The 57,671-nt window shown below is 65.7% G+C and carries 44 protein-coding genes and 1 pseudogene (1 of these 45 running past the window's edge); 19 read left to right on the top strand and 26 right to left on the bottom strand.

Annotation, left to right across the window (positions count from 1 at the left end; all coding sequences use genetic code 11):
- From AC07R1_RS28830 to AC07R1_RS28810, 5 genes are all read left to right on the top strand, one after another.
- Nucleotides 1-10,579, top strand: the 3' portion of a protein-coding gene (locus AC07R1_RS28830; RefSeq protein ID WP_495111181.1) for a non-ribosomal peptide synthetase. 2,438 nt of this gene lie to the left of the window's left edge; only the last 10,579 of its 13,017 coding nucleotides appear in the window; its start codon lies beyond the left edge, outside the window; it ends in the stop codon at nt 10,577-10,579.
- Between the two features lie 227 nt (nt 10,580-10,806).
- The gene (locus tag AC07R1_RS28825; protein WP_495111180.1) at nt 10,807-11,844 is read left to right on the top strand and encodes a ParB/Srx family N-terminal domain-containing protein; all 1,038 of its coding nucleotides are present in this window, start codon (nt 10,807-10,809) and stop codon (nt 11,842-11,844) included.
- A gap of 119 nt (nt 11,845-11,963) precedes the next feature.
- Nucleotides 11,964-13,013: a hypothetical protein gene (locus AC07R1_RS28820; RefSeq protein WP_083541071.1), complete on the top strand. Its 1,050-nt coding sequence runs from the start codon at nt 11,964-11,966 to the stop codon at nt 13,011-13,013.
- Between the two features lie 444 nt (nt 13,014-13,457).
- On the top strand, nt 13,458-13,814 hold the full coding sequence (locus AC07R1_RS28815) for a DUF6124 family protein (RefSeq protein ID WP_495111179.1): 357 nt from the start codon (nt 13,458-13,460) through the stop codon (nt 13,812-13,814).
- 108 nt (nt 13,815-13,922) lie between these two features.
- A complete protein-coding gene (locus AC07R1_RS28810; protein ID WP_495111178.1) occupies nt 13,923-14,735 on the top strand; it encodes an alpha/beta fold hydrolase in 813 nt (270 codons plus the stop codon).
- Between the two features lie 114 nt (nt 14,736-14,849).
- Here AC07R1_RS28810 and dsbG read toward each other — a convergent pair whose 3' ends face one another.
- Genes dsbG through dsbD form a run of 3 tightly spaced genes read right to left on the bottom strand, consistent with a single transcriptional unit; the run spans nt 14,850 to nt 18,207 of the window.
- Nucleotides 14,850-15,617, bottom strand: coding sequence for a thiol:disulfide interchange protein DsbG (gene dsbG / locus AC07R1_RS28805; protein WP_011062459.1), 768 nt, complete (start codon nt 15,615-15,617; stop codon nt 14,850-14,852).
- Nucleotides 15,593-16,456, bottom strand: a complete 864-nt coding sequence (locus tag AC07R1_RS28800) for a TlpA disulfide reductase family protein (RefSeq protein ID WP_011062458.1) — start codon at nt 16,454-16,456, stop codon at nt 15,593-15,595. The genes dsbG and AC07R1_RS28800 overlap by 25 nt, the downstream gene beginning before the upstream one ends.
- Nucleotides 16,456-18,207 (bottom strand): protein-disulfide reductase DsbD, encoded by a 1,752-nt coding sequence (gene dsbD, locus AC07R1_RS28795; protein ID WP_495111177.1) that lies wholly within the window; start codon nt 18,205-18,207, stop codon nt 16,456-16,458. The genes AC07R1_RS28800 and dsbD overlap by 1 nt, the downstream gene beginning before the upstream one ends.
- 153 nt (nt 18,208-18,360) lie before the next feature.
- Between dsbD and AC07R1_RS28790 the strand changes: the two genes are divergently transcribed.
- The 4 genes from AC07R1_RS28790 to AC07R1_RS28775 all read left to right on the top strand — a co-directional run bounded on the left by AC07R1_RS28790 (nt 18,361) and on the right by AC07R1_RS28775 (nt 22,319).
- Nucleotides 18,361-19,038, top strand: coding sequence for a response regulator (locus tag AC07R1_RS28790; RefSeq protein ID WP_011062456.1), 678 nt, complete (start codon nt 18,361-18,363; stop codon nt 19,036-19,038).
- Nucleotides 19,039-20,364 (top strand): ATP-binding protein, encoded by a 1,326-nt coding sequence (locus AC07R1_RS28785; RefSeq protein ID WP_011062455.1) that lies wholly within the window; start codon nt 19,039-19,041, stop codon nt 20,362-20,364.
- A 235-nt stretch (nt 20,365-20,599) separates the two neighbouring features.
- The gene (locus AC07R1_RS28780) at nt 20,600-22,012 is read left to right on the top strand and encodes an aspartate aminotransferase family protein (RefSeq protein WP_495111176.1); all 1,413 of its coding nucleotides are present in this window, start codon (nt 20,600-20,602) and stop codon (nt 22,010-22,012) included.
- A gap of 82 nt (nt 22,013-22,094) precedes the next feature.
- On the top strand, nt 22,095-22,319 hold the full coding sequence (locus tag AC07R1_RS28775) for an MbtH family protein (protein ID WP_011062453.1): 225 nt from the start codon (nt 22,095-22,097) through the stop codon (nt 22,317-22,319).
- A 289-nt stretch (nt 22,320-22,608) separates the two neighbouring features.
- Here AC07R1_RS28775 and AC07R1_RS28770 read toward each other — a convergent pair whose 3' ends face one another.
- The 10 genes and pseudogenes from AC07R1_RS28770 to AC07R1_RS28725 all read right to left on the bottom strand — a co-directional run bounded on the left by AC07R1_RS28770 (nt 22,609) and on the right by AC07R1_RS28725 (nt 30,666).
- Complete coding sequence (locus AC07R1_RS28770; RefSeq protein ID WP_072442915.1) at nt 22,609-23,436, bottom strand: class I SAM-dependent methyltransferase; 828 nt, start codon at nt 23,434-23,436, stop codon at nt 22,609-22,611.
- A gap of 211 nt (nt 23,437-23,647) precedes the next feature.
- Entirely contained in the window at nt 23,648-24,631 is a 984-nt protein-coding gene (locus tag AC07R1_RS28765) for a metal ABC transporter solute-binding protein, Zn/Mn family (RefSeq protein WP_011062451.1), read from the bottom strand.
- Nucleotides 24,632-25,531: a metal ABC transporter permease gene (locus tag AC07R1_RS28760; RefSeq protein WP_047288112.1), complete on the bottom strand. Its 900-nt coding sequence runs from the start codon at nt 25,529-25,531 to the stop codon at nt 24,632-24,634.
- The gene (locus tag AC07R1_RS28755) at nt 25,531-26,274 is read right to left on the bottom strand and encodes a metal ABC transporter ATP-binding protein (RefSeq protein WP_015636481.1); all 744 of its coding nucleotides are present in this window, start codon (nt 26,272-26,274) and stop codon (nt 25,531-25,533) included. Before AC07R1_RS28755 ends, AC07R1_RS28760 begins: the two co-directional genes overlap by 1 nt.
- Nucleotides 26,271-27,200, bottom strand: a complete 930-nt coding sequence (locus AC07R1_RS28750) for a metal ABC transporter substrate-binding protein (RefSeq protein ID WP_011062448.1) — start codon at nt 27,198-27,200, stop codon at nt 26,271-26,273. The genes AC07R1_RS28755 and AC07R1_RS28750 overlap by 4 nt, the downstream gene beginning before the upstream one ends.
- A gap of 35 nt (nt 27,201-27,235) precedes the next feature.
- Nucleotides 27,236-27,808, bottom strand: coding sequence for a DUF6162 family protein (locus tag AC07R1_RS28745; protein WP_015636479.1), 573 nt, complete (start codon nt 27,806-27,808; stop codon nt 27,236-27,238).
- Nucleotides 27,805-28,138 (bottom strand): annotated as a pseudogene (locus tag AC07R1_RS28740) (hypothetical protein). Before AC07R1_RS28740 ends, AC07R1_RS28745 begins: the two are co-directional and overlap by 4 nt.
- 1 nt (nt 28,139) lies before the next feature.
- A complete protein-coding gene (locus AC07R1_RS28735; protein ID WP_011062445.1) occupies nt 28,140-28,682 on the bottom strand; it encodes a PA2404 family protein in 543 nt (180 codons plus the stop codon).
- Nucleotides 28,679-29,902 carry a PepSY-associated TM helix domain-containing protein gene (locus tag AC07R1_RS28730; RefSeq protein WP_053159635.1) on the bottom strand — a complete coding sequence of 408 codons (1,224 nt, stop codon included), beginning with the start codon at nt 29,900-29,902 and terminating at the stop codon, nt 28,679-28,681. Before AC07R1_RS28730 ends, AC07R1_RS28735 begins: the two co-directional genes overlap by 4 nt.
- Nucleotides 29,903-30,198: 296 nt before the next feature.
- On the bottom strand, nt 30,199-30,666 hold the full coding sequence (locus tag AC07R1_RS28725) for a VOC family protein (protein ID WP_011062443.1): 468 nt from the start codon (nt 30,664-30,666) through the stop codon (nt 30,199-30,201).
- A gap of 283 nt (nt 30,667-30,949) precedes the next feature.
- On the opposite strand from AC07R1_RS28725, the gene AC07R1_RS28720 reads away from it, so the two are divergent.
- The 3 genes from AC07R1_RS28720 (at nt 30,950) to AC07R1_RS28710 (ending at nt 33,695) form a co-directional block, all read left to right on the top strand.
- Complete coding sequence (locus tag AC07R1_RS28720; RefSeq protein ID WP_047337435.1) at nt 30,950-32,173, top strand: SfnB family sulfur acquisition oxidoreductase; 1,224 nt, start codon at nt 30,950-30,952, stop codon at nt 32,171-32,173.
- Between the two features lie 3 nt (nt 32,174-32,176).
- Nucleotides 32,177-32,842: a methionine ABC transporter permease gene (locus AC07R1_RS28715; protein ID WP_011062441.1), complete on the top strand. Its 666-nt coding sequence runs from the start codon at nt 32,177-32,179 to the stop codon at nt 32,840-32,842.
- A gap of 82 nt (nt 32,843-32,924) precedes the next feature.
- Nucleotides 32,925-33,695 carry a MetQ/NlpA family ABC transporter substrate-binding protein gene (locus AC07R1_RS28710; RefSeq protein ID WP_011062440.1) on the top strand — a complete coding sequence of 257 codons (771 nt, stop codon included), beginning with the start codon at nt 32,925-32,927 and terminating at the stop codon, nt 33,693-33,695.
- Between the two features lie 91 nt (nt 33,696-33,786).
- Here the strand turns inward: AC07R1_RS28710 and AC07R1_RS28705 are convergent, their stop codons facing one another.
- The 5 genes from AC07R1_RS28705 to soxR all read right to left on the bottom strand — a co-directional run bounded on the left by AC07R1_RS28705 (nt 33,787) and on the right by soxR (nt 44,747).
- Entirely contained in the window at nt 33,787-35,121 is a 1,335-nt protein-coding gene (locus tag AC07R1_RS28705) for a coiled-coil domain-containing protein (RefSeq protein WP_495111175.1), read from the bottom strand.
- Nucleotides 35,118-41,435, bottom strand: coding sequence for an AAA domain-containing protein (locus AC07R1_RS28700; RefSeq protein ID WP_495111174.1), 6,318 nt, complete (start codon nt 41,433-41,435; stop codon nt 35,118-35,120). The genes AC07R1_RS28705 and AC07R1_RS28700 overlap by 4 nt, the downstream gene beginning before the upstream one ends.
- Nucleotides 41,436-41,450: 15 nt before the next feature.
- Entirely contained in the window at nt 41,451-42,095 is a 645-nt protein-coding gene (locus tag AC07R1_RS28695; protein WP_011062437.1) for a 4Fe-4S cluster-binding domain-containing protein, read from the bottom strand.
- The gene (locus tag AC07R1_RS28690) at nt 42,092-43,930 is read right to left on the bottom strand and encodes an AAA family ATPase (RefSeq protein WP_315869329.1); all 1,839 of its coding nucleotides are present in this window, start codon (nt 43,928-43,930) and stop codon (nt 42,092-42,094) included. The genes AC07R1_RS28695 and AC07R1_RS28690 overlap by 4 nt, the downstream gene beginning before the upstream one ends.
- A gap of 343 nt (nt 43,931-44,273) precedes the next feature.
- Entirely contained in the window at nt 44,274-44,747 is a 474-nt protein-coding gene (soxR, locus tag AC07R1_RS28685; protein ID WP_065365507.1) for a redox-sensitive transcriptional activator SoxR, read from the bottom strand.
- Nucleotides 44,748-44,855: 108 nt separating this feature from the next.
- On the opposite strand from soxR, the gene AC07R1_RS28680 reads away from it, so the two are divergent.
- Nucleotides 44,856-45,221, top strand: a complete 366-nt coding sequence (locus AC07R1_RS28680) for an antibiotic biosynthesis monooxygenase (protein WP_011062435.1) — start codon at nt 44,856-44,858, stop codon at nt 45,219-45,221.
- Here the strand turns inward: AC07R1_RS28680 and AC07R1_RS28675 are convergent.
- From AC07R1_RS28675 to msuE, 4 genes are all read right to left on the bottom strand, one after another.
- Nucleotides 45,218-46,318 (bottom strand): sigma-54 interaction domain-containing protein, encoded by a 1,101-nt coding sequence (locus AC07R1_RS28675; protein WP_011062434.1) that lies wholly within the window; start codon nt 46,316-46,318, stop codon nt 45,218-45,220. The two genes, AC07R1_RS28680 and AC07R1_RS28675, sit on opposite strands and share 4 nt — an antisense overlap.
- A gap of 24 nt (nt 46,319-46,342) precedes the next feature.
- Nucleotides 46,343-47,530: an acyl-CoA dehydrogenase family protein gene (locus tag AC07R1_RS28670; RefSeq protein WP_011062433.1), complete on the bottom strand. Its 1,188-nt coding sequence runs from the start codon at nt 47,528-47,530 to the stop codon at nt 46,343-46,345.
- Between the two features lie 134 nt (nt 47,531-47,664).
- Nucleotides 47,665-48,804 carry an FMNH2-dependent alkanesulfonate monooxygenase gene (gene ssuD / locus AC07R1_RS28665; RefSeq protein ID WP_011062432.1) on the bottom strand — a complete coding sequence of 380 codons (1,140 nt, stop codon included), beginning with the start codon at nt 48,802-48,804 and terminating at the stop codon, nt 47,665-47,667.
- Between the two features lie 9 nt (nt 48,805-48,813).
- A complete protein-coding gene (gene msuE / locus AC07R1_RS28660; RefSeq protein WP_011062431.1) occupies nt 48,814-49,377 on the bottom strand; it encodes an FMN reductase in 564 nt (187 codons plus the stop codon).
- Here msuE and AC07R1_RS28655 point away from each other — a divergent pair.
- From AC07R1_RS28655 to AC07R1_RS28635, 5 genes are all read left to right on the top strand, one after another.
- Nucleotides 49,376-49,594 carry a hypothetical protein gene (locus AC07R1_RS28655; protein WP_121528503.1) on the top strand — a complete coding sequence of 73 codons (219 nt, stop codon included), beginning with the start codon at nt 49,376-49,378 and terminating at the stop codon, nt 49,592-49,594. The two genes, msuE and AC07R1_RS28655, sit on opposite strands and share 2 nt — an antisense overlap.
- A 183-nt stretch (nt 49,595-49,777) precedes the next feature.
- Nucleotides 49,778-50,038, top strand: coding sequence for a hypothetical protein (locus tag AC07R1_RS28650; RefSeq protein ID WP_019092950.1), 261 nt, complete (start codon nt 49,778-49,780; stop codon nt 50,036-50,038).
- Nucleotides 50,039-50,140: 102 nt separating this feature from the next.
- Nucleotides 50,141-50,755: a LysE family translocator gene (locus AC07R1_RS28645; RefSeq protein ID WP_015636467.1), complete on the top strand. Its 615-nt coding sequence runs from the start codon at nt 50,141-50,143 to the stop codon at nt 50,753-50,755.
- Between the two features lie 210 nt (nt 50,756-50,965).
- Complete coding sequence (locus AC07R1_RS28640; RefSeq protein WP_053159622.1) at nt 50,966-52,135, top strand: cysteine desulfurase family protein; 1,170 nt, start codon at nt 50,966-50,968, stop codon at nt 52,133-52,135.
- A gap of 55 nt (nt 52,136-52,190) precedes the next feature.
- Nucleotides 52,191-53,999, top strand: a complete 1,809-nt coding sequence (locus AC07R1_RS28635) for an aminopeptidase P family protein (RefSeq protein WP_495111173.1) — start codon at nt 52,191-52,193, stop codon at nt 53,997-53,999.
- Nucleotides 54,000-54,083: 84 nt separating this feature from the next.
- On the opposite strand, the gene AC07R1_RS28630 is transcribed toward AC07R1_RS28635, so the two are convergent.
- Together AC07R1_RS28630 and AC07R1_RS28625 are read right to left on the bottom strand one after the other, a co-directional pair.
- A complete protein-coding gene (locus AC07R1_RS28630; RefSeq protein WP_019092953.1) occupies nt 54,084-54,680 on the bottom strand; it encodes a 2-hydroxychromene-2-carboxylate isomerase in 597 nt (198 codons plus the stop codon).
- 37 nt (nt 54,681-54,717) lie between these two features.
- Nucleotides 54,718-55,458: an SDR family oxidoreductase gene (locus tag AC07R1_RS28625; RefSeq protein WP_019092954.1), complete on the bottom strand. Its 741-nt coding sequence runs from the start codon at nt 55,456-55,458 to the stop codon at nt 54,718-54,720.
- A 93-nt stretch (nt 55,459-55,551) separates the two neighbouring features.
- Between AC07R1_RS28625 and AC07R1_RS28620 the strand changes: the two genes are divergently transcribed.
- The gene (locus AC07R1_RS28620) at nt 55,552-56,121 is read left to right on the top strand and encodes a TetR/AcrR family transcriptional regulator (RefSeq protein WP_065365511.1); all 570 of its coding nucleotides are present in this window, start codon (nt 55,552-55,554) and stop codon (nt 56,119-56,121) included.
- A 9-nt stretch (nt 56,122-56,130) separates the two neighbouring features.
- On the opposite strand, the gene AC07R1_RS28615 is transcribed toward AC07R1_RS28620, so the two are convergent.
- Complete coding sequence (locus AC07R1_RS28615; RefSeq protein WP_011062423.1) at nt 56,131-56,412, bottom strand: hypothetical protein; 282 nt, start codon at nt 56,410-56,412, stop codon at nt 56,131-56,133.
- A 158-nt stretch (nt 56,413-56,570) separates the two neighbouring features.
- Nucleotides 56,571-57,458: a threonine/homoserine exporter RhtA gene (gene rhtA, locus AC07R1_RS28610; protein ID WP_019092955.1), complete on the bottom strand. Its 888-nt coding sequence runs from the start codon at nt 57,456-57,458 to the stop codon at nt 56,571-56,573.
- Nucleotides 57,459-57,671: the final 213 nt, after the last annotated feature.

Raw genomic sequence — 57,671 nt, 5'->3', positions numbered from 1 at the left:
CGGCTGGTCGCTGAATGTGCTGATCGACGAGTTCTCGCGGCTCTATGCCGCCGCGGCCCAGGGCCAGAGCCTGGAGCTGGCGCCCCTGGCCCTGCAATACGCCGACTACGGCAGTTGGCAGCGCCAGTGGCTGGCCCAGGGCGAAGGCCAGCGCCAGCTGGACTACTGGAAACAGCAGTTGGCGGACGAAGCCCCGGTGTTGAACCTCGCCACCGACCACCCGCGCTCGGCCCAGGTCCGCCACAGCGCCGCGCGCCATGACCTGCGCCTGAGCGCGAGCCTCAGTGAAGCCGTGCGCCAGACCGCCCAGGCTCGGCAGGCCACGCCGTTCATGCTGTTGCTGGCGGCGTTCCAGACCCTGCTGCACCGCTACAGCGGGCAGAGCGATATCCGCATCGGTGTGCCCAACGCCAACCGCCCGCGCCTGGAAACCCAGGGCCTGCTGGGCTTTTTCATCAACACCCAGGTATTGCGCGGGCAGTTGGATTCGCGCCAGTCCTTCGCCGACCTGCTGCAGCAGACCCGCCGCACCGCCCTGGAGGCCCAGGCCCACCAGGACCTGCCTTTCGAACAATTGCTCGAAGCCTTCCCCGAAGCCCGTGAGCAGGGCCTGTTCCAGGTCATGTTCAACCACCAGCAGCGCGACCTCAGTGCCTTGCGCCGCCTGCCGGGGCTGCTGGCCGAAGAGCTGCCGTGGCACAGCCGCGAGGCCAAGTTCGACCTGCAACTGCACAGCGAAGAGGACCGCAACGGCCGCCTGAGCCTGGCCTTCGACTACGCCGACGAGCTGTTCGACGCGGCCAGCATCCAGCGTCTGGCCGGGCATTTCATCAGCCTGCTGGAGCATGCCTGCCAGCAACCGGACCGCGCCCTGGGCGACTTGCCGTTGCTCGGCAACGCCGAAACGGCGCAACTGCAGCAATGGAGCGTGGCCCCCTGCGCGCCGGCCGAGCAGTGGCTGCCGGAGCGCCTGCACGAACAACTGCGCCAGAGCCCGGAACGCACCGCGCTGGTCTGGGACGGCGGGCAACTGGGCTTTGCCGAACTGCATGCCCAGGCCAACCGCCTGGCCCACTACCTGCGGGACAAGGGCGTCGGGCCGGACGTGTGCGTGGCCATCGCCGCCGAGCGTTCGCCGCAACTGCTGATCGGCCTTCTGGCAATCATCAAGGCCGGTGGCGCCTACGTGCCCCTGGACCCGGACTACCCCGCCGAACGCCTGGCCTACATGCTCGAAGACAGCGGCGTGGGCCTGCTGCTGACCCAGACCCATCTGCTGGGCCGGATGCCCGAAGCCCCGGGTGTCAGCGCCATCGCCATGGACAGCCTCAAGCTCGACAGCTGGCCGAGCCACGCGCCGGGCCTGCACCTGCACGGCGAACACCTGGCCTATGTGATCTACACCTCCGGTTCCACCGGCCAGCCCAAGGGCGTCGGCAACACCCATCGCGCGCTGATGGAGCGCCTGCAATGGATGCAGGACAGCTACCAGTTGCAGGCCGACGATGTGCTGATGCAAAAAGCCCCCATCAGCTTCGACGTGTCGGTGTGGGAGTGCTTCTGGCCGTTGATCACCGGCTGCCGCCTGCTGATCGCCGCCCCCGGCGAGCACCGCGATCCCCATCGCATCGCCCAGCTGGTGCAGGAGTACGGCGTCACCACGCTGCACTTCGTGCCGCCGCTGTTGCAGTTGTTCGTCGATGAGCCGCTGAGCGCCGAATGCCACAGCCTGCGCCGGGTGTTCTCCGGTGGCGAAGCCCTGCCGGCCGAGCTGCGCAATCGCCTATTGCAGCAGTTGCCCAATGCGCAACTGCACAACCGCTATGGCCCGACCGAAACCGCGATCAACGTCACCCATTGGCAGTGTTCAGTCGATGACGGCGAGCGTTCGCCCATTGGCCGGCCCCTGGGCAACGTGGTGTGCCGGGTGCTGGACGCGGACCTCAATCCGTTGCCGGCAGGAGTTCCGGGTGAGCTGTGCATCAGCGGCCAGGGCCTGGCCCGGGGTTACCTGGGACGCCCGGCGCTGACCGCCGAACGCTTTGTGGTCGACCCCCTGAGTGAGGAGGGCGCGCGCCTGTACCGCACCGGTGACCGCGTACGCTGGTGCGCCGACGGCGTGCTGGAATACCTCGGTCGCCTCGACCAGCAGGTCAAGCTGCGGGGCTTTCGGGTCGAGCCGCAGGAAATCGAAGCGCGGCTACTGGCCCAGGACGGCGTGGCCCAGGCCGCGGTGCTGGTGCGCGATACCGTCGCCGGCCCGCAGTTGATCGGCTACTACACCGCCCAGGCCAGCGACGAAGATGAAACCGAGCAACGCGCTCGGCTGACAACCGCCCTGGCCGCCGAGCTGCCGGAGTACATGGTGCCGGCGCAACTGCTGCGCCTGGACGCCATGCCCCTGAGCCCCAGTGGCAAGCTCGACCGCCGGGCCCTGCCGGAGCCGCAATGGCTGGTGCGCGAGCACGTCGAACCGAGCACCGAACTGGAACAACAGATCGCGGCTATATGGCGCGAAGTGCTGGGCCAGCCACGCATCGGCCTCAAGGACGATTTCTTCGCCCTGGGCGGGCATTCGCTGCTGGCCACTCAGATCATTTCCCGCACCCGCCAGGCCTGCGACGTCGAGCTGCCACTGCGGGCGCTGTTCGAAGCCAGCGAGCTGGGGGACTTTGCCGAGCAGGTGCTGCTGATCCAGGAGTCCGGCGCGCGCAACCAGCAGCCGCCGATTGCCCGGGTCGACCGCAGCCAGCCGGTGCCGCTGTCCTATTCCCAGCAGCGCATGTGGTTTCTCTGGCAGATGGAGCCCGACAGCCCGGCCTACAACGTCGGTGGCATGGCGCGGCTGTCTGGCGTGCTCGACGTGGGCCGCTTCGAGGCCGCGCTGCAAGCGCTGATCCTGCGTCACGAAACCCTGCGCACCACCTTCCCCAGCGTCAATGGCGTGGCCCATCAGCAGGTGCATGCCGACACCGGCCTGCGCATGGCCTGGAAGGACTTCTCGGCCCTGGCCCCGGATGCCCGGCAACAACGCCTGCAACAACTGGCGGACAGCGAAGCGCACCAGCCCTTCGACCTGGAGACCGGCCCCTTGCTGCGCGCCTGCCTGGTCAAGGCCGGCGAGCAGGAGCATTACTTCGTCCTGACCCTGCACCACATCGTCACCGAAGGCTGGGCCATGGACATCTTCGCCCGCGAGCTGGGCGCGCTGTACGAAGCCTTCCTCGACGACCGCGAATCGCCCCTGGAACCCTTGCCGGTGCAGTACCTGGACTACAGCGTGTGGCAGCGCCAGTGGCTGGAATCCGGCGAGCGCCAGCGCCAGCTGGACTACTGGACCGGGCAACTGGGCCGCGAACACCCGCTGCTGGAGCTGCCCAGCGACCGGCCACGCCCGGCGGTGCAAAGCCACCAGGGCGAGCTGTACCGCTTCGACTTGAGCGACGAGCTGGCGGCCCGGGTGCGGGCCTTCAATGCCGAGCACGGCCTGACCCTGTTCATGACCATGACCGCCGCGTTGTCGCTGCTGCTGTACCGCTACAGCGGCCAGAGCGACCTGCGCATCGGTGCGCCGGTGGCCAACCGCATCCGCCCGGAAAGCGAAGGGCTGATCGGCGCCTTCCTCAATACCCAGGTGCTGCGTTGCCAGCTCGACGGGCAGATGAGCGTCGGCCAGTTGCTGGAGCAGGTGCGCCACACCGTGATCGAGGGCCAGTCGCACCAGGACCTGCCGTTCGATCATCTGGTGGAAGCCTTGCAACCGCCGCGCAGCACCGCCTACAACCCGCTGTTCCAGGTGATGTGCAACGTCCAGCGCTGGGAATTCCAGCAAAGCCGGCAACTGGCGGGCATGACCGTGGAATACCTGGTCAACGATGCCCGGGCCACCAAGTTCGACCTCAACCTGGAAGTCACCGACCTGGACCAGCGCCTGGGCTGCTGCCTGACCTACAGCACCGACCTGTTCGACGAGCCGCGCATTGCGCGCATGGCCGGCCACTGGCGCAATCTGCTGCAGGCCCTGATCGACGACCCGCAACGGCGCCTGTGCGAATTGCCACTGCTGCAGGCCGATGAACAGCAGCACCTACTGGACAGTTTGAGCGTCGAGCCCGGCGAGCAACGCCTGGATCAGTGCATCCATCATCTGTTCAGCGAACAGGCCCTGGCCCGCAAGGACGCACCGGCCCTGACCTTCGCCGGGCAGATCCTGAGCTACAGCGAGCTGGACAGCCGCGCCAACCGCCTGGCCTGGATGCTTCGTGAGCGTGGCGTGGGCCCGCAGGTGCGGGTTGGCCTGGCCCTGGAGCGTTCCCTGGAAATGGTCGTCGGCCTGCTGGCGATCCTCAAGGCCGGCGGCGCCTACGTGCCCCTGGACCCGGAATACCCCCTGGATCGCCTGCACTACATGATCGAAGACAGCGGCATCGGCCTGCTGCTCAGCGATGCGCGGATGTTCGCCGCCCTGGGCGAGCTGCCGGCCGGAGTCGGCCGCTGGTGCCTGGAAGAGGACGGTGCGCTGCTGGCCGACTACCCGGCGGGCGAATTGCCCTTCATCAGCCTGCCCCAGCATCAGGCGTATCTGATCTACACCTCCGGTTCCACCGGCCAGCCCAAGGGCGTGGTGGTGTCCCACGGGGAAATCGCCATGCACTGCCAGGCGGTGATCCGCCGCTTCGGCATGCGCCCGGACGACTGCGAGCTGCACTTCTATTCCATCAACTTCGACGCCGCCACCGAGCGCTTGCTGGTGCCGCTGCTCAGCGGCGCCCAGGTGGTACTGCGGGCCCAGGGCCAGTGGGACGCCGAAGAGATCTGCCAACTGATCCGTCAGCACCGCATCAGCATCCTCGGTTTCACCCCCAGCTACGGCAGCCAGTTGGCCCAGCATCTGGCGACCCAGCAGCAGACCCTGCCGGTGCGCATGTGCATCACCGGCGGCGAGGCCCTGACCGGCGAACACCTGCAGCGCATCCGTGCGGCCTTCCAGCCGAACCTGTTCTTCAACGCCTACGGCCCCACCGAAACCGTGGTCATGCCCCTGGCCAGCCTGGCGCCGCAGCAGTTGGCCGAAGGCGTGGCCAGCGTGCCCATCGGCCGCATTGTCGGGGCGCGGGTGGCTTACATTCTCGATGCCGATCTGGCGCTGGTGCCCCAGGGCGCGACTGGTGAGCTGTATGTCGGCGGCGCCGGTCTGGCCCAGGGTTATCACTGTCGTCCAGGGATGAGCGCCGAGCGCTTTGTCGCCGATCCGTTCGCCACCGATGGCGGGCGCCTGTACCGCACCGGGGACCTGGTGCGCCAGTGCGCCGACGGCCAGGTGGAATACATCGGCCGGGTGGACCATCAGGTGAAGATCCGCGGCTTCCGCATCGAGCTGGGGGAAATCGAAACCCGCCTGCTGGATCATCCGGCCGTGCGTGAAGCGGTGGTACTGGCCTTGGATACCCCGGCCGGCAAGCAGCTGGCTGGTTACCTGGTGACCGAGGTGGCCGAGCACAACGAGGTGCAGCAGGCCAACCTGCGTGAAGCCCTCAAGCAGCAGCTGAAAACCCAGCTGCCGGACTACATGGTGCCGACCCACCTGATCCTCCTGGCCAGCATGCCGTTGACCGCCAACGGCAAGCTCGACCGCCGGGCCCTGCCATTGCCGGACCCGGAGCTCAACCGCCAGCAGTACGTGGCGCCGAGCAACGAGCTGGAACAGACCCTGGCCAGGGTCTGGGGCGAAGTGCTGAACGTGCAGCAAGTGGGCCTCAACGACAACTTCTTCGAACTGGGGGGCGACTCGATCCTGTCGATCCAGGTGGTCAGCCGCGCCCGCCAGCTGGGGATCCACTTCACCCCGCGGGACCTGTTCCAGCACCAGACGGTGCAGACCCTGGCGCGGGTCGCCAGCCACACTCAGCGCGTCAGCGCCGAGCAGGGCCAGCTCAGTGGCGAAGCGCCGCTGACGCCGATCCAGCACTGGTTCTTCGACAGCCGCATTCCCCAGCCGCAGCACTGGAACCAGGCGCTGCTGCTGGAGCCGCTGGGTGTCCTTGATGCCCAGTTGCTGGAGCAAGCCCTGCTGGCGCTAGTGGAGCAGCACGACGCCCTGCGCCTGCGCTTCAACCAGGCGGGCGGGCAGTGGCGCGCCGAGTACCTGCTGCTGTCCGATGCTCCCTTGTTGTGGCAGGTGCGGGTGCCGTCCATGGCCACCTGCGAGGCACTGTTCGCCGATGCCCAGCGCAGCCTCGACCTGGAACACGGGCCGCTGCTGCGGGCGGTGCTGGTGGACGGCCCTGAAGGCGAGCAACGCCTGTTGCTGGCCATCCACCACCTGGTGGTGGATGGCGTGTCCTGGCGCGTGCTGCTGGAAGATTTGCAAAACGCCTATCGTCAGTTGCAAGCCGGAAAGGCCCTGAAGCTGCCGGCCAAGACCAGTGCCCTGCGGGACTGGTCGAGCCGCCTGCTGGCCTATGCCGGCAGCGAATCCCTGCGTGAAGAACTCGGCTGGTGGCAGCAGCAACTGGCCGGCCCGGCCGCGCAACTGCCAGGCTTGAATGCCGCTGGCAGCCAGCAGCATCAGCAGGCCCGCAGCCACAGCGTGATCCTGGATGCCGAGCGCACCCGGCAACTGCTGCAACAGGCGCCGGCGGCCTACCGTACCCAGGTCAACGACCTGCTGCTGACCGCCCTGGCCCGGGTGCTGTGCCGCTGGAGCGGGCAGCCTTCGGCCCTGGTGCAACTGGAAGGCCACGGCCGCGAGGCGCTGTTCGACGAGATCGACCTGACCCGCACCGTCGGCTGGTTCACCAGCGCCTATCCACTGCGCCTGACCCCGTTGCAGGTGGAAGAAGCGGCCGGGCAGGGGGCCTCGATCAAGGCCATCAAGGAACAACTGCGGGCCGTGCCGCACAAGGGCCTGGGTTACGGCGTGCTGCGCTACCTGGCGGATGAAAGCTGCCGCGAGGCCCTGGCGGCGTTGCCGCTGGCGCCGGTGACCTTCAACTACCTGGGGCAGTTCGACCAGAGCTTCGGCGCCGACGCACTGCTGCGTCCGCTGGATGAATCTGTCGGCCCGGCCCACGCACCGGAGGCACCGTTGCCCAACGAACTGAGCATCGACAGCCAGGTGTATGGCGGCGAGCTGGTGCTGCGCTGGACCTACAGCAGCGAACGTTTCGACGCCGAGCTGATCGGCGAGCTGGCGGACGCCTACCTGGGCGAGCTGCACAGCCTGATCGCCCATTGCCTGAAGGACGATGCCGGTGGCCTGACGCCGTCGGACTTCCCCCTGGCGCGCCTGACCCAGGCCCAGCTCGATGGCCTGCCGGTACCGGCTGTGCAGATCGAGGATGTCTACCCGCTGACCCCGATGCAGGAGGGCATGCTGTTGCACACCCTGCTGGAGCCGGGCACCGGCCTGTATTACATGCAGGACCGCTACCGCATCAACAGCGAACTGGACCCGGAGCGTTTCGCCCAGGCCTGGCAGGCGGTGGTGGCGCGCCACGAAGCCTTGCGTGCGTCTTTTTGCTGGAACGTCGGCGAAGACATGCTGCAAGTTATCCACAAGCCGGGCCGCACCCCGATCGAGTTCCTCGACTGGAGCGCGGTGCCCGAGGCCGAGCAGGAAGCCAAGCTGCAAGCCCTGCACAAACAGGAGCGCGAGGCCGGCTTCGATCTGCTCAACCAGGCGCCGTTCCACCTGCGGCTGATCCGCGTCGGCGCTGCGCGCTACTGGTTCATGATGAGCAACCACCACATCCTCATCGATGCCTGGTGCCGCTCCTTGCTGATGAACGACTTCTTCGAGATCTACACCGCCCTCGGTGAAGGTCGCGAGGCGCAACTGGCGGTGCCACCGCGTTACCGCGACTACATCGGCTGGCTGCAACACCAGAGCCTGTCCGAGGCGCGGCAGTGGTGGCGGCAGAACCTTGAGGGCTTTGAACGCACCACGCCGATCCCCAGCGACCGGCCGTTCCTGCGCGAACACGCCGGCGACAGCGGCGGCATGATCGTCGGCGACTGCTACACCCGCCTGGATGCCCGGGATGGTGCGCAACTGCGGGAACTGGCGCAGCAGCACCAGCTCACCATCAACACCTTCGCCCAGGCGGCCTGGGCCCTGGTGCTGCGGCGCATGAGCGGCGATCGCGACGTACTGTTCGGCGTTACCGTGGCCGGGCGCCCGGTGGAAATGCCGGAGATGCAACGCACCGTCGGCCTGTTCATCAACAGCATCGCCCTGCGGGTCAAGCTGCCCCAGGACGGTGAGCGCTGCAGTGTGCGCCAGTGGCTCAGCGCCTTGCTCGACAGCAACATGCAGCTGCGTGAGTACGAGTACCTGCCGCTGGTGGCGATCCAGGAAACCAGCGAACTGCCCAAGGGCCAGCCGCTGTTCGACAGCCTGTTCGTGTTCGAGAACGCGCCGGTGGAAGTCTCGGTGCTGGACCGCGCCCAGAGCCTGAACGCCAGTTCGGATTCCGGCCGTACCCACACCAACTTCCCGATCACCGCGGTGTGCTACCCGGGGGATGACCTGGGCCTGCACCTGTCCTACGACCAGCGCTACTTCGAGCAGGCGACCATCGAGCGCATGCTCGGCGAGTTCAAGCGCCTGCTGCTGGCCCTGATGCAGGGCTTTCATGGCGACATGGCCGAACTGCCGCTGCTGGGCGAAGAAGAGCAGGACTTCCTGCTGGCCGGCTGCAATCAGAGCCAGCATGAGTACCCGCTGGAGCGCAGCTACGTGGAGCTGTTCGAGGCCCAGGTGGCGGCCCATCCGCAACGCATCGCCGCCAGTTGCCTGGACCAGCGCTACAGCTATGCCGAGTTGAACCGCTGCAGCAACCGCCTGGGCCACGCCCTGGTTGCCAACGGCGTGGGCTTTGATCAGCCGGTGGCCCTGCTGGCCGAGCGCGGCCTGGAACTCTTGGGCATGATCATCGGCAGCTTCAAGGCCGGGGCCGGCTACCTGCCCCTGGACCCGGGCCTGCCAAGCCAGCGCCTGAGCCGCATCATCGAGCTCAGCCGCACGCCGATCCTGGTCTGCACCGCGGCCTGCCGCGAACAGGCCCAGGCCCTGCTGGACGAGTCCGGCTGTGCCGGGCGTCCGCGGCTGCTGGTCTGGGAAGAGCTGCAAGCCGCCGGGCATGCCGAGCACAACCCGGGCCGCTACAGCGCGCCGGACAACCTGGCCTACGTGATCTACACCTCCGGTTCCACCGGCCTGCCCAAGGGCGTGATGGTGGAGCAGCGCGGCATGCTCAACAACCAGTTGAGCAAGGTGCCGTACCTGCAACTGAGTGAGGCCGACGTGATCGCCCAGACCGCGTCCCAGAGCTTCGACATTTCGGTCTGGCAGTTCCTTGCCGCACCGCTGTTCGGCGCTCGGGTGGACATCGTGCCCAACACCATCGCCCACGATCCCCAGGGCCTGTTGGCTCACGTCCAGGAGCAGGGCATCACGGTGCTGGAGAGCGTGCCGTCGCTGATCCAGGGCATGCTCGCCCAGGACGCCATCGCCCTCGATGGCCTGCGCTGGATGCTGCCCACCGGCGAGGCCATGCCGCCCGAGCTGGCGCACCAGTGGCTGCTGCGTTATCCACAGATCGGCCTGGTCAACGCCTACGGCCCGGCGGAGTGCTCCGATGACGTGGCCTTCTTCCGTGTCGATATGGCTTCGACCCGGGGCGCCTACCTGCCCATCGGTACGCCCACCGACAACAACCGGCTGTACCTGATGGACGAAGCCCAGGAGCTGGTTCCCCTGGGCGCCGTCGGCGAGTTGTGCGTGGCCGGCACCGGTGTTGGCCGTGGCTACGTCAGCGACCCGTTGCGTACCGCGCTGGCCTTCGTGCCCCATCCGTTCGGTGCTGCGGGCGAACGCCTGTACCGCACCGGCGACCTGGCGCGCCGGCGCAGCGACGGCGTATTGGAATACGTCGGCCGGATCGACCATCAGGTGAAGATCCGTGGCTATCGCATCGAACTGGGCGAGATCGAAGCGCGCCTGCATGAACAGCCGGAATTGCGCGATGCCGCCGTGGGGGTGCAGGAAGGGGTCAACGGCAAGCATCTGGTGGGGTATCTGGTCGCCGGTGACTCAAGCCTGAGCCCGAGCGAACGCCTGGAGCGGATCAAACCGCGGCTGCGTGCCGAACTGCCGGAATACATGGTGCCGCTGCACTGGCTGTGGCTGGAGCGCCTGCCGCTCAACGCCAACGGCAAGCTCGATCGCAAGGCCCTTCCGGCCCTGGAAATCGGCCAGCTGCAGAGCCAGGACTATCAAGCGCCGGGCAATGAACTGGAGCAAACCCTGGCGGACATCTGGGCCGAGGTGCTCAAGGTCGAACGGGTGGGGGTACGCGACAACTTCTTCGAGTTGGGCGGGCATTCCCTGCTGGCGACCCAGATCGCTTCACGGGTACAGAAGACCCTGCAACGCAACGTGCCGCTGCGAGCCATGTTCGAATGCAGCACGGTGCAGGAGCTGGCCGCGTACATCGACGGTTTGGCCGGGAGTGAGATCAGCGAGGAGAAGGTCGACCGGCTGAGTGATCTGATGGCCGAGCTGGAGGGGCTGTGATCGACGGATGAGCGGTGGGGCGTTGTTCGCGCAGCAGGAGGACCGACATTTGGCGTAGGAGCCGGCTTGCCGGCGAAGAGGCCCGCAAGCCTTGCATCGTCCTGGTCGACGCCTTCGCTGGCAAGCCAGCTCCTACGGGCGAAGAGGCCCGCAGGTCCTCTGCTATGATCGCGCCCGGCCCAGGTCCAAGCACCTGCGCCGGGCGTTTTCATTCAAGGACCGGAACCATGGCAGAACAGCTCTACTGGCGCGACATCGAAGATTCCCTGGGCAACTGGAGTGGCCTCGGTGTTGAGGTCGAACCGGGCCCCACGAACAGACCGCCGTTGTACTTGCGCACCGGCGCGAATGCCCGGATCAAGCTGATGCACCACGACACGCCGTTGTTCTGGGCCACCCTGGCCCGTGACCACTGCGGCGTCTGGCTGGTGCGCAACCCGCTGGCGGACGGCGCCGAATGCCGGTTGCTGGCACCCATCGACTCACCCACCGTGGAGCAGCACGCCGCCCTGGCGCCCGAGCTGCGGATCAAGGCCTGGAGCCGCTATTTCGTCAGCCGTCTCAGTGAAAGCGCCCGGCACTTCCTCACCCCCGGTTTCTGGCTGGCCCAGGGCCTGCTGCCGGAGCCCTCCAGCACCGCGAGCGGCCTGGACCACTGGTGCTTCACCTCGGTGATCGACCCTTTGACCCATGTGCCCAACTGGCACCTGTACGGCGAGGATTTTCTCGACAACCTGCAACCCCAGACCCTGGAGTGGATCGACTGGTGGCATGGCGGCGGCAAGCTCATCGGCCTGCACCGTGTCGACCCCGAGGCCGGGCGCCTGAAGTGTTGGCGCAAGAAGGCCCGCGAAGGCAGCCTGCCGCCGATCCTGCTGTGGTACGTCGGCGGGTTGGCGTCCTACGTGGTGATCGACGGCCATTACCGTTTGCAGGCGGCCATCGCGGAAAACCTCGCGCCATCATTCATCGTCCTCAGCGCCACCCGCGAGCGCGGCTTCGCACCGAGCCTGGAGCATCAGCAACGGGTCATGGATTCACTGCGCAAGCGCGGCGACGCGGTGCCGCGCAACCCGGCCCTGAGCACCGAGAACCTCAACCGGGTGCTGATCCAGGCGTTCGATGACCGGCCGCAGTACCGCAGCGCTACCCCGGCCTGGGCCGGCAATGAGCCGGAGTCGCAGTGGTGCGACGAGGTGCGTCAGTGCCTGGGCGGGCAAGGGTTGGCAGACGAAGTAGACGCGGTCATTGGCCGCCATGGGTAAGGCGCTGGCCGCCTTCGCTGGCAAGCCAGCTCCTACAGGCGAATGGGCCCTCCAGCCCTCTGCTATAGTCGCGCCTGCCCGCCGCAGGGCCGGTCATTGATCAAGGATTAGGGACAATCGTGGAACAGATTTTCTGGCGTGATATCGAGGATTTGGCCGGCCACTGGAACGGCCTCGGCGTGGACGTCAAACGCCCGGCCAGCGGCAAGCCCAACCTGTGTCTGCTCAGTGGCAACAACAGCCGTATGCAGTTGGTGCTCGGCGACCAGACCCTGCTCTGGGGCACCATGTCCCGCTGCCTGTATGGCGTATGGCTGGTGCGCAATCACCTGCCGGAGCAACTGCCGCAAACCCTGGTGGGCCCCATCGACTCGCCTCAGGTGGAACAACAGGCGCGCCTCGACCCGGCGCTGCGCCTCAAGGCCTGGAGCCGCTTCTTCGTCGAGCAATTGATGCAGCACCAGCCGGACTTCTTTTACCCCGGCTACTGGCTGGTGCGGGCCCTGCGCCCGGCATCGCAGAAACCGATGCGGCCGCTGCTCAGCGGCACCGAAGCCTGGTACTTCAAGGGCGGTGAAGACGCCCTGAGCCATATGCCGCAGTGGGCGATCTATGGTCGTAACATCCTCGACAACCAACAGGCCGGTACGGCGCGCTGGGTCGGGTTGGGGGAGTACGGTGGCGCAGTAGTCGGCCTGCATGCCGTGGACCCGCATTCCGGGCGCTTGAAGTGGTGGCGCAAAAAAGCCCGCGAAGGCAGCTTGCCGCCGATCCTGCTGTGGTACGTCACCGGTCTGAGCTGCTATCTGATTCTCGATGGCCATTACCGCCTGCAGGCGGCCATCGATGAAAACCTGCCGCCGGAGTTTCTGGTGCTCAGCTCGCCGCGGCTCTACCGCTATCGCCCCAACCCGCAAGAGCAGCAGAAGGTGCTGGGGGCGCTGCAAGTGCAAATCCAGCGCAACAAGCTGGACACCGGGCGCTTCAACCAGTTGCTGATCAGCACCTTCGACGACCGGCCGTATCACGGGTTTGGCAGCCAGTCCTGGGCGGGGATTGCCTCGGAGCAAGCGTGGATCGACCAGGTCAGCGGCATTCTCAAGGAGCGCGGTGACCTGAGCGACCTGGAGGAAATCCTCGAACGCGAAGCGCCGGAAGAATACCGTTGAGGCCCAGCCCTAAGGCGGACACGCCCTCTGTAGGAGCTGGCTTGCCAGCGAAGAGGCCCACAAGCCATGCGCCAAACTGACGGACGCCTTCGCCGGCAAGCCGGTTGAAAGGTCGCTGGGATGGCGTTTAGTCGCTTTCTTTTGTAAGGCATTTCCGAGAAACTGCGGGCCGCTTGAATGCGCCTGGTGGGCGGACTAGGGTGCTGGAGCCATCGCCCAATCGATGGCTCGGATGTGCAAGTCCGGTCATGTCGGCGCATCGTTGTCAAAAGCAGTTCGGGGTTTTTTGCCCGTTGTTTCTGCGTTATGGCAGCCGTGCGTGGGAGACTTTCGAGTCTGCCGGGTTCCGATATGCCCGGTCTTGCACACCTGCGTACGGCTGCCACCCTATTCGTGTGCAAGCGAACGGTGACGGCTCCTTTGAGTTCATATCGGAGTTACACCATGAAAAAGCTCGTCCCCGATCCCCCCTCGTCCTATCGCGATCCCGCCCTCAAGGCCGCCAACGCCACCCTGCGCGTGGCTCTGGCCCGGCAACCGCTGGACCCCGCGCTGTTCCAGCTCACGACCCAAGCCAAACCCGTTTCCCCCGACTCGCTGTTCAGCGTGCGCGAAGGCATCAACGCCGAAGAAGCCCTGGTGCATGTGGCGCTGCTGCTCAAATGCGCCGAAGAGGTCTGCGATGAAATCACCCAACAGGGCAGCGGCCTGGAGCGCGGGCTGATCTGGTCCATGGTGCATTCGGTGGAGATGGCCCGCGCCGTGGTGGAGGCCTTGCTCGACGGCCAACGCGGGCCTTGAATCCGGGCATTTCCTGATACGTTTTGTCGGCAGGGTCCGATTGACTGAGCTTTTTTCACGGCACAGTCTGTCGGACCTTTTTCGTCATTTCCCTATAGGAGCTACCCGATGCCCTTCGCGACCATCGATGGACAACCATTGCACTACCTTGACCAGGGCCAGGGGCCGGTGGTGTTCCTGGCCGGCAGTTATTTGTGGGACACGAGCATGTGGGCACCGCAGATCGAGGCGTTGTCGGCGCAGTACCGGGTGATTGCGGTGGACCTGTGGGGCCACGGCCAGTCCGGGCCGTTGCCGGCAGGCACCGCGTCGCTGGACGATGTGGCGCGGCAGATGCTGGCCTTGCTCGATCATTTGCAGATCGAACGGGTGACCCTGGTGGGCTTGTCGGTGGGCGGCATGTGGGGCGCGCGTCTGGCCCTGGCGGCGCCGCAGCGCATCGACGGGTTGGTGCTGATGGACACTTACCTGGGCGCCGAGCCTGCGCCGACCCGGCAGTATTACTTTTCCCTGTTCCAGCAGATCGAGGACAGCGGCCTGATCGCCGAGCCGCTGCTGGATATCGTGGTGCCGATCTTCTTCCGTCCGGGGATCGATCGGCAGTCGGCGCTGTTCCAGGATTTTCGTGCCAGCCTCGCGGCACTGCCGGCCGAGCGCCTGCGCCAGAGCGTGATTGCCATGGGGCGCATCACTTTCAGCCGGGCGGATGTGCTGGATCAGCTGCAGCACCTGGATGGGCCGAACACCTTGCTGCTGTGTGGTGATCAGGACAAGCCGCGACCACCTGCGGAAACCCTCGAGATGGCCGAACGCATTGGCTGCCCATACCAGCTGGTTCCTGACGCGGGGCATATTTCCAGCCGGGAAAACCCGGAGTTCGTGACCCGGGCCTTGTTGGCGTTTTTACAGCGCAACGGCTGAAGCCTGACTCTCTTGCCGTAGGAGCTGGCTTGCCAACGAAGAGGCCTGCAAGCCAGGTGCCCGCCTGACGGGCGCTTTCGCCGGCAAGCCGGCTCCTACGGGGAAGGGGCGGGGTTATTTGGGGCCGAGGATCTGGGTCAGTTTGCCCGGGGCCGGGGCGCCTTGCTGCTGTTGCAACTCGCCCTTGTCGTCGAGGTAGAAGATCGCCGGGGTCGCCGACAGCTCCAGCTCTTCCATCAGTTTCATGTTGGCGTCGAGCTTGGCCTGCACCGCTGCGGGAATGCTGGCCAGGGGTTTCAGGGCGCTGCCCTTGCCGGCCTTTTCGTGATCCTGCAGGGCCTGCTGCGGGTCCTTGGCGGCCAGCAGGGCGGCGGATTTGCCCGGGCTGTCTTCGCGGATGATGCCCACCATGATATGCCGCAACTGCACTTTGCCAGCCTTGACCCAGGGCCGCGCCTGTTCCCAGAACATGTTGCAGTAGGGGCAGTTGGGGTCGCTGAACAGGTAGACGATGCGTGGTGCATCGGCCTTGCCGTCGGCGATCCAGTTGCTCTTTTCCAGGTTGCCCCAGACTTCCTTGGCCATGGGTGCGTAGACCAGTTTCTGCAACGGTTCGGCGCTCAGGTCCTTGCCGTCGGCATCGTAGAGGTTGCCCAGCAGCACGTGCTTGCCGTCAGGGGTGAGGTACAGGGTCATGCCGCGGTTCTGGTACTGCGCGGCGTAGCCCTTGAGGCCGTCCGGGGCGTCGAAGCTGCCGATGATCTTGGCACCTTTTTCTTCGATCTTGCGGATGGGCGCAGGCAGTTCCTCGGCCTGTAGCAGCGGAGCGTTGAGCAACGCCGCGCCCAAAGACAGGCTCAGCAAGTGGCGGATGAAGGGCATGGCAGTTTCCTTGAAGGGGCGACCGAGGTCGGGTGGGCGCCGTCGAAGTTTTCCAGGGCTCGGGCCAGGCTGGCTTCCGAGAGTTCCCCCAGGTGGCTGCCCAGCAGGCGGCCATCGGCGCTATAAAACAGCGTAGTCGGCAGGGCCATGGAGCCCACGGCCTTGCCCAGGCGGCCACTGCCGTCGAACAGCACGTTGTTCAGGTTCAGGTCCTGGGTGGCCAGGAAGGTGCTGACGCTTTGCATGCTTTCAGCCTGGTTGACGAACAGGAAGGTCAGGTCCGGGCGTTGTTGCTGGGCTCGTTCCAGTACCGGCATCTCCCGCCGGCACGGTGGGCACCAGGTGGCCCAGAGGTTGATCACCAGCGGGCCACCCTGGTAGTCGGTGAGTTGCACGGTTTCGCCGGCGGCGTTGCGCAGGGCCACTTCCGGCAGGCGCGTGCCCTGGTCGTAGAGGGTCAGGGCCAGGGTGGCCAGCAGCCAGAAGGCCAGGCCACTGGCCACCCCGGCACCCAATGGGCGGCGCAGCGCCGGGCGTTTCCAGCCCCAGGCCAGGGCCGCCAGGAGCATGACGATCACCCCCGGCCAGGCCAGGAAGCCGCCGTCGCGCAGGTCGATGATCATCCACAGGTCGTGCTGGTAGTGCTTCCAGTAAGCGAGCACGAAACTGACCCGGGCGGCGAGCATGCCCAAAAGGAACAGGCTGAACAGCACGGATTCGGGGTTGTCACCGCCGCGCTTGGCCACGCGCCAGCCCACCAGGGTGGCCAGGGCCAGGGCACTGATCAGCAGCAGGTGGTTGAGGGCGATGGCAAAGGTGCCGATGGTAAAGGTCAGCATCAACGGGCTTCCCGGGTCTGGGTCCAGCGTTGCAGGAAGGCGTTGGCATCCACTTCGCCGGTGATGCGCTGGCTGCGGCGTTCACCGCCGTCCGGGCCAATCCACAGCATGCTCGGTGGCCCCGGCACCTTGTAGCGGCTCAGGAGCTCGCGGCCGTCGGCGTTGTCCAGGGTCACGTCCAGGCGCAGCAGGCGCACATCCTTCAGGGCCTCCAGCACCTGAGGCTGGCCGAACACGGTTTTCTCCATGATCTTGCAGGACACGCACCAGTCGGCGTAGTAGTCCAGCAGCACCCACTGGCCCTGGGCCCGGGCGCTGTCCAGGGCGCCTTGCAGCTCGGCGGGGGACTTCACCGTGGTGAAGGCATCATGGGCCGTGACGCTATTGGCCACAGGGCCACCGCTGTAGACCTTAAGCGGCCGCCACAGGTCGTCGCCGCCACCGGCGGCACCCACCAGCAGCATGCCGCCCCAGGCCGCGAACAGCAGCGCGCCGGCACCGAACAGGTGTATCAATCGGCCGGCAATCGCCCGTTGCTGCCAGGCGCAGTAGGCCACCACCAGAGCCAGGGCGCCCCACAGCCCCATCCACAGGCCGGGGTTCAGTACCGGGCGCAGCATGTAGATGGCGGTGCCCAGGAACAGGATGCCGAATACACCCTTGAGCAGGTTCATCCACGGGCCGGGCTTGGGCAGGAAGCGGTTGCCCAGGGTCACCAGCAGCAACAGCGGCAGGCCGATGCCCAGGCCCAGGGCGAACAGTGCCAGGCCGCCAAACAGCGCGTTGCCGGTCTGGGCGATGTACAGCAGGCCGCCGGCCAGTGGCGCGGTCATGCACGGGCCCACCAACAGGGCCGACAGCGCGCCGAGAATGCCGCAGCCAATCAGGCTGCCGCCCTGGCGCTGGCGGCTGGCGCCTTCCAGGCGGTCGCGCAGCAGGGCCGGCATCTGCAGCTCGAAGAAGCCGAACATCGGCAGCGACAGCAGCACGAACAGCGCGGCGAAGCTGCCCAGGACCCAGGGTTGTTGCAGCCAGGCTTGCAGGTTGCTGCCCAAAAGGGCGGCGATTACCCCCATGCCGGCATACACCAGGGCCATGCACAGCACATAGCTTGAGGCCAGGGCCAGGCCCCGGCGCGGGCTGGCGCCGCTGCCCACCACCATGCCGGCCAGAATCGGCAGCATCGGCAGCGAGCAGGGGGCGAAGGCCAGCAGCAGGCCGAAACCGAAGAAGGCCAGCAGGCCCAGGCCCCAGGATTTGTGTTGCAGGTCATTGGCCAGCAACTGGTCCTGGGCCGAGCCATTGCTGGTGGTCGCGACGTTGCTGGCGGCCACTGCCGGCGCACCGCCCAGGTCCACTTCCAGGGTTTGCGGCGGGTAGCACAGGCCGGCATCGGCGCAGCCTTGCCAGCCCAGCTTGACCTTGCCGCTGGCGGCGGCCGGCAGCTTCACTTCCAGGCCCTGGCGATACACCGTCTGCTGGCCGAAAAATTCGTCGCTGTGGTCTTCACCGGCCGGCAGGGTGGGTTGCAGCTCTGGCGCCACGCCGTCGAATTTCAGGCGCTTCTGATACAGGTAGTAGCCGTCGGCGATCTGCCAGAACAGCTGGGTTTCCCCTGAAGGCAGGCGCTCGGAGGTGAAGACGAAGGCCTTGCCCACCGGCAGGAAGTCGGGCTTGACCTCGAACGGGTTGTTGCCGGCGTGCGCCAGTGTGGTGAAGAGCATGAACAACAGGAGAAACAATCGACGCATGGCCAAGCCTTAAACCGGTGCAAGTTGCGAGCACAATGGCCGGTCCTGATTAACCGATGATTAACCATACTTGGCTTGTGGCCAGGAAACGGCGGGCATAATGTCCGCTTAATCCGCAGCCCGCTTAATCAACGCCTTTGTACAGGACCGACCATGCACGTACTTGTCTGTGAAGATGATGAGCTGATTGCCAGCGGGATAGTCGCCGGCCTCACGGCCCAGGGCCTGACGGTCGAGCATGTGGCCACCGCTTCGGCAGCGCGGGCCATGCTCGGCGTGGCCGATTTCGACGTGATGGTACTGGATCTTGGCCTGCCGGATGAAGACGGTTTGAAGCTGCTCAAGCAGCAGCGCCAGCAGGGCCTGGAGATTCCGGTGCTGATCCTCACCGCCCGCGACTCGGTGACCGACCGGGTCGATGGCTTGCAGGCCGGTGCCGACGATTACCTGCTCAAGCCCTTCGACCTGCGGGAACTGGCGGCGCGCCTGCACACCTTGCTGCGCCGGGTGGCGGGGCGCAGCGTCAACCTGATCGAGCACGGGCGCCTGACCTATGACCCGAGCACCCGGGAAACCCTGCTCGGCGGCCAACCGGTGGACCTCTCGCGGCGCGAGCAATCCCTGCTCCAGGCGCTGCTGCACAACCGTGGCCGGGTGCTGTCCAGCGAGCAACTCAAGGACAGCGTCTACGGTTTCAACGATGAGCTGGAGAGCAACGCGCTGAATGTGCACATCCACCACCTGCGGCGCAAACTCGGCAACGGCATCGTCGAAACCGTGCGCGGCCTCGGCTATCGCCTGGGCCCGGCCGACGGTGAGGAGAACCGCTAAGTGAGAAGCCTGCGCCTGCGCCTGAGCATGACCCTGGGCGCTGCCTTCATCCTGATCTGGGCCCTGGCCGCGGCCTGGATGCTCAGTGACCTGCGCAACCAGATGATGTTTTCCCTGGACCAGCGCCTGGTCGCTTCGGCGCGCATGGTCGCCGGGCTGCTGGAGCAGATGCCGGCGCTGCCGTCCCATGGCCCGAGCAACCAGATCAACAGCGCAGCCCTGACCATCCCCGGCGGCATGGCCTGCCAGGTCAGTTCCCTGCGCGGGCAGATCCTGGCCCGCAGCCACAGCACTCCGGAGCACCCGCTGGAAGCCGAGAAGCTGGGCTTTCACGACCAGATGATCGACGGCGCGCCCTGGCGCACCTTCACCCTGGTGCGCGGCGACATGCGCATCACCACCGCGGATCGCCAGGTCGAGCGCGAAGCCCTGAACATGTCGGTGCTGCTGGCGGCTTCGGTGCCGGTGGGCGTGGCCCTGCTCGGCTGCCTGTGGCTGCTGTGGCTGGGCATCGGCCAGAGCCTGGCCCCGCTGAACCGGATTCGTGACGCGCTGATGCGCCGCAGCGCCGACTCCCTGGAACCGTTGCAGATCCAGCCCATGCCCAGCGAGCTGCGGCCGCTGCTGGAAACCCAGAACCAGCTGTTCCAGCGCATTGCCAAGACCATCGAGCGTGAACGCCGCCTGACCGGTGACGCCGCCCACGAATTGCGCAGCCCGCTGACCGCGATCAAGACCCACCTGCAAGTGGCGCGCATGACCGAAGGTGCGGCCCGGGATCAGTCCCTGGCCCGGGCCGAGGAGGGCGCCGACCGCATGCACCGCACCCTGGAGCAGCTGCTGTTGCTGGCCCGGGTCGAGGGCAGCCTGTCGTTCGACGACGGCGTGCACTGTACTGCCGAACAGGTGGCGCGCCTGGCGATCCAGGACGCCGCCGTGGGCGCTCGGGCCCGGGTCAAGCTGCATATGCACGGCAAGGCCGGCGAGGCTGCGGTGGAAATGCCCTCGACCCTGGCCATCGCTGCCTTGCGCAACTTGCTGGACAACGCACTGCGCCACACCCCTGAAGAATGCCCGGTGGAGCTGAACCTGGAGACAGTCGGCGCCCGGGTGCGTTTCCAGGTCCGCGACCATGGTTCGGGCATTCCCGCGCAAGACTTGCAGCACCTGACCCAGCGCTTCTGGCGCGACAGCCAGAGCAGTGGCTGTGGCCTGGGCCTGGCGATTGTCCAGGCCATCGTCCAGCGTTGCGGTTGCGAGCTGAATTTCGATAGCCGCCCCGATGGCCTGCGAGTCGAGCTGACCCTGCCTGCCCACCGCGCCTGACCCATCACCGTCCACTGTAGGAGCTGGCTTGCCAGCGAAGGGGCCCTTGAGACCGCCTTCGCCAGCAAGCTGGCTCCTACGGGGCGGCATGTGCAATTTCCTCGCCCCGGGGTGTAAATCCCCACCGCGCTGAAGCGTTTTTAGAACAGGAAAACCTGTCAGTGCGCGCCCGCGCTTGGGCTGCGCATCCGGCCGGTGGCCGTTTTGCTCAAATTGCAGCGTGAGGGTTCGAGACATGTCAGCCGTTACCAGCCTGATGGAAGATTCGCCGGTGGGCCTTGGCGCCGCCCCGCAAGAGACGCTTTACCAGTTCGACGAGTCGCCCCTGCTGGCCCGCCAGAGCCGCCAGGAATCCAATGCCCGCAGTTATCCACGGCGCATTCCCCTGGCCCTGAAGCGGGCCAGCGGCATCCACGTTGAGGACGTCGAGGGCCGGCGTTTCATCGATTGCCTGGCCGGTGCCGGGACTTTGGCCCTGGGCCACAATCACCCGGTGGTGATCGCCGCGATCCAGCAGGTGCTGGCCGATGAATTGCCGCTGTTGACCCTGGACCTGACCACCCCGGTCAAGGACCAGTTCGTCCAGGACCTGTTCGGCCTGTTGCCCGAGGCCCTGGCTGGCGAGGCCAGGATCCAGTTCTGCGGCCCCACCGGCACCGATGCCGTGGAAGCCGCGCTGAAGCTTACGCGCACCGCTACCGGGCGCAGCACCGTGCTGTCGTTCCAGGGCGGTTACCACGGCATGAGCCAGGGTGCGCTGAGCCTGATGGGCAGCCTGGGGCCCAAGCGCGCCCTGGCCGGGATGCTGAACAACGGCGTGCAGTTCCTGCCGTTCCCCTATGACTACCGCTGCCCGTTCGGGCTGGGGGGCGCCGAAGGGGTCAAGGTCAACCTGCATTACCTGGAAAACCTGCTCACCGATCCGGAAGCCGGGGTGGCCCTGCCAGCGGCAGTGATTGTCGAGGCGGTGCAGGGCGAGGGCGGGGTGATCCCGGCCGACCTGGAATGGCTGCAAGGTGTGCGCCGCATCACCGAGAAGGCCGGGGTGGCATTGATCGTCGATGAAATCCAGAGCGGCTTCGGTCGCACCGGCAAGATGTTCGCCTTTGAGCACGCGGGGATCATTCCCGATGTGGTGGTGATGTCCAAGGCCATCGGCGGCAGCCTGCCGCTGGCGGTGATGGTCTATCGCGACTGGCTCGACACCTGGCAGCCGGGTGCCCACGCCGGCACCTTCCGCGGCAATCAGATGGCCATGGCCACCGGTTCCGCGGTGATGCGCTACCTCAAGGAACACCGGGTGCCCGAGCACGCGGCGGCCATGGGCGAGCGCTTGCGCGAGCACCTGCTGATCCTGCAGCGCGACTTCCCGCAACTGGGGGATATCCGTGGTCGTGGCCTGATGCTCGGGGTGGAACTGGTGGACCCGGCCGGCGTGCCGGATGCCCAGGGCCATCCACCCCAGCATGCGCGCCTGGCACCGCTGGTGCAGCGCGAATGCCTCAAGCGCGGGCTGATCCTGGAGCTGGGCGGGCGCCACGGCGCCGTGGTGCGTTTCCTGCCGCCGCTGGTAATCACCGCAGCGCAGATCGACCAGGTGGCCCAGATCTTCAGCAAAGCCGTAGCGGCGGCAGTGGCCAGCCTCTAATTTTTTGCCCCGCCGTTTCGTTCCTTCTACACAACCGCCGTGCGCTGAGCGCGGCGAACCTTATCAGTGATGGAGACAAGCAATGACTTCAGTATTCGACCGTGAGGACATCCTGTTCCAGGTGGTGGTCAACCATGAAGAGCAATACTCGATCTGGCCCGACTACAAGGCCGTGCCCCAGGGCTGGCGCACTGTGGGCAAGAGCGGTTTCAAGAAGGACTGCCTGGCCTACATCGAAGAAGTCTGGACCGACATGCGCCCCCTGAGCCTGCGCCAGAAGATGGACCAGCAGGCCGTAGCCGGCTGATCTGTAGCCGCTGCCGAGCCTGCGAGGCTGCGCAAAGGGCCGCAGGACCTTCAGCGATCTCAAGAGCAGCGCCTCCTACGGAGCCGTTCGCAGCCTGCGGCAGCGGCTACAAAGATCCCGGATCAAGATTGTTCTGTAGCCGCTGCTGAGCTATGGCGAAGCTGCGCAAAGGGCCGCAGGACCTTCAGCGATCTCAAGGGCAGCGCCTCCTGCGGAGCCGTTCGCAGCCTGCGGCAGCGGCTACAGAGGCGCTGCCTTCTTGAGCTTGGCGGTTTTTCACGCCGGGCGATCAGCCCCCGCGCTTGACGGCCTGCAAGGTGTAGCTCAGTGGCAGGCGCCATGGCGCTTCCTTGAGTCGCCATTCGCCGCGTTCATCCACCACCATCTGCCCGGGCAGGGCTTCCCAGGGGATGCTCTGGTGCTCCACCAGTCCCGTGATGTCCAGGCCCTGGGCCAGCAAGGCGCTGATGATCTCTCCCAGGCCGTGGTTCCATTCGTGGGTCATGGTGGCCTTGAGGGGGCTGTCGGTTTCCACGTAGGTGTTTTCGTCGTCCCAGACCAGAGGCTCGCGGGTTTCGAAGTAGGGCAGTTCCACCCGCAATGAGTCGTGGTGATCTTCGTTGATGGCCCAGAGCATCGGGTGGCCTTCGCGGATGAACAGCCGGCCACCGGGCTTGAGCAGGGCGCCGACGGTCTGCGCCCAGCGCTCGATGCTCGGCAGCCAGCACAGGGCGCCGATGCCGGTGTAGACCAGATCGAAGTTGCCTTGGGGCAGTACCTCGGTGGCCAGGAACACGTCGGACTCGTGGTAGTCGATAGGCGTATTGCAGCGTCGGGCCAGGGTCCGGGCTTCCGCCAGGGACGCCGGGGAAAAATCCACGCCGCTCATCTGCGCGCCGAGGCGGGCCAGGGACAGGGTGTCGGTGCCGATATGGCATTGCAGATGCACCCCGCGCAGGCCTCGGATATCCCCCAGCAAGGGCCGGTCGAACTGCACCACGTCGGACAGATAGCCGGTTTCGTCGACAAAACGCTGCACCGCGTAGTCCGCCGAGGCGGCATGCAGGGGCGCGCGTTCGTCCCAGTTGGTCTTGTTGAGTTTTACGTAGTCGCTCATGGCGCGGGCTTCTTCTCTGGGCTTTTGGCGAAGCGCAGACTAGCACCGGAAAATGCGCGCGATCTTGAGGGAATATGTAAGCGGCCCCGGCCCCCTGACCCCGACTGTAGGCGCTGCCGAGCCATGGCGAAGCTGCGCCAAGGTCCGCAGGACCTTCAGCGATCTCAAGAGCAGCGTCTCCTGCACAGCCGTTCGCAGCCTGCGGCAGCGGCTACAGACTCAGGGCCTGGGTGACTTTCTGCAGGTTGCCTTCCAGTTCGGCGAGCGGGTCGGCGCTGTCGGTTTCCAGCACCAGTAGCTGGCTGCCGCCGGCGCTGATGGCGGCTTTCAGTGCATCGGACGGCTGGCGGTGGTGCAGGACCAGGGCCACATCGTTGTCCTTGAGCCGGGCTTGCAGCTTTTTCAGGGCCTCGGGGGTCCATTCGTTGTCGGCCCGGGCGTCCACTTCCAGCAGTTCCAGGTTCAGGCCACTGACCAGGTACCCGAAGTGCTCGGAGAGGCTCAGCACGCTGAGGTTGTCGGCCTCGGCCAGGCGCGCTTCGCTGTCGGCGCTGAGTTTCAGCAGGCGCTGTTTGAGGCCCGCCAGGTTGCTTTCGATCTGCGGTTTGGCTTCGGGCGCCAGCCGCGCGAGGTCCGCCGCCAGCACGTCGGCCATGCGCCCCAGGTTGTTGCTGGACAGCCAGGGCTGGGCGTTGAGCCCGTCGCTCTTGCCCGGTTGCAGGGCCACCCCGGGCAGGGCGCCGTCCACCGGGCGTGCAGCGTCGATCTCGACGATGCGGATGTTGCTGCGCCGGGCGTTGGGGTACAGCGGGTCGTCCGGCCAGATCGAGCGCAGGCCGATCACTGCGTCGGCATTGAGTGCCAGCTTGGCCAGGGCCGGAGCGCCACGCCCGGTGAAATAGGCAGTCTGCCGCGAGCCCGGCAGGTTGGCCGGGGCGGCCCGTTCCAGCTTGATGTCGGTACCCTGCAGCAGGATCTGCCCCAGGCCGAAAGTTACCGGCAGGGAAGCCAGCACCGTCGGTGATTTGCTTGAGGTGGCGCTGTGCAGCGCGGTGTTGCCCATGCCGTGGTTGGCGACCACGCGCATCGGTTCGAAGTGGTCGCGCTCGGCCAGGGCCGGAGTACTGATCAGGCCGCCGAGGGCCAGGGCCAGGGTCAGGCGACGCAGTGACAGGTGAGGCAATGAACTGTGCATTTATCCGATATTCCCTTTCAGGCTGGGGACAGTGCCGCGAGCGATGGCGGCCAGGGCGAAGGCGACACCGGCCACCAGGATGATCGCGGCGCCGGAGGGCACCGGCAGGTCGAAGACGATGGGTAGCAGGATGCCGCACAGGGTGCTGACGGTGGCGATGCTCACCGAGATCCAGAAGAAGCCCTTGAGCGACTGGCTCAGCAGGCGTGCCGCGGCGGCCGGAATCACCAGCAGGGCGCCTACCAGGATGGCGCCGATGACTTTGACCGCGGCCACGGTGATCAGGGTCACCAGGATCACGAACAGGTAGTCCAGGGCCTTCACCGCTACGCCGCGTACCGCCGCCAGCTGCGGGTTGAAGCTGGCCAGCATGATGCGGTTGTACAACGGCAGGCTCAGGCCCAGCACCAGGGCGCCGACGATCAGCAGCACCAAGAGGTCGCTGCCGTTGACCGTGAGCACCGAGCCGAACAGCACGTTTTCCAGGATGTGCACGTTGATCTTGCCGGCGAGGATCAGCAGCAGGCTGGCGCCCAGGGCCAGGGACACCGAAAGGAACACGCCGATCAGGGTGTCCGGGGCCAGGCCGGTGCGGTTGCGCAGGTAGTTGAGCAGGATGCCGAACAGCAGGCAGTAGCCGAACAGGCTGCCGTAGGGGCCGGTGTAGGGTTCGCCCAGGAGGATGCCGATGGCCACCCCGGTCAGCGCCGCGTGGCCCACGGCTTCGGAGAAGAAGGCGAAGCGCTTGACCACCACCAGGGTACCCAGGCCGCCCAGCACCGGGCCGATCAGCAGCCCGGCCAGCAGGGCGTTGACCACGAACCCGTAGGCCAGGGCTTCGGGCAGGTAGCCGGCCGAAGCCCAGCCCTGGACCATCAGGCGAAAAGCTTCATAGGTCATCAGGCGGCGCTCCCGGCGGCTCGTGGATGGGTGGAGAACAGGCTGAGCAGGCGCTCCGGGGTCAGGGTCTGCTGCGCCGGGCCGTCGAACAGCACCCGACGGTTGAGGCCGGTGACCCGGTCCGCCAGGCGGCCCACGGCCTCCAGGTCGTGCTCGATCCACAACAGGGTGATGCCGCTCTGGCGCCAGTCGTGGAGCAGTCGTTCGAAGACCTGGATGCCGGCCTCGTCCAGGGCCGACATCGGCTCATCCAGTACCAGCAGTTGCGGTGCCGGGATCAGGCCCTGGGCCAGCAGTACCCGCTGGCGTTCACCGCCGGACAGGGCGCCCATGCGCCGCTTGCGCTTGTCCTGCATGCCGACTCGTTCCAGGGCCTCGCCAATGGCTTGGGCGTAGTGCCGGCTGAGGCCGAGAAAGGCCGGGCGGCGCTGGCACATGGCGGCCATGAAGTCGTCCACGGTCATGGGCAGGCCGCGGTCGAACTCCAGGGCCTGGGGCACGTAGCCGATGGTGCCGGGGGCATCCGGCCACTGCAGGCGCAACTGGCCCTGGTGCGGCATCTGCCCCAGCAGGGTCTTGATCAGCGAACTCTTGCCGCCGCCGTTGGGGCCCACCAGGGCGTGCACGCTGCCGGGCTGCACCTGGAAGGCGACGCGATCGAGGATGGTGGTGCGGCCCAGGGTCAGGCTGACCTGGTCGAACTCGATGGCCGGGCCCCGCAGCAGGGTCTCGATGGCGGTCATGCCCCGGCCTCCTGGATGGCCCGGACCACGGTGTCGAGGTTGCCCTTCATTTCCTTCTCGTACTTGTCGGCGCTGTAGTCGCCGTAGGAAATGTGCGACAGCGGGTAGAGCTTGACCCCGGATTCGCGCTGGATGGTGTCGACGTAGGTGGAGGGGAAGTCCATCTCCGAGAAGATCACCTTGACGTCCAGTTCCCGCAGTTGGTCGATGGTCTTTTTCAGCTGACTGGGGCTGGGCTCGATGCCGTGGGCCGGCTCCACCACTGCGGTGACTTGCAGGCCGAACTCGCGCAGCAGGTAGTCGTAGGCAGCATGCACCGTGGCCACCCGCAGGTCGGCGTTGGGTGCCTGGGTCAGCTTGGCCAGGGCGTCGGCGCGCATCTGCCGCAGGCGCTTGCCGTAGGCCCGGGCGTTCTGGGTGTAGGTCTTGGCGTTGGCCGGGTCCATCTTGCCCAGCTCCCGGGCGATGTTGTTGACCTGGGCGATGGAGGCGCTGATGGAGAGGAAGGTGTGCGGGTTGACCACTTTGCCGGCGCCCCGGGCGGCGACGCCGGTGGCGGCCAGCAGCGGCACGTTTTCGTTGGCTTCGATCACCGGGATGTCCGGGCGCTCGCTGGCGGCGATCATGCGGTCGGCGAAGTCATCGTGGCCCACGCCGTTGAGCACTATCACGTCCAGGGTGCCGATGCGCTTGATGTCCTCGGCCCGGGGTTCGTAGGCGTGGGGGTTGAAGCCGGCGGGAATCAGCGGCACCACCTCGGCCTTGTCACCGACGATATTGGCCACGTAGCTGTAGTAGGGGTGCAGGGTGATGCCGATGCGCAGGCGCTTGGCCGGGTCGGCGCTGGCCAGGGGGCTGAGCATCAGGGCCAGCAGACTGACCAGCAGCACCTGCAGAAAGGGGCGGCGTTGAGATGAAATAGGCATGGGCAAGCGGTCTTCTCTCGGGTGAATGCGAATGATCAGTGGCGATGCTGGCGGGTCACTCCGGCATCGAATTGCGCCACCACCTGTTGCCAGCCGGCGGCGGCCAGTGGTTCGTCGCCCAGGTCAGCGGGCAGGGCGGCGGAAGGGGCGCGGTTGAGCCAGATATCCACCTGGGTGTCATCTTCGGCGTCGATGCGCATCAGAAAGGAGCCGGCCACTTGCGGGTTCTGGCTCAGACCCAGGTAGGCCTGGTTCTGCACTGTCCAGATATGGCCACCGCGGCTCACCGAGCTGGCGTCCTGGGCGAAGGGGGCGAAGCCTTCGCCGGCCAGTTCCTCGGGGGTCGGCAGGTCCTGGCTTTCGGCTCGCAGCAGGTGGATTTCGTCGAGGGTCACCCGCAGGTCGGCATAGATGCCCTGCTCGCCGGCGCTGAGGTCGCGGCGCGCGTCCAGCTGGTGGCTGGCGACACTGCCGGTCGCGGTTTCTTCGCCGCGCCACAGCACCACGGTGGCAGCCACACTCAGAATCAGTGCACACAGCAACAGCACATAGAGGGTTTCATGGCCGGCGCCGGCGGGGCGCACGACCTGGGTGGTGGCAGGAGTCATGGGGCCTCGATATCCGCTTGGTCGATCTCGACCACGTGGCCGGGGCCCGCATCGAAGAGTACGTAGAACTCGCTGGAAGGTTTCTTGAAGGTCAGGGTCGAGTCGGCCCCCAGCTTGCCCGGCACCAGGATGGTTTCGTCGTAGCCGATCACGTCCAGGGTCACCCCCGGGGCGCCGCTGCCATCGGAAAAACCACCGGTGCAGCGGATCTGCTCGGCGTCTATGGCCTTGCACTCGCACATCGGGTTGTGGGCCAGGGCGCTGTGGCTGAAGGCGCCGCCCAGCAACAACAGGGCCAGGGCGCCAAGGCGCCGTGGGAATACTGCGCAACTCATCGTTTGCCTCCTTGTTTTTCGAGCCAGGCCACGGTGGCGGGTGACGCCTGGCTCAGGGGAATGGATGCCTGGTGCATGCTGCCGTCCCAGCCTTCCATGGTGATCCACAGCTCGGAATCGGCCTTGGTCTTTTCCGGGATGGGCAGGCTGGCGCCCATGCGGTACGGGCTGCCGAAGAAAATCACCCCGGCGGCCCGCAGGCTGCGGGGCTTGCCGATGCGCAGGTAGGTGGCCTTGACCGGCTCGATGCAGGCCTGGCACAGGGCGGCGTTGAAGCTTTTCAGGTAACCGGCGGGGCCATCGCTGCGTGGCGCTTCGTTGCGCATTTCCGCCAGGCGCAGGCTCCAGGGGCCGACCTGGATTTCGCCGATCTCCCGTTCACCCAGGCCGCTTTCGCCGCGAAACAGGGCAACGTCGGCGAAGTATTTGGGCATGAAGCCCAGGGGAATCAGCAACAGCAGGATGTTCAGGTGAAAGCGCCACTTGTGCCAGAGCCGGCTCAGGTTCGAAGGCGCGGCGGCGGTGCTGGTCTGGCTCACAGGGTGCTCTCCGAGGTTTCGGCGCTCATGGCCGGGGCGGGTGCCTGGGCGGGTTTGCTGGCGGGGCGCGCACGGGCGGCCTTTTCTTCGCGCTTGAGGGCGTTGGCGGTGGCCAGGGCGGTGCGCTTGGTCCAGATCAGCAGGCCGCTGAGGACCATCATGCTCAGCACCAGGCCGAAGAAGAACCAGATCAGCTTGATCCAGAGGCCGCCGAAATCACCGGTGTGCAACGGGCGCATGGATTCGGTGACGAACTCCAGGGTGTTGCGGTCCGCCAGCAGGTGCGAGGTGTCCAGGGAGCCGGTATAGGGGTTGATGTTGGCCGTCTGGTACATCAGCGGATACCAGCCGCGGCCGCCGACATACAGGTGGCTGTAGGCGTTGCTCGGCAGGCTGACGAAGCTGATGTCGAAGCCGGGGATTTTCTGTGTGGCAATGCCGATGGCCTGGTCCAGGCCGATCATCGGCGCCGGGCTGCCATCGCCCGTGGTCGGCACTTGCTCGCGGGCGATCACCGGGACCACGGGTTCGCTGGAGATACTGATGTGGTTGTCCGAGAGAATCGCTTCGATCATGAACCAGGTGCCGGTGATGGAGATCACCGCGATGAACCAGATCGACCAGATGCCGCTCAGGCGATGGAAATCACCCCAGAAGATCCGTGCGCCGTGGCGCAGGCGCAGGGTCGGCTTGAGAAAGCCTTTCCAGAACTTCTTGTAGACCACCAGCCCGGTGATCAGCGACACCAGCATGGGCAGGCCCAGCAAGGACACCAGGTACCAGCCCCAGCTGTAGCCGTTGGTGAAGGGCACCAGCCACCAGCCGTGCAGGGCGCGGGTGAAGCCCTGGAAATCGAACTGCGGGCTGGTGCCCTGGATCACCCCGGTGTAGGGGTTGACGTAGAGCGTCGGCGAGCGGCCGTCCGGGTAGCTGACACTGACACTCAGGGCGAAGTGGCTTTCATCCGGGGTGACGATGGTGTCCACCCGGGTCTGGGGTTCGGCGCGCTTGATGGCCTGGACGATCTGGTCGTAATTCAGCGGTTGTGCGTCATCGCTGGGCTTGCTGGCGCGCACGTCGGGGTTGGCCAGCCACACGATCTCCTGGCTGACCACCGCCAGGGTGCCGGTGACGCAGACAATCAGCACAAAGAACCAGATGGGCAGGGCCAGCCAGCTGTGCACCAGAAACCAGATTTTTGAACGGGACTTCTTCGACATTGAATGGGCGTCTTGATTCGAGGAATGGAGCGGCACTGGAACCCGGGACCGGGCCCGGGACAAAAAGCGCCGGGCATAGCCTGGGCCAACGCGGCCTGCTGCATCTAATTAAGACGAATGAGAATCGTAAATCCCGAAAGGCGATATGAAAGTAAATGTTACGAAGCTGCGAAACCCTCGTGAAAGCCGCTGCTTGACTGGTTTGGCCAATGCCCATGGCCCCGTAGGAGCGGGCTCGCCCGCGAACGGGGCCGCGAGACGCCTTCGCCGGCAAGCCGGCTCCTACAGGGGCAGGCTCAGCCGGCCTGTTGCTGGAACATTTCCCGGGCCCGTCGGCCGATTTCCTCGGCGCTCAGTTCCTCCTTGCGGCTGGCGAGGAACCACACATGCCCGAAAGGGTCGCGCAGGCTGCCGCTGCGATCGCCGTAGAACTGGTCCTTGACTGCCGACACTTCGGTGCCGCCCGCGGCGATCGCCTGGGCAAAGCGGCTGTCGACATCTTCCACATACAGGTGCAGCCCGACCGACGTCTTGTGGGCTTCCGGGCTGCCCATCGGGGTTTGTTCGCAAGGGCTGCCGAGCATGATGGCCGAACCGCCGATGCGCAGTTCGGCATGGCCGACCCTGCCGTCGGGCATGTCCAGGCGCATGATCTGCACCGCGTCGAAGGCCTTCTTGTAGAACTCGATGGCCTCGGCGGCGCGCTGGATGCCCAGGTAGGGGGTGACGCCGCTGAAACCTTCGGGAATGGGATTGACGCTCATCAGGGATTCTCCTTGATCTTGTTGTTGGGGGCGACGCTGACGCCGCGTGGAGCAGGCTTCACTCTATACCCGGGCCCTTGCCTGCCTGGCACGGGCCGACGAGGTGTCGTCCAGGCAACACTGGCCTACTGTTGGCCCATCAACAGCGTTCCAGCAATCTGCCCGGCAGAGGGCCTGATGCAGGGGCGAAATAACCACCCAAGTCCTTGAATTCATGGGGGCAGGCTTTAGGCACAGAAGCTGCAATGAGCGGCAGTCACCTTCATTCGCCCGAGAGCGCCGTATGCCTGCATTGCCTGAATCTGCCGTTTATCCCCTGCACACTCCCGCTGCCCATGTGATCCGCGATGGCGCCGAAGCCCTGGCCGTGGCCCGGCAAGTGGCCGCGATCCTGCTGGAGCAGGACGCCGAGCGCGACCGTACCCGGGAAGTACCGGCGCAGGTGGTCGACCTGTACTCCAACAGTGGCTTGTGGGGCATCAGCGTGCCTCGCGAATTCGGCGGCGCCCAGGTGTCCTATGCGGTGCTGGCCGAGGTCATCGCGATCATTTCCGCTGCCGACCCGTCCCTGGGGCAGATCCCGCAGAACCACTACTGCCTGCTGGAAGACATCCGCCTGCAGGGCACGCCGGAGCAACAGGCGCACTTTTTCGCCCTGGCCCTGCAAGGCCATCGCTTTGCCAATGCGTTGTCGGAAACCGGCGGCAAGAACGTCCAGGACATCCAGGCCACTGTCCGCCGCTCGGGTGACGGTTATGTGATCAATGGCCGCAAGGGCTACTGCACCGGTTCGCTGTATGCCCATTGGCTGGCAGTGCTGGCCCTGGACGAGCAGGGCAGGGGCCAGCTGGCCTTCGTGCCCCGGGGCAGCGAGGGGCTGGCGGTGATCGACGACTGGGACAGCATCGGCCAGCGCACCACCTCCAGTGGCACCGTACTGGCCCAGGACCTCAAGGTGCCGGCCTTCAACCTGTTTCCCACCTACCGTTCCTACGAAAGCCCGACCCTGGCCGGGCCCTTCGCCCAGCTGACCACGGCCGCCATCGACGCCGGGATTGCCCGGGCGGCGCTGCGCGACACCATCGCCTTCGTGCGTGAGCATGCCCGGCCGTGGATCGATGCCGGGGTGGAGAAGGCCAGTGAAGACCCGCTGACCATCATCCAGGTGGGGGCCCTGGACATTCGCCTGGAAGCCGCCGAGGCCCTGCTGGAACGGGCCGGCCTGGCCCTGGACGCGGCCCGCCCGGCACCCGATGAAGACAATGTGGCCCGGGCCTCCCTGGCGGTGGCCAAGGCCAAGGTGCTGACCACCGAAATCGCCATCGAGGCCAGCAATAAACTGTTCGAACTGGGGGGCACCCGTTCCACCCTCAAGCGCCACAACTTCGACCGCCACTGGCGCAACGCCCGGGTGCATACCCTGCACGACCCGGTGCGCTGGAAATACCACGTGGTGGGCAACTGGCTGCTCAACGACATCAAGCCACCGCGCCATGACTGGTCCTGAACCATGGCCGAACTGTTCAAGAACATTTACTGGGCCGATATCGCCCAGGCCTGCGTCGATACCCTGAGCATGCTCGGCGCGGCCCTGGGTTTTACCGTGCTGCTGGGGCTGCCCCTGGGCGTGCTGCTGTTTCTCACCGGCAAGCGCCAGTTGCATGAAGCGGTGGGCCTGTATCGGGTGCTGTCGGTGCTGGTCAACATGCTGCGCTCCTTGCCCTTCATCATCTTGCTGATCGTGCTGATTCCCCTGACCACCTTGCTGGTGGGCACCTCGCTTGGCGTGCCGGGCACTATCCCGCCGCTGGTGGTGGGCTGCACGCCGTTCTTTGCCCGGCTGGTGGAAACCGCCCTGCGGGAAGTGGACCGCGGGGTGGTGGAAGCGACCCAGGCCATGGGCGGCAGCACCTGGCAGATCATTCGCCACACCTTGCTGCCCGAAGCCCGGGGCGGTCTGCTGGCGGCGGTCACGGTGACCGCCATCGTGCTGGTGGACTACACCGCCATGGCCGGGGTGATCGGTGGCGGCGGCCTGGGCGACCTGGCCATCCGCTACGGCTACCAGCGTTTCCAGACCGATGTGATGGTGGTCACCGTGGTCTTGCTGCTGGTGCTGGTGCAGGCCCTGCAGATGACCGGTGACCGCCTGGTGGCGCACTACAGCCGCCGTTGAAGCGATTTCTTCGAACCCAACCCGAAACACGGCCCCACGTGCGCCCCACGACGGCTGCCTGCCTCTGCCTTAGGAGCAACCCATGAAGAAGACCCTGGCCGTATTGGCCGCCGTACTGTCCCTGAGCGTCAACGCCAACGAAAAGCTGCTGGTGGGCGCGACCCCGGTGCCCCACGCCGAGATCCTCGAATTCGTCAAACCGCAACTGGCCAAGGAAGGCGTGGACCTGCAGATCAAGGTGTTCACCGACTTCATCCAGCCCAACCAGCAGCTGGCGCTGAAGAACCTCGACGCCAACTACTACCAGTACCGGCCGTTCCTCGATGACTTCAACAAGACCCGGCACACCGACCTGGTGCCCGTGGTGGGGGTGCACATCGAACCGTTCGGCGCCTACTCCACCAGGATCAAGAGCATCGCCGAGCTCAAGGACGGGGCCAGTGTGTCGATTCCCAACGACCCGGTGAACACCGGCCGGGCCCTGGTGCTGCTGGATGAAGCGGGGCTGATCAAGCTCAAGGACCCGAGCAACACCCTGGCCACCCAGCGCGACATTGTCGAGAACCCCAAGCACCTGAAGATCCGTGAACTGGAAGGCGCCTTGCTGGCCCGCTCGGTAAGCCAGGTGGACCTGGCGTTTGTCTTCGCCAACTACGCCCTGGAAGCCGGGATCGATACCAACAGCGCCTTGATCGTGGAGAAGGGCAAGGACCTGTACATCGAATTTCTGGTGGCGCGCCCGGACAACATCAACGACCCGCGGATCCAGAAACTGGCCAAGGCGCTGAACTCCGACGCCGTGCGCCAGTTCATCCTGACCCGCTACAAGGGCCAGATCGCCCCCGGCTTCTGAGCATCTGCCCCCTTGTAGGAGCTGGCTTGCCAGCGAAGAGGCCCGCGAGATCGCCTTCGCCGGCAAGCAGGCTCCCACAGGGCGAGGCGGGTCAGGTGCGCTGTTGCGCCTGCTCCCGGTATTGCTGCTGGGTGTCGTCCAGCAGCACCTCCCTGAGCGGCACCGCCCCTACGGCCAGGGCTTTCTCGATGCTCAGGTCGTCGCCACGGGCCGCCAGCAGGGCTTGCAGCCGCTGGAACTCGCCGCACCAGATGGTCTCGATGTCTTTGTCGCGCTGGGTATCGCGCTGGGCGCTGAGGGCTACCGCGCGTACCTGCAACCGGCCGTTGTCGGCATTGCCGCCCACCTCCACGCCATACCCCGGAGTGGCGCCCTTGCGCAGCACCACCCTGCCGTCCTGGGCCCAAGCGGTGGCCATGCCCTCGCGAACTTCGTAGCCCAGGCTGGCCAGCCCTTCGAGTACCGCCTGGCGGCGGGCCAGGGCGGCGCGTTGTTGCAGCTCGGCTTCGATCAGCGCACTGAAACGGGCAATCAGCCCGTCCACTGGCGCCATATGGGCCAGGCTGCATTGGCCGGCCTGGGCCAGCTCGTTCTCGGCGGTTGCGGGGCACAAGGTCGCCACTTCGCTGGCCAGTTCCTCAAGGCGCGCCAGGCGCGCGCGGCGCTCCTGGCTGTCGCGGGTGGCCTGGGCCAGCTCCAGCACCAGGCTGTCCAGCAGCAGGTTGCGCTGCTGCACGCGGGTTTCTGCATCTATCTGGCGCAACTTGGCCAGGTAGGGTTCGGCGCTGGCCTGATCATCGAGGGTCAGCAACTGGGCAATGTGCTGCTCGATGCGTTCCAGTCTGGGTTCCGCTTGCTCATGGGCGGCGCGCCACTGCGCCAGGGTCTGGGTTGGGGTTTCGCCTTGCAGGCGCCGGGCCAGTTGCTGCTGGGCCTCGCTCAGGCCCTGTTCTTCGACTGCCGCCCCCAGGCTGGCGAAACCCTGGGCCAGGATCGACTCCACAGCCGGCACCGGCTGCCCATCGGCAATCGCCCGCAACGGCTCCAGCAATTGGGCTGCGAGCGGCTTGCCTTGCAGGGCGCCCAACAGGGTGGCGGCGTTTTCCCGCTGGCGGCGGGCCAGTTGGCGCTGTTGCGTGGCTTGCTGCACCGCGCGGTTTTCCCGTTGTTGCAGATCGTCCTTGAGGAACTCGATCTCGATCGGTACCTGCTGTTGCAGGTCCTGCAGGCGATCGGCCTCGATCAATTGGCGCAATTGTTTGAACCGCTCGTGGGTGGCGGCCCGCTCCTGTTCGGTCAGTTGCCCCAGGCGCTGGGCCTGTTCTTCCCAGCGGGCAATCGCCTGTTCCAGGCGCCGCAGGTGACCGGCGCAGATCTCCAGGATTTCTTCACGGGTGACGATACGCACCACTTTCGGGCCGCTCATGGGGTTTGCTCCGTGTCTGCCAGGGCTTGGGGCTGCGTCACCGAATCGGCACCGGCCAGCGGCTGCAGGGCCTGCTCGATGGCGGCCTGCAGGCGAGCGCGCTCGCTTTGCGGGTCGTGGTACCAGGCCTGCGACGAGACCCGGTGCAGGTGGGGAATGGCCCGGCGCAGCACCGAAGGGCGCCAGATTTCCCGGGAGCGAGCGCGGGCCAGGAGGCCGTGGCGCGGGGTATCGCATTCGATGCCCAGGGCATAGAGCCCGGTATCGGGATGCTCGATGGCAAAGTCCAGGCCGAAGGCATCCCCTTCGTTGGCGCTGACCGGGCTCCAGCCCAGGGTGCGGATGAACGCCGCCACCGCCTGGGTGAAACCGTCGCTGTGGGCGTTGTGCTGGACCTTTGCATCCTGGCGCTCGGTGACCAGGCGCCCCAGCAGGCTGTGGCCGCTGGCAAACTCCCCGGCCGACAGGGCGCGGGCGTACTCCAGGTAGCCTTGCAGGTAGTCCCGCGGGCTGGCGGGCGGGCGCTGGGTGGTGAGCATGTCGGAGATATCGGCAATCGGCATCGAGGTGATCATCACCACTTTGCGCCGGGCCCGGGTCACCGCCACATTGAGCCGGCGCTCGCCGCCGGTCTGCCCCAGGACCCCGAAGTTGCGGCGGAAGCTGCCCTGGCTGTTACGCCCGAAGGTCGAGGAGAACACGATGATGTCGCGCTCATCGCCCTGGACGTTCTCGACGTTCTTGACGAACACCGACATGTCCTCGCCGTCCTCGCTGCGTTCGCGCTCCTGGCTGTAGGCCGCACGAAACGCCGGGTCCTGCTCGGCGCGCAACTCCAGGCGCTCTTCGATCAGGTCGGCCTGCTTGCGGTTGAAGGTCACCACCCCCACCGAGGGGCGTTCGGCATAGGGCGCCTGCCAGAGCTCGGCCAGGTAGTCCACCACCCGTTCGGCCTCGTCGGGGTTGACCTGCTGCTGGTAGACGCCGTCCACGCGGATCAGCTCCAGCGGCTTGATGGCGAGGATATTGGCCTGGGGATGGCGTACCGGGATGCTCAGGCGGTTGCCGTAGAACGAGGCGTTGGAGAAACCGATCAGCTCGCGGTAGGCCGAGCGGTAGTGGATCTGCAGGGTGGTGGAGGGTAGCGAGCTGCGAGCCAGTTGCAGCAGGTCCGGGCAGTCCTTGATTTCGCGGCGGTTCCAGGTGTCTTCGAAGGCCTCCCGTTGTTCCTCGTCGGCATCGGCGTCCGGCTGGTCGCCATCGAACAGTTCGGCCTCGTCGCTTTCCACCCGGCTGGAGAAGAAGGCGGTGGGCGGCATCTGCTTCTCGTCGCCGCTGACCACTGTGACTCGGCCCCGGTACAGGGTCGGCAGGGCGAACTCCACCGGCATCTGCGAGGCTTCGTCGTAGATCACCGTATCGAACAGCCCGGGCTTGAGCGGCAGCACCCGGCTGGCCACGTCCGGGTTCATCAGCCACACCGGTCGCAGGCTCATCAGCCCCAGGCCGGCGCCCATTTCCATGAACTCGCGCAAGCGTCGCGAACGCCGTCCGGTGAGGCGGGTGACGTCCTCCCACTGTTTGCGGGTGCCCAGGCGCGACAGCTCGATGCCTTCACTGAGCAACTGACGGTTGAGGTTGCGCATCTGGGTGTCGGCTTCGCCCAGGCTGGCGATCTTCGCCGCGGTTTCGCTGTGCTCGAGCATCAGCTCGGGTTGGCGTTGTTCGATCTGGCGCTTCCAGCCCAGCCGTGCTTCGCGGTTGAGCATGCGCCGCACCACGGCTTCCAGTTGCTCGGCGGGAATGGCGTCGAGCGCGTCCTGGTAATCGCGCAGGACTACCAGCAACTCCAGGTCCGCCGGCGACAGCTGGCCGGCCCGGGCCCGGAAAGCCTGGTAGGCGCTCAGGGTCGGCAAGGCGTCGCGCAGGCGGTTGAGGGCCGACTGATTGCCCTGGTTGTGCTCCACGCGCTGGCGCAGTTGGCCCAGCAGCTCGGGTTGCAGCCACTGATCCAGGCGCTGCAGGGCATTCAGGCTGTCCTGGCGCACGCTGTGGCGGATAAACGCGGCGTCGTAGCCGGCCAGCAGGCTGTCCAGAGAGCGCCGCTCGCCGGTCAGTACCACCGCATCCAACTGCTCCACCCGGGGGGCTTGCGCCAGGGTCATGGCCAGGGCGCGCATTTCTTGCAGTTGCCCGAGGTCCTGGCGTACCTGCGGCAGCAGGCCCGGGCCGCAATCGCTGGCGATTTGTGCAAGGCTCAGTTGCTGATGCAGGTGTTGCAACTGCGCGCGCAAGGGTCGCCACTGGCTTTCCAGCAGGGCCGCCGCCAGCAATTCCGGCAGGCGCTGCGGCTGGGCCGCGGCGCCCTGTTCGGCGAGGAAGGCCAGCAACTGGCGCTGGCGGATCAGGCGCAGCGGGTTGAGCCGCGCCAGCCAGGAGCGACCCTGGATAACGGCGCGGGCGCGTTGCTGCAGGGTGCGCAGTTGGGCCGCGGGCAGGGCGCTGAGGCCCGGCGCCAGGTCGGCCTGGTAAGCGGTGGCGTCGCACTGTTCCAGTTGTTGAGCCAGTGCCTGCAGGGCCTGGATCAGCCCGTCGCCTTCTGCGGCCTGGCCGTTGCTACCACGAAACAGCGGGAGCCAGCGTGCCAGCCGTTGGCGACGCTCATCGTCCAGGCCCAGCAGGCTGTGCAGGTGCTGCTCGAGCCAGGCGCGGTAGGGCGCCGGGTCGTCGACTTCGAAGTCGGCCGGGTGCGCCTGCAGGGTTTCCAGGCGCTGTTCCTCGCAGCTCAGCAGGCGCTCGAAGCCCTGATTGAACGCTTGCACCGTGGCGGCGTCGGTGGGGAAGGGCTGGAGCTGGGCCAGGGCGCTGTGTTCATAGCGGGCCGGCAGCCACAGGCGGATCAGCGGCGCGCAGGCCTCTTCCAGGCGGGTCAGGCTGGCGATGTCCAGGGCCGCCAGGTGCTGGCGCAATACCGGGACATCCAGGGCCGCTGGCCCCTGTTCCAGGCCGATCAGCTCGCCGATCAACTGGCGGTAGCTCAAGCCACAGTGTTCATCGATGCGGTGCAGGCTCTGGTGGAAGCGATCCAGTTCGCCCTCCAGGGCTTCGATGCGTGCCGCCAGGCGTTCACGCTGGTGCAGCCAGGGTTGCTGGACGGCATCGTCCTTGAACAGGGCCTCAAGCTGTTCGCGGACACTGCGGATCACCGGTTCGCGGTCACGGTTGATGTCGTTGAGCATCACCACACGGTTGCCCAGGCCTTCTGCCACCAGGCGCTTGTGCACCACTTCCAGGGCGGCGTGCTTCTGGCAGACGATCAGCAGGCTGCGCTGGCGGCCGATGGCGTCGGCCACCATGTTGACGATGGTCTGGCTCTTGCCGGTGCCGGGCGGGCCTTCCACCAGCAGCCCGGGGGCCTGTCGGGCCTGGAGCACCGCGGCTTCCTGGGAGGGGTCGCTGGCCACGGTAAAGAAGCGCTGCAGTTCAGGCGCGAGCGCGGTGGCAGCGCTGTCGCCGCTGTCGGGCTCCGCGGGGTTCAGGCGCAGGGCGGTTTCCAGGCCGGTGCCGCCGGGGGGCAGGGCCTTGAGCTGGCGCAGGTCCTCGCCGATGGCCTGGCCCATGAAGGCCACATGGAACAGCACGGCGGCACAGGCCAGTTGATCCTGGTAGGGCTGCACTTCGGTGCTCGGCGGTGGCAGGCTGCCGAGCACCCGGGAGCTGGCAGTGGCCAGCATGCCGAAGGCGTCCATCACGTCGGCGGCCTTGAGCGCCGAACGCCCCAGCAGTTCATCGGCGGCCTTGCGCCAGAGCTTGGCGGCATCGATGCCCAGCAAGGTGTCGAGCCCCGGATTGAGGCGCACCTCTTCACGCTCGCTGTCGAAGACCAGGGCCACCTTGCCGCGGCTGCCGACTTCCAGCAGCAGCTTGACCGGCCACAGCAGCAACGGCGCGATGCGAGTGCGAGTGGTGCCACGTGCGTCCCGGGTCAGGAGGAAAGGGAAGCCCAGGTACAGGCCATCGATCCCGGTGTCGCGCTTGTACAGCGAACTCTGGCGGTACAGGCTGTTGAGCCGTGCATCCAACTGCAGGTTTTCGGCGAAGCACGCCGGGTCGAGGCTGATGGGCTGGGCGTTGCGCGCCACCAGGTGATCCAGCAGCGCCGGTGCCGGGCTGCGCTCACTGTGCAATTCGTTGAGGTCGACCCGGGCGGTGGTCTTGCCGATGCTCATGCGCACCAGCGGGCCGCGCAGCACCACGCTGGCGACCTTCTTCTCGAAGAAGTCGAGGATCTGCGACACGTAGTGCTGCTTTTGCGGCTCCAGCCACTGCTCTGCGCCGATGGCCAGCAGCACCAGGGCCCTGGCCAGGGGCATGCGGCGTTCCAGGCGGAACTGCTCGGCCCATTCATCGACGCTCGGCACGCCACAACGGGCGAAGCCGCTGATGCGCTCATCGACTTCACGGTACAAGGCCGGGCGCGGCAGCCCCAGCAGGGCACGCGCACTGGCCGCATCGAAGCTCAGGACCACGGCTTCGCGGGCCAGGGTGGCGGCTTCTTCGAGGATCGCGTCCACCGAGCGGAACTGCCCGATGGCGGCGCTGAGCAGCACGATCAGGTCTTCTTCGCTGATGGAGCGGCGGTCCGCCAGGGACAGGATGCCGTTGTGCTCGCTGTCCGGCAGCAGGCGCTGGCGTTCTTCCCACTGTGCGGCCAGACGGGCGCGGGAGCTGGAGAGCAGGTAGATGCGCAGCTGGTCCTCGTCCAGTTCGATGGCCTGGTGCTGGGCGCGCTGGCGTACCTGTTCGGCCCGCAGCTTGAGCCGCGACAGCCAGTGCTCGGTCTCCAGGCGTTCCAGCAGGTCCGGGGCCGGGCCGCTGATCAAGCGGTAACCGTCCAGGGGATGCTCCAGCAACCAGCCGGGGGTGACAATCTCGCCGCGCTGGATCAGGGGCATTTCCGGGTTCAGCAGTTTCAAGGCGAGCATCAGCCGGGTGTCATCGTCCAGCCCTTCGTGCTGGGCCACCTGGCGCAGGCCCGCCAGCTGCCGTGCGGGCAAACCGGCCTGTTCGGCCCAGGTGACGATCACCCCGCGCAGCAGATGATCCAGGGCCTGGGGCCAGTGTTCGACTTCGGCGGCAGCCAGGGCGAACGGCCCTGGCCGGCGAAAGCGCCGGCTGCCCAGGGCGATGCTGGCGCCTTCCTCGGCGTCCTCTTCACTGGCGACCGAGGCCGGGACGCTGGGGCTTTCGCCCTGGAGCCAGGCCTGCACCTGGGGCCATTGCCAGCGCTGGTGGCGGTCCCGGGCCAGCAGGCCGCGCAGCAACAGCTCCAGGCGCGGGTCGAGGTCGTCCGGCAGCAGTACGCCATTGGCCAGAATGTGGATCAGGTAGGCGTTGGCATTGATGCCGGCGAAGCATTCTCCCTGGGTCAGCTGTTCCAGCAGGATCATCCCCAGGCTCCACCAGTCGGAGGCTGCGGCCACGCCCCCGGCAATGGCTTCGGGGGCCATGTAGCGGCTGGTTTCCAGGGGCGAGACGATGTCCAGGTCGAACTCCGACAGCCGCGCCGAACCGAAGCCGCTGATCACCAGGTCCAGGGGCTCGCGGCTGCGCACCAGCAAGGTCGCCGGGCGCAGGTCGCGGTGGCGCAGGCCGGCTTCGCTGAAGGCATGCAGGGCCTGGCCCAGTTCACGGACGATGTGCTGCACCGCGGCCCTGTCGCTGACCACGATCCCCAGGTCGGCCAGGGTGCCGCCGGTGAGTTCTTCAGCCACTTCGAAGGCGCGCTCGTCCCAGCGGCCGGTGAGGATGATTTCCGGCACGTGTTCCCGGGGCAGGCGCTTGAGGGCTTCGTACACCGATGGGTCGGGTTCGGCGCCGGCCTGGTACAGGGTCAGCACCGCCTGGTGCGCGGTTTCCCGGTGCTCGGCGATAAAGCGCTCGCGCACGCCGCCGCTGCTGATCTGGCGCAGGAGGCGCCAGCCTTCGATCACGGTTTCACTGTCGGCGGCTGGGGGCGCTGCGGGTGGCTGTTGCTCCGGGGCGAGCGGGTCGGCGCCGCAGACCAGGCACATCAAGTCGCCGTCCGCCATGGCATGACCGTTGCCGCATAGCAGGGGCGAGCCGCTGTCCGCCTCGACCGGGGGCTGCGGCTCAAGCGCTTCGAGGGTGATGACCGGTTGTGGGCGCCAGCCTTCGGGATGAATCGCTTCGGCGGAAAGTTCCCAGCCGCAGGCCCGGTTGTCTACCTGGCCTTCACAGAAAATTTCGGCCAGTGGGCGTTCAGTCTGGCAATTGGGGCAAAAACGTATCATCGGTAGCGGTTCCGGTTAACGGCGGCGTGAGGTGTGGGCGCTGATCTGGAGTTGGTGGCCCTGGTCGTGCAGCAGGTCGCGCAGACGCAGCACGTCGTCACGCCGGGGAATTCCAGCCATCCAGACACTGCCGTCGTCGTCGAACATCACATCCAGCGCGCGGTCTTCGTGGTGCAGCGGGCGCTGGTAGGTGGACAGACGCTGGCGGCCCAGCTCGGTCAAGAAGATCAGGCGCTGGTTGTCGCTGCCCCGTAGGACCAGCGTTTGCGCCTGTTGTTGCTCGAAGGGGTCGCAGATCAATGCATCCAGCAAGCCTTCGGCTTGTTGCAATAGCGGTTGCAGGGTTTCCAGGGAGTGGCCGCTGTAGACCAGGATGTCGACCCCGGTGCGCTCGCGCAGGCCTCGAAGCAGGGCCAGCAGCGCCTCGGGCTGGTCGAAGGGCTCACCGCCGGACAGGGTGATGCCTTCGGCCCGGGCCAACCAGGGTTGCAGGTCGTCCAGCACCTGGGCCAACGGCAAGGGGTGCTTGCCCGGCCCCCAGGTGTCCGCGGAAATGCAGCCTGCACAGCGGATGCTGCACCCCTGGAACCACAGGCCCAGGCGCTGCCCCGGCCCCAGGGTGGTGACCGGGAAGTGCACCCGCGACAGGCTGATGTTCACGAGGCGCGGGCAAGCAGTTGCAGGCCGCCGGCCTGCAGTTGGCGGATTTCGAAGGATTGGCCGGGCTGCGCATCCTGGTCGAACAGGGCCCGGGCCAGGGGGTTGAGCAGGTGCGCCTCCAACTGGTTGCGAATGCCCCGGCCACCGTTGGACAGGTCCTGCAGGCACAGCTGGCGCAGGTTGTGCAGCGAGTCGTCATCGAGCTGCACATGCAGGGCCTGGGCCGCCAGGTCGGCGAGGATATTGCCGACCATCTGCTGGAAGATCTGCTCGGCGATGTCCGGGCGGATGAAGTCGAAGACGATGATGTTCTCGCCGATCCGGTTGAGGATTTCCGGGCGGTTGAGCACCAGTTTGAAATAGCGCTCGATCTCGCCCTGGACCTTGCCTTGCACCGCTTCGAAGGCTTCGCCGGGCTGGACGTTGGCGACTCGCTCGCCGTTGTCGCCCTGGCGGTAGATGCCCAGGTTGGAGGTGAAGACGATCAGCGCCTCGGAGAAGTACACCCGGTCGCCCCGGCCTGAGGTAAGCACACCGTCATCAAGGATCTGCAGGAATTTGTCGAGGATCCGCGGGTGAGCCTTTTCGATCTCGTCGAACAGCACCACGCTGAAGGGTTTTTCGCGGATCGCATTGGTCAGTTCGCCGCCCACGTCGTAGCCGACATAGCCGGGTGGCGCGCCTACCAGGCGCTGGTCCGCGTGTTCGGCGCTGAATTCCGACATATCGAAGCGGATGTACGCGCTTTCATCGCCAAACAGCAGGCTGGTGATGGTCTTGGCCAGTTCGGTCTTGCCGACCCCGGTGGGCCCGGCAAGAAAGGCCACGCCCCGGGGCCGGTTGCCCTTGCGGCTGGCGCCGACCCCGGTCATGGCGCGCTTGACGATATCCAGCATGTGGGTCACGGCGTGGCCCTGGCCCTTGACCCGCTGGCGAATGAAGCCGTCGGCCTGGCGGATGCGCTGGCGGTCGATCTTCAGCCAGGGGTCTTCGGTAACCCCGACTTTATAGCGGCGTACGGCATCGCCGATGCGTTCCATGGCCAGGCCTTCGACCCGGGCCAGCTGGACGATCGCGTTGAGGTCGAGCAGCAGCAGGCCCTCGGTGTTTTCGACGAAGGCCCGCACCGCGCTGTCGCGGCTTTCTTCGCTGGCCTCCTGGGCGCCGGGCAGGCCGCGCAACAGTGCCGGAGCCAGGGCCTGGCGGGCCTGCTGGTCGGGTTTGGACACGGGAATGGGCCGCAGGCGTGGGTTGTCGATCAGCATCCAGTCGGGCAGGTCGCCTTCCTTTTCCACCACCCAGAGAATGCTGTTGAAGAACGGCGTGCGCAGCTCCCCGGCCGGGCGGCTGCGGGCCTGGTGGGACAGCACCAGGGCCTGGGTGAACAGCTGGTGTTCTGCGGCGCTCAGGGCGTCGTTGCGGATCACCAGGCGTGAAGCGAAATCGACAATCAGGGCCAGGGGGGCGCCTTGGCGCTCCACCAGGCGCGGCAAGGTGGCCGCCAGCAGATCGAGGCCTGCCGGCGCGGCCCCGTCCACCGGGGTCAGGCCCAGCTCGCGCAGCAGGTTATCGGCCTGGGCCGGCTCGCTGCCGGGGGGCAGCAAAACCCTGAGGCCGCCAAGGGGATCCCAGCTCAGCACCTGGGCATAGCCGGCTGCCAGCAGTTCATCGCGCAGGTTGAGGTTGAAGGGCTGGGGGGTAATGACCCCGGGGGCCACCTCACTGGCTTGCAGGTCGCGGACGTTGCCGGACAGGACGAATTGGCTTTTCAGGGGTAGAAAGCGCAGCAGATCGCGCAGCCAGCGTGGCTTTTCGAAGGAGGCAGTCCTTGGCATGGAAGCGGAGCTCGTCGTAGGAAGCAGGACGCGACATTAGCATAGGGACGTTTTTACTTACGATGCTCCACAGGTTTTCTTACCTGTCAGCGCTGAGCGGGAATCCGGCTTGCGAGGGAAGATGCCCGTGAGATCGCCTTCGCCGGCAAGCCGGCTCCTACGGGTACGAAGGCGATGTGGCTGTAGGAGCTGGCTTACCAGCGAAAAAGCCCGTGAGATCGCCTTCGCTGGCAAGCCGGCTCCTACGGGTATGAAGGCGATGTGGCTGTAGGAGCTGGCTTGCCAGCGAAGAGGCCCGAGAGTCAGCCTTCGCCGGCAAGCCGGCCCCTACGAGGGAAGCCGGCTACGGGGTGTCGGTGGCGGCGTCGGGCTCCAGCAGGCGGGCGCCCGGGCCGGCGTCTCCCAGGGCATCTCCGTAGTTGCGCAGCGGGCACCCTTCCATGGACAGGCAGCCACAGCCAATGCACTGGTTCAGCCGCTCGCGCAGCAGGCTCAGTTGGCGGATGCGTTCGTCCAGTTCGCGGCTCCACTGTTCCGACAGGCGCTGCCAGTCCGCGGCAGTAGGCGCGCGGTCAGCGGGCAGGGTCGCCAGGGCCTGGCCGATCTCTGCCAGGGGAATGCCCAGGCGCTGGGCCACCTTGATCAGCGACACCCGGCGCAGCTCCGAACGAGGGTAGCGGCGCTGGTTGCCCGCGTTGCGATGGCTGTGGATCAGGCCCTTGGTTTCGTAGAAATGCAGCGCGGTGACGGCTACGCCACTGCGGGCCGACAGTTGGCCGACGCTCAGCTCTTTATGACGGGAGTCGGGTTCGATCATCAGTGGACCTCGGGAGGAAAAATACGCTTGACCTTGACTTAACTAGAGGTTTTACCCTGCGGCGCATTCAACAGCAATATTCTGTTTGCCCCCAATGGAGAGTGATCCATGAGCGCCTTTGAAAAGACCCGCAGCTTTACCCAATTGATCGAGTTCGAGATCGAGCCCCATCAGCAACAGGCCCTGGTATCGGCCCTGGCCGAGCAGACCGAGCGCCTGGCCCAGGGCTATGGCGGTTTTCTGAGTGCCAGCGTGCAGGCCAGCGACGATGGCCGGCGGGTGCTCAATTACCTGCAATGGCAATCCCGGGAAGCCGGCGAAGCGGCGTTCCGGCGCTTCGAGAACGGCGAGCAGGATTTCTGGCAGTTGATCCTCGCCCACCAGGCCAAGACCGTGACCTTCGGTTCATTCCAGGTGCGCAGCAGCATCGCCCGTAGCCACGACAATGCCTTGCACTGCGACCTGCCGGGCTAGATCGACAGTTGCAGGGTGCGCTCGTTGGGCGCATCGATCGGGCGCCGCTTGTTCACCGCCAGTTCGCCGATCTTGATCAGCCGGGTCCGGGTGACGTTGCGACTCAGGCCCAGCAGGTTGGCGGTGTGCACCTGGTTGTAGTGGCTGAAGCGGTAGGCCGCGCGCAGCAAGGCATCCTCGACCTTTTCGTGCAGGGCCCCGGCCTGTTCGGCGAAGAGTTTTTCAAAGGCCCGTTCCAGCAGGGCCTCGGCGGAGTCGTCGTGGCTCGGGTGGCTGTCGTCGGCGCGTTCGATGCGCATGTTCGACAGGCGCAGGTCGTCGCGCTGGATCACCCCGTTGCGGCAGATCAGCAGGGTGTGGTGGATGACGTTTTCCAACTCGCGGATGTTGCCCGGCCAACTGTAGCTCTTGAGCTTGTGCTCGGCCTCGGGGCTGATGCTGATGCTGCCGTAGCCCAGGCGCTGGCTGTAGGCCTCGATGAAGTGCCGGGTCAGCGGCAGGATGTCGCCGGGGCGCTCGCGCAGCGGGCTCAGTTCCAGGCTGACCACGTCCAGGCGGTAATACAGGTCTTCGCGAAAATGCCCGGCGTTGATGGCCTTTTCCAGTTGCACGTTGGTGGCGGCCAGTACGCGCACATCGATGGGAATGCTCTTGCGCGAACCCAGGCGCACCACTTCGCGCTCCTGCAGCACCCGCAGCAGCTTGACCTGGATGGCCATGGGCAGGTCGCCGATCTCGTCGAGGAACAGGGTGCCGCCGTCGGCCTCTTCGAACCACCCGGCCTTGGCGCTGAGGGCGCCGGTAAAGGCGCCTTTCTCATGGCCGAACAGTTCCGCCTCCACCAGGGATTCGGAGAAGGCACCGCAGTTCACCGCCACGAACGGTCGGTTGCGCCGGGCACTGAGGTTGTGGATATGGCGCGCCACCAGCTCCTTGCCGGTCCCGGTTTCGCCAATGATCAGCACGCTGGCTTCGCTCGGTGCCACCTGTTGCAGGTGCGCCAGCAGGGCCTGGGATTTCGGGTCCTCGAACACCTGGGCGGTGGCGCGGATCGAGGTCGCCAGGGCGGGCGAAGGGGGTAGGGTCAGAAGCTGCATCGGCACTCTCCGTCGAACAGAAGGCTAGGAGTAGAAAGTCGGGGTTGGCAGGGACTGGTTCAGCGCCCAGTCGCCCAGCTCATGAAGCTTGTAGTCCAGCGGGTCGTGCAGGGTCTGGGTGCGCAGGTTGCGCCAGTGCCGGTCCAGGCCCAGGGAGGCGTGGGTCGAGCGCGCGCCGGTGACTTCGAACAGGCGGCTGCACAGCTCCAGGCCCTGGCGGCTGGCGGCGACCTTGGCGGTGGCGATGGCCGTGGCCAGGTGCCCGCGCTCTTCGGCGCTGAGGGCCGGGCCCTTGGCCCAGGCCTGGTCCAGCAGCGCGGCGGCCCGCTCCACCAGCAGGCGGATGCCTTCCAGGGCGACCCAGAATTCGCCGTAGTGGCTGAGTATGTAGGGGTCCTGGCGCACGTCCTGGGCGCTGGACTTATGCCAGACCCGGGTTTCGCCGAGGGTGTACTGCCGGGCTTCTTCGAAGGCGCCTTCGGCGATGCCGAGGAACATGTGGGTGAAGGTCAGTTGGGCGATCAGCGGGCGCAGGCAGGCGAATGGCGTGCTCAGCGGGCCGGGGTCCAGCAGCAGTTCCGACTCCTCCACCCGTACCCGTTCGAAGGTGGCGCTGCCGCTATCGGTCTGGCGCTGGCCGATGTTGTTCCAGTCGTGGTGCAGGGTGATGCCGCTGCGGCCACTGGGGATCGCGGCGATCAGCAACTTGCCGCCATTGCTTTCGTCCACTGCCGAGGCAATGAGCATTTCCGAGTCGCTGGCACCGGAGCAGAAGCTCTTCTTGCCGGAAAACTCGCGCCAGCCCCCCAGATTCCGGACCACGGTGCGGGTGTCCAGTGGGTTCAGGGCGTTGCCCCAGAACCAGTTCTTGCGTGCGGTCTGTTCGAACCAGGGTTGCCACTGTTCGGGTTTGGCGAACAGGCGCACGGTGGCCAGCATCAGGTGGTGGAAGCCGAAGACATGGGCGATGGAGCTGTCGACCCGGGCGAATTCGCGGACGATGTTCAGCGTCTCGCTCCAGGGCGCGCCGAGCCCGCCGAACTGGCTGGGAATGCTCAGGGCCAGCAGGCCGCTTTGGCGCAGCGCGTCGCGCTCGGCCTTGGGGGTGCCGCCGCGCTCGTCGCGTTCGACGGCGGTCAGGGCAAACTCGGCGGCCAGTTGGCGGGCGGTCTGCAGGGGGGACAACAGGGCGCTTTGCGGTTTGGCAGTCACGCGGTGTTCCTCGTTCGTGGCCGTTGTGGCGGCCGGGAAAAGGTGCTGCGAGCTGCAGGAGCTGGCTTGCTAGCGAAGAGGGCCGGAAGATCGCCTTCGCCGACAAGCCGGCTCCTGCAACAGCATTGGGGATTTCAGCGGCTGTTGGGCAACACGTCGTTGGCGATCATTTCGCCGAACGGCCCGGTGAGGTTGGTGACACCGCGGCCGGCCAGGCTGGCATAGGGCTCCGGCAGCAGCGGGAACACCAGCTCGGCGAAGCGATAGGCTTCTTCCAGATGCGGGTAGCCGGAGAAAATGAAGCTCTCGATTCCCAGGTCCGCGTACTCCTTGATGCGCTCGGCCACTTGCTGCGGGTTGCCCACCAGGGCGGTACCGGCGCCACCGCGCACCAGCCCGACCCCGGCCCAGAGGTTGGGGGCGATCTGCAACTGGTCGCGGCGCCCGCCGTGCAGCGCTGCCATGCGCCGCTGGCCTTCGGAGTCGAAGCGGGAAAAGGACTGCTGGGCGGCGGCGATGGTGTCGTCGCTGATGTGCTCGATCAGCTTGTCCGCGGCTTTCCAGGCTTCGTCCTCGGTCTCACGCACGATCACATGCAGGCGGATGCCGAACTTCACCGTGCGGCCCTTGCGCGCTGCACGTTCGCGTACGTCGGCCAGTTTCTGCGCCACCGCCGCCGGTGGCTCGCCCCAGGTCAGGTAGACATCCACCTGGTCCGCCGCCAGTTCATGAGCGGCCTCGGAGGAACCGCCGAAGTACAGCGGCGGGTAGGGCTTCTGCACGGGCGGGTAGAGCGCCTTGGCGTTCTGCACATGCAGGTGCTTGCCTTCGAAGTCCACGGCTTCGCCTTGCAGCACCCGACGCCAGATCTGCAGGAATTCGTCAGTGACTTCATAGCGTTCGCTGTGGCTGAGGAAGCTGCCGTCGCCGCGGTTTTCGTCCGGGTCGCCGCCGGTGACCACGTTGATCAGCAGGCGGCCGTTGGACAGCCGGTCCAGGGTCGCGGCCATGCGCGCGGAAACCGTGGGGGAGATGATCCCCGGGCGGATCGCCACCAGGTAGCGCAGGCGTTCGGTCAGGGGCACCAGGGCCGAGGCGATCACCCAGGAGTCTTCGCAGGAGCGCCCGGTGGGAATCAGCACACCGTGGTAGCCCAGGCTGTCCGCGGCCTGCGCCACTTGCTTGAGGTAGTTGAGGGTGACCGGGCGCGCGCCCTGGGCAGTGCCGAGGAAATGGCCGTCGCCGTGGGTCGGAAGAAACCAGAACACATCCATGACAGCTCCTCAGGCGATTTTCAGCAGGTGGGTCGGGTGGGCGCGAAACAGCGGCGCGGCCCGTTCGGCGGCGAGCTGGATGCGCGCTTTGAGCAGCTCGCTGGTGATCTGGTAATTGCTGAAGTCGGCCTCGGTGGCGTACACGCCGATCGGCAGGGTCAGGGCCTGGAAGAAACTGAACAGTGGGCGTAGCTGGTGATCCAGAACCAGGGCATGGCGTTCGCTGCCACCCGTCGCGGCCAGCAGCACCGGGGTGTCGATCAGGGCATTGAGATCGATCAGGTCGAACAGGTGCTTGAGCAGGCCGGGATAGGAACCGCGATACACCGGGGCGGCGACGATCAGCAGGTCGGCGTTCTCGATGGCCTGGAGTTCGGCTTCAACCTCGGCCGGCAGTTCCTGGCGCGACAGGGCGGCACCCACCGGGCGGGCGATATCCCCCAGTTCGATCAGGTGGGCGTTGAAGGACAGGTGCCCGGACAGTTCAGCCAGCAGGGCCTGGGTCAGCACCAGGGTGCGCGATGGGCGCCAGGTTCCACCGGAAAGGGCTACGACGTTCAAGGGGCGGGACATGATCAGTTCCTTTTTAAACAGTGGCTCAACGAGCAGTGGCAGGTCCCGGGCTCTGGAGCAAGAGCTGTACCAAAGACTTGCAGCCCTTGTACGGCGCGGTTTTGCGCTGATCTGCAGTTGCCGGGTGCTGTTGCCCAACCGCTGTTTTGTTGATCGGCTGTTGCCTGGTCAACAGTTGCTCTGGCAACAGTTGGCGGGCGAGATGGGACTGTTATAAAGGCTTGTTGTTATTCCTCAAAAGAGCTTGTTTCCATATTTATAGAGTTTTATGGAATATAAAGGTGCTCAGCCCTCTGGCCTTGGAACGATCGATAGCCACTATCGAGCAGGGTGATTTTTGCCGCTGATGGCGCGCGAGTAGCCTGTGTCCATTGTTCGCAACCCGCCCCAGGTGCTCGCCATGAAGGCTTTCTCTGCTGTCTTGCTGTTGTTGGTTTCCAGTGTGCTGGCCGGTTGTGCCAGCCCCGGTGCACCGGAGTTGCGGCCCTATACCGCGCAGGAAACCCGGGAGCTGGCTATGGAGGCGTTGAACCGGCGCGGTTTGTCCTTCGATGAATACCAGCAGAAAAAGGCCGAGTTGCTGGGCCGCCCGGCGAGCTTCGACAGCCAGGGTGAAATGAGTGCGCAGCGCAATATCAGTCGCCATCAACCTGCCAGTTGAGAAGAACTGTACTGGTCCAAGTTTTCAGCAACTGTCCGTGGGTTTCAGCCTGAGGCTGGGTTAGGGTCGAGGCCTGATCGACCTGCCCCGGATCTTGCCCCCATGAGCCTTTCCCCTGACCTGCTGTTGGCCTTCGCCCTGTTTGCCCTGGTCACTTCCATCACGCCCGGTCCCAACAACACCATGTTGCTGGCCTCGGGGGTGAACTTCGGCTTCAACCGTTCCATTCCCCACATCCTCGGCATCAGCTGCGGCTTCTTTGTCCTGGTGCTGGCGGTCGGCCTGGGCCTGGGGGCGGTGTTCGAGGCCTACCCGCTGCTGTACAGCGTGCTGCGCTACGTTGGCGCAGCGTACCTTCTGTACCTGGCGTGGAAGATTGCCCGTTCCGGGCCGCTGTCCGATGAACAGCAGCACCATGGCCGGCCGCTGGGCTATTGGGGCGCCGCGGCGTTCCAGTGGGTCAATCCCAAGGCCTGGGTCATGGCAGTGGGGGCCATAAGTACCTACACCCCGTTGCAGGGCTACTTCACCAATGTGCTGGTGATTGCCGCGGTGTTCGCGCTGATCAATGCGCCCACGGTGAGCCTCTGGGCTGCGTGCGGCAGCCTGCTGCGCAATGTGTTGCGCAACCCGCGCTGGTTGCGCCTGTTCAATCTGTTGATGGCCGCCTTGCTGGTGCTTTCCCTGGCACCGCTGTTGTTCGAAAAGATGAGTTGAACGGCGCTTCATGGCGCTGCCTCGAGCCTGTAAGCTGCGATGCAGGAGCGTTCCTACGCACTTTTAAACGAAGATGTTCTTCTTTAACTGCATCCGATCGGGTATTGCTCAAGGCCAGCATTTGCCGCGCAGCCTATGCACGGCGCGTGGCTGCCTCGCCTTTTTGCCAGCATATGCCGACCCTGGAACAAGCTCTGCGGGTTTTCAGTCATGAACAAGCGTCCTCTTTATTTCGACTACGCCGCCACCACGCCGGTGGATGAGCGAGTCATTCAGGTCATGCTGGAGTGCCTGGGTTTCAACGCCCATTTCGGCAATCCGGCGTCCAGTTCACACGCCTTTGGCCGGGAAGCGCGGGGTTACGTCGAGCGCGCCCGGCAACAAGTGGCACAACTGGTCGGCGCGCAGCCCGAGCAGATTGTTTGGACCTCCGGCGCTACCGAATCCAACAACCTGGCCCTCAAGGGGGTGATGCAGGCCCGGGGCGTGAGCGGCGGCCATGTCATCACCAGCCAGATCGAACACAAGGCGGTGCTCGACACCGCCCGGCAACTGCAGGAGGCCGGGGTCGCAGTGACCTACCTGGTGCCGGATGCCGATGGCCTGATCACCGCGCAAGCGGTCAGCGAAGCCCTGCGCGACGACACCTTCCTGGTGTCGCTGATGCTGGTGAACAACGAACTGGGCACCCTCAACGACATTCCGGCCATTGGCCAGGTGGTGCGTGAGCGTGGCGCCCTGTTGCATGTGGATGCCGCCCAGGGTGCGGGCAAGGTGGCCATCGATCTGGCCCGGTGGCCGGTGGACCTGATGTCGTTCTCGGCCCATAAGCTATATGGCCCCAAGGGCATCGGCGCGCTGTATGTCGGGCCGCGGGCGCAGCAACACGTGCAGGCGCAGATTCATGGCGGCGGCCATGAGGGCGGCTTGCGCTCCGGAACCCTGGCCACCCACCAGATCGCGGCCATGGGCGCCGCCTTCGCCCTGGCCGGCGAACTGTTCGAGGAAGAAACCGCCGCCATAGTGCGTCTGCGCGGGCGCCTGCTGGAGCAACTGGCGGGTATCGCCGGCCTGCGCTTGAATGGCAGTGTCACCCAGCGCATTCCCCACACCCTGAGCCTGACCTTCACCGAGGGAGGTTTTGATGGGGCGGCGTTGGGCGCGGCCCTGGCCTTTTCCGCGACTTCGGCCTGCAACTCGGCAAGCAATGCGCCTTCCCATGTATTGCTGGCGCTGGGGCATGATGCCGGGCAGGCCGCGCGGACCATCCGCTTGAGCCTCGGGCGTTTCACCTGCGAACAGGATGTGGATCGCGCCGCTCAACTGATCCAGGCGGCGACCGCCTCAGCCCCTGCGTTCTGGGCCACAACACAACCTTGAGGGTCGAGTGACTTCGATCTTCCATAACAATGATTAAGCCGGTTAAGGAGACACAATGAGTACCCAGCCTTCGACCAATGGAGTGGTCCCCCAGCGCTTGGCGCATGTCCGTCAGCTGATGAGCCGCGAAGGCATTCACGCCTTGCTGGTGCCTTCGGCCGACCCGCACCTGTCGGAATACCTGCCGGGCTACTGGCAAGGGCGCCAGTGGCTGTCGGGGTTTCATGGGTCGGTCGGGACCTTGATCGTGACCGCTGACTTTGCCGGCGTATGGGCCGACAGCCGTTACTGGGAGCAGGCCACCAAGGAACTCAAGGGCAGCGGCATCGAACTGGTGAAGTTGCAACCGGGCCAGCCCGGGCCCCTGGACTGGCTGGCCGAACAGACCCCGCAAGGTGCGGTGGTGGCGGTGGACGGCGCGGTCATGGCCCTGGCTTCGGCCCGTACCCTGGGCAGCAAGCTGCAGGAACGCGGGGCCAGCCTGCGTACCGATATCGACCTGCTACAAGAAGCTTGGGACGACCGCCCGTCATTGCCCGATCAGCCGGTCTATCAGCATCTGCCGCCCCAGGCCACCCAGAGCCGGGTCGAGAAGCTTGCGGCGTTGCGCGCAACTCTCAAGGAGCGTGGCGCCGACTGGCATTTCATCGCTACCCTCGATGACATTGCCTGGCTGTTCAACCTGCGCGGCGCCGATGTGTCCTTCAACCCGGTGTTTGTCTCCTTTGCCCTGATCAGCCAGCAGCAGGCGACCTTGTTCGTGGCCTTGAGCAAGGTCGATGAGGCATTGCGCGCGCAACTGGAGGTGGATGGCGTCAGCCTGCGCGACTATTCAGAGGTGTCCGCGGCCTTGCAGGCAGTGCCGGAAGGCGTAGCGTTGCAGATCGACCCGGCGCGCGTCACCGCGGGCTTGCTGGAGCACCTGAACCCCGGGGTGAAGCTGCTGGAGGGGCTCAACCCCACCACCCTGGCCAAGTCGCGCAAGAGCCTGGCGGACGCCGAGCACATTCGCCAGGCCATGGAGCAGGATGGCGCGGCGCTCTGCGAATTCTTCGCCTGGCTGGACAGCGCCCTGGGGCGTGAACGCATTACCGAACTGACCATCGATGAGCGCCTGACGGCCGCCCGTGAACGCCGCCCGGGTTATGTCTCGCTGAGTTTCAATACCATTGCTGCGTTCAACGCCAACGGCGCCATGCCCCATTACCACGCCACGCCCGAAGAGCATGCGGTCATCGAGGGTGATGGCCTGTTGCTGATCGATTCCGGCGGCCAGTACCTGGGTGGCACCACCGATATCACGCGCATGGTGCCGGTGGGGACGCCGAGTGCCGAGCAGAAGCGCGATTGCACCCGGGTGCTCAAGGGCGTTATCGCGCTGTCCCGAGCGCAGTTTCCGCGGGGCATTCTGTCGCCGTTGCTGGATGCCATCGCCCGGGTGCCGATCTGGGCCGAGGGTGTGGACTACGGGCACGGCACCGGGCATGGCGTCGGTTATTTTCTAAACGTTCACGAAGGCCCGCAGGTGATTGCCTATCAGGCCGCAGCGACGCCGCAGACCGCGATGCAACCGGGGATGATCACTTCGATCGAACCCGGGACCTACCGCCCTGGCCGCTGGGGCGTACGAATCGAGAACCTGGCGCTCAACCGTGAGGCGGGCAAGACCGAGTTCGGTGAGTTTCTGAACTTCGAAACCCTCACCCTGTGCCCGATCGATACCCGTTGCCTGGAGCCATCTCTGCTCACCGAGGATGAGCGCGAATGGTTCAACGGCTATCACGCCGAAGTCCGCCGGCGCCTCAGCCCGCTGCTGGAGGGCCCGGCCCTGGAGTGGTTGCAGGTTCGTACTGCGGCTATCTGAGGAAAGATGTCACCCGCGCAAGGCGGGTGACGTCACGCGATGGGTTCCTGGCAATGGCGCGGCCGCTGCCAGGGACAGGGCAGGTTACGGCGCGTTCAAGGCTTCGCGGACGAAATCCAGGCGGTCCTGGCCAAAGAACAGTTCGTCTCCCACGAACATGCTGGGCGCGCCGAACACCCCTTTTTGCAACGCCTGTTCGGTCTTGTCCTTGAGGGCGGCCTTGACCTCTTCGTCATTGCTCAGGTCGAGGATCTGCTGCGGGTCGAAGCCACCTTGTTCCAGGACCTGGGTGATGGTGGCCGGGTCGTTGAGGTTGCGTTTGTCCACCCAGAGCGCACGGAATAGGCAGTCGAGGAATTCACCGAAACGTTCCGGCAGGCGCAGTTGAACCCCGGTGGTGGCGCGCATCAGCAGCAGGGTATTGATGGGAAAGTGCGGATTGAAGTTGAGCTCCACCCCATAGCGCCGGGCAAAGCGCGCCAGGTCGTGCAGCATGTACCGGCCCTTGGCGGGAACACTGATGGGGGAAGCGTTGCCGGTGGTCTTGAAGACCCCGCCCAGCAGCATGGGCTGATACACCAGTTGGCTATCGGTTTCGACGCAGATTTTTGGCAGTTGGGTATAGGCCAGGTATGAGGTCGGGCTACCCAGGTCGAAGAAGAACTCCACCTTTTTGCTCATGTTTCAGACTCCTTGATTGTTGTTATCGGAGAAGGCCTTACCAGCGTTCGTTCCACGGGCGCAGGTCCAGCTCGAAGGTCCAGGCGTCCCGGGGCTGGCTGTGCAGGTACCAGTAGTTTTCGGCGATATGCTCGGGGTTGAGGATACCGTCCTGGTCCTTGAGGGCGTATTTTTCGGGAAAGCTGGTACGGATGAAATCGGTGTCGATGGCACCGTCGACGATGACATGGCCGACATGGATGTTCAGGGGGCCCAGTTCCCGCGCCATGCTCTGGGCCAGGGCGCGAATGCCGTGCTTGGCCCCGGCGAAGGCGGCAAAGCCGGCGGCACCGCGTACGCCTGCGGTGGCGCCGGTGAACAGAATAGTGCCGCGTTGGCGTTTGGCCATGCGCTTGGCCACTTCCCGCGCATTGAGAAAGCCCGAAAAGCAGGCCATTTCCCAGATCTTGAAATACTTGCGTGCGGTTTCTTCAAGAATGCTGCAGGGCACATTGGCGCCAATATTGAAGACAAAGGCCTCGATAGGGCCGATCTGGGTTTCGATCTGCTCGATCAGCGCGATCACGTCCTCCTCTTTGCGTGCATCACAGCCAAAACCATGGGCCTGGCCGCCGGACTGCTGGATGGCGTCCACCAGGGGTTGCAGTTTGTCCGCGCTGCGGCGGGTCATGCAGGCAATAAAGCCTTCGGCGGCGAAACGCTTGGCAATGGCACCGCCGGTCGCGTCGCCGGCACCCACTACCAGTACGACTTTGTTCTTGTTCAAGGTTGCAGTCATGGGAGGTTCGCTCTTTGGTAAACGATCGTTAACTAAACGAACGTTATGCTATGATTTTTCCGTCGTCAAGAGAACTTGGGAGCCCGTCAGGGAATGCGTTATTCAGCCAGTCACAAGCAGGAAACCCGCGAGCGTCTGCTGCAAAGCAGCGCGGCGCAGGCCAAGAACGAAGGTTTTTCCACTGTGGGGGTGGATGCCTTGATGAAAGCCATTGGCCTGAGTGGCGGGGCTTTCTATAGCCACTTCACCTCCAAGGACGAATTGTTCAGCTCGATTGTCGAGCGCGAGTTGAGCCAGAGCCTGGCGCGCCTGGGCGGGGAGGGGCAGCAGAATCAGGAGAAGTTGCGTCGCTGTCTGAAGCAGTACTTGAGCGTGGCGCATCTGCAACAGCCGGGTGCTGGCTGCGCACTGCCGGCATTGGGTGCGGAGATTGCCCGGGGGAGCCTAGAGGTGCGGCAGGAGGCGCAGGACTGGATCTGCCGCTTGCACCAGGCTTGGGCGCAGACTCTGGGCAGCGAGAGCCTGGCCTGGTCGATCCTGTCCCAGTGCGTTGGCGCGTTGGTGGTAGCGCGAATGCTGGTGAACCCCGGCATTCAGCATCAGGTACTGGCGTCCAGCCATGAGCAGATCATCGGGCAGCTGGAGCGGCTGCCCGCAAGTTGACCGGCAAGGCTATTTGCAGATGACGATCATGCTGCGGCTGGTGTAGCCGGCAGGGTTCAGGCCGAAGGGGTAGTCGCCTGGGTCTTCCACGGCATCACCGGACTTGGCGATGACCTTGTAGCCTTTGGGGCCGCAGGACTCAGTCGCCTTGGTGTAGCACTTTTCCCAGGAAGAAGATAAGCCCGAGCAGTTGATGTGGAGTCCTTTCTTGCCCCGTTTGACTTCGGTTTTCGCGGTCGCCGCGCAGCCTGCAATTGCAAGTACGGCCAACAGTATCAAAAATCGTTTCATCCCCGTCCTTATCGCTAGCCCCGGATCTGGCGTCCGAGTGTGACTGCATTACCTGTCGTCTTTTGCGTGTGCGATATCCCTGTCCGGCAACTCCCTGGGCGACGTTGAGTAGCCGGCTAAACATGGCCTAAATGAGCACCAATTACCAGAGTTGAATCTCAATCAACTGCAACTATTGGTTTGGTCTCGCGGCGCATGGTCATGGTGGCGCCTACGGAAGCCAGGATGATGCAGGCGATTGCCGTCCACTGGGACAGGGACAGGTACTCGTGGAGGAACAACAGGCCGGAAAGCGCGCCGAAAGCGGGCTCGATACTCATCAGGGTGCCGAAGGTCCGGGCTGGCATGCGAGTCAGGGCAACCATCTCCAGGCTATAGGGGAGGGCTGTGGACAAGATAGCGACTCCCAGGGCAACCGGGATCAGGGAGGGAGTCAGTAGTGCGGCGCCGGCATGGACTATGCCTATGGGTGCAACAAAGAGAGCAGCAATCATGACGCCCAGGGCGGCGGTCTGAATGCCGTTCTCGGCTCCGGCCTTCTGTCCGAAGAGTATGTACAGCGCCCAGCAGACCCCGGCCCCCAGTGCATAACCTGCACCGACCAGGTCGATGGCTGTTTCTGTGGCTCCGGTGGGAATAAGCAGTAGCAGCCCGACGATCGCCAGAGCGATCCACAGGAAGTCTATGGCCTTGCGTGACGCATAGATGGCGACTGCCAGGGGGCCTGTGAACTCGAGGGCGACGGCGATGCCCAGAGGGACACTCCTGAGGGACATATAGAAGAGGAAGTTCATGCCGCCCAGGGCCATGCCGTAGATGATCACGGTGCGCAGGGTGTTGGTGGTGAACTTGGCGCGCCAGGGTCTTAATAGAAGCAGCATGATGATGCTGGCGAAAATCAGCCGCAGGGTTGTGGTTCCTTGTGCGCCAACGATTGGGAACATGCTCTTGGCCAGTGAGGCTCCTGATTGAATCGAGGCCATGGCAATAAGCAGCAGCCCCACCGGAAACAGGGTCGAGGCAAGGCTGCGCGGTTGGTCATTCATGCAAGGGGTCATCCAGAGTGTTGGGGGAGGGGCACCTGGAACATGATGCTCAACTAATCACGGATGAGCAATATAGTGCGCATGGTCTTTTTTACGCCTCTATATAGAAGCTGCGAATGGGCTGTTTTGCGGCTGATCATAGAAAATGCAAATTAACCCTTGACGGCAGATTCTACAGGTCTATAATTCGCCCCACTTCCGGCGCAGTCGAAA

The organism is Pseudomonas sp. GW821-FHT07F01 (genome assembly GCF_059418825.1).
This window is presented reverse-complemented; position numbering and strand designations above follow the sequence as displayed.

Excerpts from the sequence above, each read along its gene's own strand:
- AC07R1_RS28825 (WP_495111180.1), top strand. The coding sequence starts at position 10,807 with ATGGCAGAACAGCTCTACTGGCGCGACATCGAAGATTCCCTGGGCAAC.
- AC07R1_RS28815 (WP_495111179.1), top strand. The coding sequence starts at position 13,458 with ATGAAAAAGCTCGTCCCCGATCCCCCCTCGTCCTATCGCGATCCCGCC.
- AC07R1_RS28810 (WP_495111178.1), top strand. The coding sequence starts at position 13,923 with ATGCCCTTCGCGACCATCGATGGACAACCATTGCACTACCTTGACCAG.
- dsbG (WP_011062459.1), bottom strand. The coding sequence starts at position 15,617 with ATGCCCTTCATCCGCCACTTGCTGAGCCTGTCTTTGGGCGCGGCGTTG.
- AC07R1_RS28800 (WP_011062458.1), bottom strand. The coding sequence starts at position 16,456 with ATGCTGACCTTTACCATCGGCACCTTTGCCATCGCCCTCAACCACCTG.
- dsbD (WP_495111177.1), bottom strand. The coding sequence starts at position 18,207 with ATGCGTCGATTGTTTCTCCTGTTGTTCATGCTCTTCACCACACTGGCG.
- AC07R1_RS28790 (WP_011062456.1), top strand. The coding sequence starts at position 18,361 with ATGCACGTACTTGTCTGTGAAGATGATGAGCTGATTGCCAGCGGGATA.
- AC07R1_RS28780 (WP_495111176.1), top strand. The coding sequence starts at position 20,600 with ATGTCAGCCGTTACCAGCCTGATGGAAGATTCGCCGGTGGGCCTTGGC.
- AC07R1_RS28775 (WP_011062453.1), top strand. The coding sequence starts at position 22,095 with ATGACTTCAGTATTCGACCGTGAGGACATCCTGTTCCAGGTGGTGGTC.
- AC07R1_RS28770 (WP_072442915.1), bottom strand. The coding sequence starts at position 23,436 with ATGAGCGACTACGTAAAACTCAACAAGACCAACTGGGACGAACGCGCG.
- AC07R1_RS28765 (WP_011062451.1), bottom strand. The coding sequence starts at position 24,631 with ATGCACAGTTCATTGCCTCACCTGTCACTGCGTCGCCTGACCCTGGCC.
- AC07R1_RS28760 (WP_047288112.1), bottom strand. The coding sequence starts at position 25,531 with ATGACCTATGAAGCTTTTCGCCTGATGGTCCAGGGCTGGGCTTCGGCC.
- AC07R1_RS28755 (WP_015636481.1), bottom strand. The coding sequence starts at position 26,274 with ATGACCGCCATCGAGACCCTGCTGCGGGGCCCGGCCATCGAGTTCGAC.
- AC07R1_RS28750 (WP_011062448.1), bottom strand. The coding sequence starts at position 27,200 with ATGCCTATTTCATCTCAACGCCGCCCCTTTCTGCAGGTGCTGCTGGTC.
- AC07R1_RS28745 (WP_015636479.1), bottom strand. The coding sequence starts at position 27,808 with ATGACTCCTGCCACCACCCAGGTCGTGCGCCCCGCCGGCGCCGGCCAT.
- AC07R1_RS28730 (WP_053159635.1), bottom strand. The coding sequence starts at position 29,902 with ATGTCGAAGAAGTCCCGTTCAAAAATCTGGTTTCTGGTGCACAGCTGG.
- AC07R1_RS28725 (WP_011062443.1), bottom strand. The coding sequence starts at position 30,666 with ATGAGCGTCAATCCCATTCCCGAAGGTTTCAGCGGCGTCACCCCCTAC.
- AC07R1_RS28720 (WP_047337435.1), top strand. The coding sequence starts at position 30,950 with ATGCCTGCATTGCCTGAATCTGCCGTTTATCCCCTGCACACTCCCGCT.
- AC07R1_RS28715 (WP_011062441.1), top strand. The coding sequence starts at position 32,177 with ATGGCCGAACTGTTCAAGAACATTTACTGGGCCGATATCGCCCAGGCC.
- AC07R1_RS28710 (WP_011062440.1), top strand. The coding sequence starts at position 32,925 with ATGAAGAAGACCCTGGCCGTATTGGCCGCCGTACTGTCCCTGAGCGTC.
- AC07R1_RS28705 (WP_495111175.1), bottom strand. The coding sequence starts at position 35,121 with ATGAGCGGCCCGAAAGTGGTGCGTATCGTCACCCGTGAAGAAATCCTG.
- AC07R1_RS28700 (WP_495111174.1), bottom strand. The coding sequence starts at position 41,435 with ATGATACGTTTTTGCCCCAATTGCCAGACTGAACGCCCACTGGCCGAA.
- AC07R1_RS28690 (WP_315869329.1), bottom strand. The coding sequence starts at position 43,930 with ATGCCAAGGACTGCCTCCTTCGAAAAGCCACGCTGGCTGCGCGATCTG.
- soxR (WP_065365507.1), bottom strand. The coding sequence starts at position 44,747 with ATGATCGAACCCGACTCCCGTCATAAAGAGCTGAGCGTCGGCCAACTG.
- AC07R1_RS28680 (WP_011062435.1), top strand. The coding sequence starts at position 44,856 with ATGAGCGCCTTTGAAAAGACCCGCAGCTTTACCCAATTGATCGAGTTC.
- AC07R1_RS28675 (WP_011062434.1), bottom strand. The coding sequence starts at position 46,318 with ATGCAGCTTCTGACCCTACCCCCTTCGCCCGCCCTGGCGACCTCGATC.
- ssuD (WP_011062432.1), bottom strand. The coding sequence starts at position 48,804 with ATGGATGTGTTCTGGTTTCTTCCGACCCACGGCGACGGCCATTTCCTC.
- AC07R1_RS28655 (WP_121528503.1), top strand. The coding sequence starts at position 49,376 with ATGATCAGTTCCTTTTTAAACAGTGGCTCAACGAGCAGTGGCAGGTCC.
- msuE (WP_011062431.1), bottom strand. The coding sequence starts at position 49,377 with ATGTCCCGCCCCTTGAACGTCGTAGCCCTTTCCGGTGGAACCTGGCGC.
- AC07R1_RS28650 (WP_019092950.1), top strand. The coding sequence starts at position 49,778 with ATGAAGGCTTTCTCTGCTGTCTTGCTGTTGTTGGTTTCCAGTGTGCTG.
- AC07R1_RS28645 (WP_015636467.1), top strand. The coding sequence starts at position 50,141 with ATGAGCCTTTCCCCTGACCTGCTGTTGGCCTTCGCCCTGTTTGCCCTG.
- AC07R1_RS28640 (WP_053159622.1), top strand. The coding sequence starts at position 50,966 with ATGAACAAGCGTCCTCTTTATTTCGACTACGCCGCCACCACGCCGGTG.
- AC07R1_RS28635 (WP_495111173.1), top strand. The coding sequence starts at position 52,191 with ATGAGTACCCAGCCTTCGACCAATGGAGTGGTCCCCCAGCGCTTGGCG.
- AC07R1_RS28630 (WP_019092953.1), bottom strand. The coding sequence starts at position 54,680 with ATGAGCAAAAAGGTGGAGTTCTTCTTCGACCTGGGTAGCCCGACCTCA.
- AC07R1_RS28625 (WP_019092954.1), bottom strand. The coding sequence starts at position 55,458 with ATGACTGCAACCTTGAACAAGAACAAAGTCGTACTGGTAGTGGGTGCC.
- AC07R1_RS28620 (WP_065365511.1), top strand. The coding sequence starts at position 55,552 with ATGCGTTATTCAGCCAGTCACAAGCAGGAAACCCGCGAGCGTCTGCTG.
- AC07R1_RS28615 (WP_011062423.1), bottom strand. The coding sequence starts at position 56,412 with ATGAAACGATTTTTGATACTGTTGGCCGTACTTGCAATTGCAGGCTGC.
- rhtA (WP_019092955.1), bottom strand. The coding sequence starts at position 57,458 with ATGAATGACCAACCGCGCAGCCTTGCCTCGACCCTGTTTCCGGTGGGG.